Source organism: Actinomycetospora sp. NBC_00405, assembly GCF_036044095.1.
GTDB lineage: Bacteria > Actinomycetota > Actinomycetes > Mycobacteriales > Pseudonocardiaceae > Actinomycetospora > Actinomycetospora callitridis.
This window is the reverse complement of sequence record NZ_CP107938.1, coordinates 2214636-2271492: the sequence shown is the minus strand read 5'-3', so window position 1 is coordinate 2271492 and position 56857 is coordinate 2214636. Positions and strand designations below refer to the sequence as shown.

The window sequence follows — 56857 nt, the reverse complement described above, 5'->3', positions numbered from 1 at the left end:
GAGCGCTGCCAGTGACCGGGAATCGTCCGGACCACATCTTTTTCGAGACCTCCCCGTAACCCGAACGAGATCCCTCCGTTGGGTGATTCAGGAAGCAGCGTGTAGCGGCTTCTGAACCGGGCGTCACCGTCGATCTGTGCGGTACGACCGTCCGGTTCATCCCCCGAAGCCAGATGAACTACCCAGGAGGGTCGAATGGGTGCACACAGTGCCCGCCAGGCGAGCACGGTCGGCAAGATCGCCGGCCGGGGCGCACTGACCGCCGCCGCCGCGCTCGCGCTGACGGGCGGCACTGCGTCGTTCGCGTTCGCCGCCGAGGCGCCGAACGTCGACAACACGTCGTCCACCCTCGAGGACGTGGCGACCAGCAACGTTGAGGGCCTGCAGGAGCTCCCCGAGACGGACGTGCCCACGACCGTCAAGGGTGGCGAGGAGTTCGTCGGCGGCCACGCCTCCGCGGCCCAGCACGACGTCAACCGCATCACCTCGGCGGTGACCTCGGACCTGCAGACCGCCGCGAACGACAACGGCATCCCGGTCGGCAGCCAGGCCACCGACACCGAGCAGGAGATCTCCGGCTCGGTCAACGAGGTCTCCGGTCACGTCCACGACGCCACCGGATCCGGCGCCCAGCAGATCGACGACGCGATCTCGAGCGGCTCCAGCATGCTCTCGTTCTCCTGATCCGCTCCCCAGATCAGGACGGACCCGCGGCCCCGGTCCTCCTCCCTGCCCGGGGTGAGGACCGGGGCTGCGGTGCGTCCGAGGGCCTGTTCTCTCCGAGGGCACGCTCCTCGGGCCGCTAGTCGGCCCCGCTGGCTCCGCCCGATGGCGGGCGGATGCGCACGACGCGGTCGTCGGTGGGCGTGACCGGGCCGCCGCCGTCCTTGTTGGCCGTGGTGAACCAGATCAGGCCGTCGGAGGCGACGTCGGTGCCGGTGATCCGCCCGTAGGTGCCCGCCAGCACCGCCTGCGGCGTGCCGACGAACGCGCCCTGGGGTGTGGGGCGCAGGACGAACATCGCGCTCGAGCCCCGGAGCCCGACGACGAGCGTGCCCGGCAGCGCCGCGCACCCGGCCACCCCGGGCCGCTCGGGCCACGTCCAGGCCGGGGCGGCGGCCGCGTTCGGGCCCGGCGCGACCCCGGGCCGCACGGCCAGCAGGACGTCGCGCGGGCCGGCCCGGTCGGTGACCCAGCTGACGCCGGTCGCCGCGTCCGCGCACACGTCGCCGGGCGCGTGCAGGCCGCTGCCCACCACCGGCGACGCCGGGTCCGGCGTGCCCGGGACGGGGCGGCCGAACGGGTCGATGCGCAGGAGCTTGCCGGCCAGTGACGTGGGCGAGGCCGCCGCCGCCCGGTCGCCGCCGTCGCCCGTGGCCACGAGCAGGGTGCCGTCGGGCTCGACCCCGACCGCGCCGCTGTTGCCCGACGCCCCGCGCGGGATGCCGCCCAGCACGGTCTTGGGTACGTCCCCGGGCGCGATGCGCAGGACGGCGTTGCCGCCCGGGGTGGTGGCGTAGGCGTAGAGCAGCTGGTCCTCCGCGTAGGAGGGGGAGAGCGCCAGCGAGGTGAGCCCCCCGTCGCCCGCCGCGTCGACGGGCACCGTCGCCACGGTCTCCGGCGTCTCCTCGGGGGCGACGCGCAGGATGCGCCCGGTCGTGCGCTCGGCCACCAGGGCGGCGGCCCCGCCCGGCAGCGTGACGACGGCGGACATCGGCGCGAGGCAGGTGGCGACGACCTGCGGGTCGGGGTCGACGCACGGCGGGGGCACCGAGGGCCCGTCCGAGTTCGGTGCCGGCGTGGGCTCGCCGGTCTCGGGCAGCTGCGGCTGCGGCGCCCGCTCGGCCGAGAGGTCGGGGCGCTCGCGCCAGGGCTGCTGCCCGGCGTCGGGGAACTGCGCGCAGCCGGCGAGCAGCGCCGCGAGGGTGGTCAGCGCCGCGAGCAGCAGCACGTACCGCGACGGACCGGACACGGCTCGACACACTAGGCGTCCCCTGCTGTGCCGGCCGTGAGACGGGGGCACCACGAGATCACCACTGCCACCGACGCGGGGCGGACGGTGTTCCTCCCTCGGGGGCGGCACACGGGAGGCTGAGGTCATGGGAGAGGTGGCGCCCGGCGTCGTGCACGTGCCGGGGTGGCTCGACGTCGAGCGCCGGCGCGATCTCGTCGCGGCGTGCCGCCGGTGGGCCGCCCACGGGCCCGGAGCGCGCGCGGCACGGCTGCCTCGCGGCGGGCAGATGAGCGTCGAGACGGTGTGCCTGGGCTGGCACTGGATCCCCTACCGCTACTCGCGCACCCGCGACGACCAGGACGGTTCGGCCGTCCTGCCGTTCCCGACGTGGCTCGCCGACCTGGGGCGCGAGGCCGTGGCCGCCGCCTACGACGATCCGGAGGCCGGGGCCGGCTACCGCCCGGACATCGCCCTGGTCAACTTCTACGGCGCGGACTCGCGCATGGGCATGCACCAGGACCGCGACGAGGCCGCGGACGACCCGGTGGTGTCGCTGAGCCTCGGGGCGGCGTGCGTGTTCCGCATCGGCAACACCGAGAACCGCGGGCGCCCGTACACCGACCTGGTGCTCGACTCCGGTGACCTCGTGGTCTTCGGGCGGGAGAACCGGCTGGCGTACCACGGGGTGCCGAGGATGGTGCCGTCCTTCGCGGTCGAGGACATCGGCCTGCCCGAGGGCCGCATCAACATCACGCTGCGGGTGTCCGGCCTGCAGGACTGAGGCCGGCGACTACCCTCCCGCCCCGTGAGCGCCGAACCCGTGACCGTGCTGGTGCCCCACGACGAGGGGGAGGCCGCGCTCGCCGACATCGACGGCCTCGAGCTCGTCCGCTACGACGAGCAGGCCGATGCCCTGCCCGACGCCGCGGAGCGCGCCGCGGTGCTGGTCCCCGGCTTCCTCGCGACGACCGACGCGTTGAAGCTGGTCGAGCGCTGCCCGAACCTGCGGCTGGTGCAGCTGCTCTCGGCGGGCGCGGAGATGTGGGTGGGCCGGCTCCCCGAGGGCGTGCAGCTCTCCGACTGCCAGGGCGCGCACGGCGGGGTCACCGCCGAGTGGGTGCTGGCCGCGACCCTCGCCGTGCTGCGCGAGATCCCGCCCTTCGTGCGTGCCCAGGACGAGGGCCGCTGGGACCAGCACGTCACCGACACGCTCACCGGCAAGCGCGTCCTGCTGGTCGGCGCCGGCGACCTCGCCGACCAGACCGCGCGCCGGATGGAGACCTTCGACGTCGAGACCATCACCCGCGTCGGGCGACGGGCCCGCGAGGGCGTGCACGCCACCTCGGAGCTGCCCGGCCTGCTGGGAGACCACGACGTCGTCGTGCTCCTCGTCCCGCTGACCGACGAGACCCGTGGCCTCGTGGACGCCGCGTTCCTCGCCGCCATGCCCGACGGCGCGCTGCTGGTCAACGCGGCGCGCGGCCCGGTGGTCGACACCGACGCCCTGCTCGCCGAGCTGCGGTCCGAGCGCCTGCGCGCCGCGGTGGACGTCGTCGACCCCGAGCCGCTGCCCGCCGACCACCCGCTGTGGTCCGCGCCGAACCTGCTGATCACCCCGCACGTCGGCGGCAGCGTCCCCGGGCACCTCGAGCGGGCCTATCGCGTCGTGCACACCCAGCTCGAGGCCGTCGCCCGCGGGGAGGACCCGCCGAACCTGGTGATCAACGGGTACTGAGCACCTACTTGCTAGGTGACACGCAAGTATGTAGAAGGGTGGTACGCCCACGCGCCGAGACGTGGACGACGTCGGAGCGGAGCGGGCGATGACAGCGTGGACGAGCGTCAGCACAGGGGCGGGCGAGGAGATCGTGCGGGTCGAGGTCGAGGACGGCGACCCGTTCGCGGTGATGGCCCTGGGCCGGCACTCCGTCGTGCTCACGCGCGACGAGTGCCGCCGGATCGCCGACGCGCTGCGCGCGGCGTCGCACCGGTCTCCGCCCCTCTGACGAGACCTCGGTGGCGAATCCCGCGCTCAGCGCGGGATTCGCCACCGGAAAATGCGACCTAGACCGAGCGGACCGCGCCCGTCGCCCCCGAGGTCACGAGCTTCGCGTAGGCGCGCAGGGCGCTGGTGAGGTGGCGGTTCCGCTCGACGGCGGGCTGCCACGGACGCTCCGAGGCCTCCATCTTGGCGCGGCGCTCGGCGAGCACCTCGTTGTCGACGAGCAGCTCGATGCGGCGGGCGTCGACGTCGAGGAGGATCTCGTCGCCCTCCTGCACCAGCCCGATCGTGCCGCCGGCCGCGGCCTCGGGGGAGACGTGCCCGACGGAGATTCCGCTCGAGCCGCCGGAGAACCGGCCGTCGGTGACCAGCGCGCACACCGCGCCGAGGCCCGCGCCCTTGAGGAACGCGGTCGGGTGCAGCATCTCCTGCATGCCGGGGCCGCCGGCCGGGCCCTCGTAGCGCACGACGATCACGTCGCCGGGCTGCACCTGCTTCCCGAGGATGATCGAGACGGCCTCCTCCTGGCTCTCGACCACCCGCGCGGGGCCGCGGAAGAACCGCCCGTCCTCGGGCAGGCCGGCGCTCTTGATGACGGCGCCGTCGGGGGAGAGGTTGCCGGTGAGCACCGCGAGTCCGCCGTCGGCCGAGAACGCGTGCGCGACGTCATGAATCACACCGCTGACACCGTCCTGATCGAGCGAGGACCAGCGGTTCGTCGTCGAGAACGGCTCCACGGTGCGCACCCCGCCGGGCGCGGCGTGGAACAGCTCGAGGGCCTCCTCGGACGGGGAGCCGCCCCGGATGTCCCAGGCGCCGAGCCACGCGTCGAGCGAGGGGGCGTGCACCGTGTGCACGTCGCGGTGCAGCAGGCCGCCCCGGTCGAGCTCGCCCAGGATGGCGGGGATGCCGCCGGCGCGGTGCACGTCCTCCATGTGGTGCGACGAGTTCGGCGCGACCTTCGAGACGCACGGCACCCGACGGCTGACGGCGTCGATGTCGGCCAGCGAGAACTCGAGCTCGGCCTCGTGGGCGGCGGCCAGGATGTGCAGCACGGTGTTCGTCGAGCCGCCCATGGCGACGTCGAGGGCCATCGCGTTCTCGAACGCGTGCCGCGAGGCGACGTTGCGCGGCAGCACGGAGTCGTCGTCCTCGGCGTAGTAGCGCCGGGCCAGGTCGACGACCGTGCGGCCCGCGTCGAGGAACAGCTCGCGGCGCGCCGCGTGCGTCGCCAACGTGGAGCCGTTGCCGGGCAGCGAGAGCCCGAGCGCCTCGGTGAGGCAGTTCATGGAGTTGGCCGTGAACATCCCCGAGCACGACCCGCAGGTCGGGCAGGCGGAGCGCTCGACCTCGGTGAGCCCCTCGTCGGAGACCGCACCCGACGCCGAGGCGGAGATCGCGGTGATCAGGTCGGTCGGGGCCTGGGCGACGCCCTCGACCACGACGGCCTTGCCGGCCTCCATCGGCCCGCCCGAGACGAACACCGTGGGGATGTTGAGCCGCAGTGCGGCGTTGAGCATGCCCGGTGTGATCTTGTCGCAGTTCGAGATGCACACCAGGGCGTCCACGGCGTGGCCCTGCACCATGTGCTCGACGCCGTCGGCGATCACCTCGCGGGACGGCAGCGAGTGCAGCATCCCGCCGTGGCCCATGGCGATACCGTCGTCCACGGCGATCGTGTGGAACTCGCGCGCGATCCCGCCGGCCTCGCGCACCGCGCCCGCGACCAGCTCGCCCATCTCCTTGAGGTGCACGTGCCCGGGCACGAACTGGGTGTAGGAGTTGGCGATCGCGACCAGCGGCTTGCCGAAGTCGGCATCGGTGAGACCGGTGGCGCGCCAGAGGGCACGCGCCCCGGCGGCGTTGCGGCCCTGGGTGGTGACGCGCGAGCGGAGCGGCGGCACAGGTGACCTCACAGGACGATCAGTGGTGGACGACCGCCCGAGATTACGCCCGCTCGGATCCCTCGCCCGGGGTCGCGTCGGCGGCGTCCCGGTCGGTGTCCTGCTCGGTCTGCTGCTCGGTCTGCTGCTCGGCCTCGCGAAGCCTCGCGATCCGCATCCGGGTGGCCTCGAGCTCGCGCTGGTGCGCGGCGGCGTCCTCGACCTCCTCGGGTGTCGGCATCGTGATGCGCCCGCCGCTGGCCTGGGCGACGCGACCCAGGTCGCGGGTGCGGACGCCGACCAGCGCCAGCTCGCTCTCGTCGCCGCGCACCGCGCGCACCCACCCGCGCTCGACCACGCGCAGGGTGGCGAGGTCGTCCCACGCGAGCCGCTGCGAACCCCAGGCTGAGCGCACCCGCAGGGCCTCGACGTCGACGGTCGTGCGCGTGCGCACCACCCACCAGCCCAGGGCGAGGGGGAGGAGGAACACCAGGAACCAGGGGCCGCCGAGGAACGCGATCGGGGAGATGCAGATCGCGACGAAGCCGACGGCGATCAGCGCCGGCATCGGGACGGCCCGGAACGTCGCCGGGCGGGCGTCTGGTCCGGCCGGCACATCGTCGGTCGTCCCCGCCGTCGTGCCCCGCTCGGTGCTCACTCCCACGATGGTGCCAGCAGGCCGGTGTCCGGGCGCGGTGTGCCGCCGGGGGACCAGGCGATGGGTAGCGGCGCCCCGGCGAGCCAGCTCCGCCGACGCGCTCAGCCCGGGGTCCGGCGCGCGCCGTAGAGGCCGACGAGGTCGTCGGCGACGGCCCGGGCGCGCGCGCACTCGAAGCGGTGGGTCGTCCCGTCGACGGTGTGGATCGCGACGGTGGGGAAGCGGACCTGGGCGGCCGGGTCCGCGCGGTCGGGGTGACCTCGACCGTCGCGACCGAGCCGGCGGGGATCGCGCGGATCGTGGGCCCTGGGCGCACGGCTTCGTCGGCGGCCTCGGCGCAGAACACGATCTCGTCGGGGTAGAGGAGCAGGTGTCCCGTCACCAGGTCGGGCTCGCCGGTGCCCTCCGGGGCGCCGACGCCGGGCTCGAGCAACGCCGCCTGCCGCCGGCGGCCCGGCTTCGCCGGACGGCGCCGCCGCGCGACGCGCGGCCGGGCGGCGGCGGCGCGCAGCGCCACGGGATCGCCGGCGAGCGTGCGGGGCATCCCGGTGCGCCTCAGCCGCCGGGGACCGTGTCGAGGGACGCCGCGGCCTCGCCGTCGCGTCCGCGGTAGGCCTCGGCGCTGTCGGCCAGGTCCTGCGACAGCTCACGAGCCTCGCGGTCGCGCTCGTGCGCGCGGCTCCGTGCCCCGGCGCCGAAGGCAGCGAGGACGTCCTCGAGGGGCCCCTCGCCGGCCGCGCCCCCGGCCGCGGCGGCCGCCGCCGCGACCTCCTCGCCGAACGCCCGCATCGTCGACTCGGCCGCGGCCGTCGCGACGGCCGCGGCGTCGACGACGACGGGGTCGACCCGGAACCCGCCGCCCGGCGCGGTCATCTGGCCCTCCCTCGCCCGGTGCTGCGCGGGGTCCGACTGTACGAGCGGACCGGGCCGTCGAGGGCCGATCCGCGCAATCCGTGGTGCTCCGTGGTGCTCCGTGGTGCTCCGTGGTGCCGGCCGGGGAGCGGGGCGGATCACTCCGGCACGGTGGCGGGCTGGGGGATGGGCCGTGCTACCGTCCTGGCATGCAGCGAATTCTCGTACTCGCCGGGCGCGTCAGCGCCTGACGAGCCTTGTGCTCGCTGCCTAGTTCGCTGACGCGCCGGCCCTCTCCGCCTTCTGGCGGCGAGGGCTTTTTCGTGTCCGGGGCTCGTTCACACACTCGTACCTGATCCCCCAGAGGCTGATCACCGATGACCACAGCCAGACCGCGCCCGGCGCCGCGCTCCGGCGTGCCGACCGAGCAGCAGGACCAGGCCGCGCAACCCGCGCCCCGTCCGGCCGCTCCTCGTCCGGCTCGCGTCGACCCCTCCCCGGCGACGGGGGCCCAGTCCCTCGTGCGCTCGCTCGAGGCCGTCGGCTGCGACGTCGTCTTCGGCATTCCCGGCGGCGCGATCCTCCCGGCCTACGACCCGCTCTACGACTCCACGCTCGTGCGCCACATCCTCGTGCGCCACGAGCAGGGGGCGGGGCACGCCGCCACCGGGTACGCGCAGGCCACCGGCCGCGTCGGCGTCTGCATCGCGACCTCCGGCCCGGGGGCGACGAACCTCGTCACGCCGCTCGCGGACGCGATGCTCGACTCGGTGCCGATCGTCGCGATCACGGGGCAGGTGGGCCGCAAGCTCATCGGCACCGACGCGTTCCAGGAAGCCGACATCTGCGGCATCACGCTGCCGATCACCAAGCACAACATGCTGGTCACCGACCCGGCGGACATCCCGCGGGCGATCACCGAGGCGTTCCACATCGCCTCCACCGGGCGTCCCGGCCCGGTCCTGGTCGACCTGCCCAAGGACGTCCTGCAGGCCCACACCACCTTCAGCTGGCCGGTCGAGACCCGACTGCCCGGCTACCGGCCGACCACCCGGCCGCACTCCAAGCAGATCCGGGAGGCCGCCCGCCTGATCGGCGAGGCGCGTCGCCCGGTGCTCTACGTCGGCGGCGGTGTGATCAAGGCCGAGGCCTCCACCGAGCTCCTCGACCTCGCCGACGAGACCGGCGCACCCGTGGTCACCACCCTCATGGCCCGTGGCGCGTTCCCCGATGGCCACCGCCAGAACCTGGGGATGCCGGGTATGCACGGCACCGTCGCCGCCGTCGCGGCGATGCAGAAGTCTGATCTGCTGATCGCCCTCGGGGCGCGGTTCGACGACCGCGTCACCGGCGACCTCTCGACCTTCGCCCCCGAGGCGAAGATCGTCCACGCGGACATCGACCCGGCCGAGATCGGCAAGAACCGGCCGGCGGACGTGCCGATCGTGGGCGACGCCCGCGAGGTCATCATCGAGCTCACGAGCGCCCTGCGGGCCGCGGGGGAGGACGCCCGCACCGGCCGTCACGAGCAGCAGCGGGACTGGTGGGACCAGCTCGAGCGCTGGCGGTCGACGTTCCCGCTGGGCTACGACGACCCGCCCGACGGCACGCTCTCGCCCGAGTACGTCATCGAGCGGATCGGGGCGATCGCCGGCCCGGACGCGATCTACGCGGCGGGCGTGGGGCAGCACCAGATGTGGGCGGCGCAGTTCATCCGCTACGAGAAGCCGCGCACGTGGCTCAACTCCGGCGGTGCCGGGACCATGGGCTACGGCGTGCCCGCCGCCATGGGGGCCAAGGTCGGCCAGCCGGACACCACCGTGTGGTGCATCGACGGCGACGGCTGCTTCCAGATGACCAACCAGGAGCTCGCGACCTGCGCGATCGAGGGCATCCCGATCAAGGTCGCGGTCATCAACAACGGCAACCTCGGCATGGTCCGCCAGTGGCAGACCCTGTTCTACGAGGAGCGCTACTCGAACACCGAGCTCGGCACGCACAAGCACCGCGTGCCCGACTTCGTCATGCTCGCCGAGGCGCTCGGCTGCGTGGGCCTGCGGTGCGGGTCGAAGGACGACGTCGACCGGGTGATCGCGGAGGCCATGGCCATCGACGACCGCCCGGTGGTCATCGACTTCACCGTCGGCGCCGACGCGCAGGTCTGGCCGATGGTCGCGGCCGGGACGGGCAACGACCAGATCATGGCGGCCCGCGACATCCGGCCGCTGTTCGACGACCCCGAGGCCGGCGGAGTGGACGAGGTGCCCGCATGACCACCACACACACCCTGTCCGTCCTCGTCGAGGACAAGCCCGGCGTGCTCGCGCGCATCTCCGGCCTGTTCTCGCGGCGCGGCTACAACATCCAGTCGCTCGCCGTGGGCCCCACCGAGGAGGAGGGGATCTCGCGCATGACGATCTGCGTGACCGTCGACGACTTCCCCCTCGAGCAGGTGACGAAGCAGCTCAACAAGCTCGTCCACGTCATCAAGATCGTGGAGCTGGAGCCGACGACCTCGGTGCAGCGCGAGCTCGTCATGATGAAGATCCGCGCGGACGCGAGCGTGCGCTCGCAGGTCCTCGAGGTCACGCAGATGTTCCGGGCCAAGGTCGTCGACGTCGCCCCCGAGGCGGTGACCGTCGAGGCCACCGGCACCGAGGACAAGCTCAACGCCCTGCGTCGCATGCTCGAGCCCTACGGCATCCGCGAGATCGTGCAGTCCGGGATGGTCGCGCTGTCCCGTGGGCCGCGCTCCATCGCCGCACACCACCGTTAGGTTCGACCCCAGCCAAGAACGAATTGCCGTCATTCCCGGAAGGAAGTAGTACCGATCATGAGTGCCCCGACCACCGGCAACGCCGAGGTCTTCTACGACTCCGACGCCGACCTCTCGATCATCCAGGGACGCAAGGTCGCCGTCATCGGCTACGGCAGCCAGGGCCACGCCCACGCGCTGTCGCTGCGCGACTCGGGTGTCGACGTGCGGGTCGGCCTGCCGGAGGCGTCCAAGTCGCGCGCGGCCGCCCAGGAGGAGGGGCTGCGCGTCGTCACGCCGGCCGAGGCCTCCGCCGAGGCCGACGTGATCATGATCCTGGCGCCGGACACCAAGCAGCGCACGATCTACGCCGACGACATCGCCCCGAACCTCGAGTCGGGCAACGCGATCTTCTTCGGCCACGGCTTCAACATCCGCTACGACCTCATCCAGCCGCCGAAGGACATCGACGTCGCGATGGTCGCCCCGAAGGGGCCCGGCCACCTCGTGCGTCGCCAGTTCGTCGACGGCAAGGGCGTGCCGTGCCTCATCGCCGTCGAGCAGGACGCGACGGGCGGGGCCCAGGCGCTCGCGCTGTCCTACGCCGCGGCCATCGGGGGCGCCCGCGCCGGCGTCATCAAGACGACGTTCACCGAGGAGACAGAGACCGACCTCTTCGGCGAGCAGGCCGTGCTCTGCGGCGGCACGTCGGCGCTGGTCCAGGCCGGCTTCGAGACCCTCGTCGAGGCCGGCTACCAGCCCGAGATCGCCTACTTCGAGTGCCTCCACGAGCTCAAGCTGATCGTGGACCTCATGTACGAGAACGGCATCTACGGCCAGCGGTACTCGATCAGCGACACCGCCGAGTACGGCGACCTCACCCGCGGCCCGCGCATCGTCAACAACGCGGTCAAGGAGGAGATGCGCAAGATCCTGGGCGAGATCCAGGACGGCACCTTCGCCCGCGAGTGGGTGGCCGAGGACGACAACGGCCGCCCGAACTTCACCAAGCTCGAGGAGGAGGGCAAGGCCCACCAGATCGAGCAGGTCGGCGCCAAGCTCCGCGGCCTCATGCCCTGGATGGCCCGCCCGACCACCTGAGTCGCGCCCCCCTGCTCCCGGAGCGAACGGGTATCTCGCTGCTTCTAGGCGCGCGAAATCCCCGTTCGCTCCGGGTTTCGGAACCCGTCGCGATCATGTGAATCGGTTCACGCCGGGTCGGTAGGGTCCCGGTGAGTGCGGGACGATGCCCGCAGCACGTCGGCGTGTGTTGACATCGGTAGGTGCAGGGCTCGTCGGCGTGTCCGATCTGCAACCCACCGCCGATCCCCCGGGAGCGAACGCACCGATGACCACCGCCGCCAGCAAGCCCGTCGTCCTGATGGCCGAGAAGCTCGCGCCGTCGACGCTGGAGGTGTTCGGCGACGAGGTCGAGATCCGCACCGTCGACGGCACCGACCGCCCGGCGCTGCTCGAGGCCGTGGCGACCGCCGACGCCCTGCTCGTCCGCTCGGCCACCCAGGTCGACGCCGAGGTCTTCGACGCCGCCAAGCAGCTGAAGATCGTCGGCCGCGCCGGCGTCGGGCTCGACAACGTCGAGGTCCCGGCCGCGACCTCGCACGGCGTCATGGTCGTCAACGCGCCGACCTCGAACATCGTCTCCGCCGCCGAGCACGCCCTCGCGCTGCTCTTGGCCACCGCCCGCCGCATCCCCGAGGCCGACGCGAGCCTGCGGGCCGGCAAGTGGGAGCGCAGCAGGCTCTCCGGCGTCGAGATCCAGGGCAAGACGGTCGGCGTCATCGGTCTCGGCAAGATCGGGCAGCTGTTCGCCAGCCGCATCGCGTCGTTCGGCACCCACGTCATCGCCTACGACCCGTACCTGCCGCAGAGCCGCGCCACCCAGCTCGGCATCGAGCTCGTCGAGCTCGACGAGCTCCTGGGCCGCGCGGACATGATGACGATCCACCTGCCGAAGACCCCCGAGACGCAGGGCCTGATCGGCAAGGAGGCGCTGGCCAAGACCAAGCCGGGCGTGATCATCATCAACGCCGCGCGCGGCGGGCTCGTCGACGAGGAGGCGCTGGCCGAGGCCGTGCGCTCCGGGCACGTCGCGGGCGCGGGTGTCGACGTCTACGTCACCGAGCCGACCACCTCGAGCCCGCTCTTCGAGCTCCCCCGGGTCACGGTGACCCCGCACCTCGGCGCCTCGACCGCGGAGGCCCAGGACCGCGCCGGCACGGACGTCGCGCACTCGGTGCTCGCCGGGCTGCGCGGCGACTTCGTGCCCGACGCCGTCAACGTCTCCGGCGGCGCGGTGGGCGAGGAGGTCCGGCCGTGGCTGGGCATCACCCAGAAGCTGGGCGTGCTGCTCTCCGACCTGGTCGGCGCCCCGCGCGAGCTGCAGGTCCTGGTGCGCGGCGAGCTCGCCCACGAGGACGTCTCGGTGCTCTCGCTCGCCGCCCTGCGCGGGGTGTTCGGCGAGGTCGTCGACGAGCCGGTCACCTTCGTCAACGCGCCGGCCCTGGCCGAGGAGCGCGGTGTCAGCGTTGCCGTCGAGACCGAGAGCGAGAGCCCCAACCACCGCAGCATGGTCACCCTGCGCGCGGTGCGCGAGGACGGCGACGCGATCTCGGTGTCGGGCACGTTGACCGGCGAGGACGAGGTCGAGAAGCTCGTCGAGGTCAACGGCCGCAGCTTCGACCTGCGCGCCGAGGGCGACGTCCTGCTCTTCGAGTACTCGGACCGCCCCGGCGCCATGGGCGTCGTCGGCACGATGCTCGGCGAGTCGGACGTCAACATCGAGGCCGCGCAGATGTCGCAGACGCGGGACAAGTCGTCGTCGATCATGCTCCTGCGTGTCGACCAGCCCGTCGCGACGGAGGTCCTCGAGCCCATCGGGGCGACCCTCGGGGCGCGGACGACGCGGCTGATCAGCTTCGGGTGACCGTTTCGTCCGGTGGGGTGAGGGCCCGTGGCCCAAACCCCGCCGGGCGCAGCAACCCGGTCGGACAACGAACTCCAACGATCCGGCGATCCGGCTGCGTGATCGACCGACACGCCTAGTAGTCTCCGCGAGTCGGCCCCGGTCACCCCGTCGCGGGGCGACCCGCTCGTGGAGGTTGTTGCGGATGCGACTCGCGGTGGTGCCCGGCGACGGCATCGGTCCCGAGGTCGTCGGCGAAGCGCTCAAGGTCCTCGACGAGGTCGCCCCCTCGGTGGAGACCACCCAGTACGACCTCGGTGCGGCGCGCTGGCACTCGACGGGTGAGCTGCTGCCCGAATCGGTGCTCTCCGAGCTGCGGGAGCACGACGCGATCCTGCTCGGCGCGGTCGGCGACCCGTCGGTGCCCAGCGGCATCCTCGAGCGCGGGCTGCTGCTGCGCCTGCGCTTCGAGCTCGACCACCACGTCAACCTGCGCCCCGCCCGGCTGTACCCCGGGGTGCGCGGGCCGCTGTCGGCGGCCCAGGAGATCGACCTCGTCGTGGTCCGCGAGGGCACCGAGGGCCCGTACGCGGGCACCGGCGGCCTGCTGCGCAAGGACACCCCGCAGGAGATCGCGACCGAGGTCAGCATCAACACCGCGTTCGGCGTCGAGCGCGTCGTGCGGGACGCCTTCACCCGGGCCTCGCTGCGTCCGCGCCGCAAGCTGACGCTGGTGCACAAGACCAATGTGCTCACCCACGCCGGTTCGCTGTGGTCGCGCGTGGTCGAGGAGGTCTCGCTCGAGCACCCGGACGTCGCCGTCGACTACCAGCACGTGGACGCGACGACGATCCACATGGTCACCGACCCGGGCCGCTACGACGTGATCGTCACCGACAACCTGTTCGGCGACATCCTCACCGACCTCGCGGCGGCGGTCACCGGCGGCATCGGCATCGCGGCGTCGGGCAACCTCGACGTCTCGCGGGCCAACCCGAGCATGTTCGAGCCGGTCCACGGGTCCGCGCCCGACATCTCGGGCAAGGGCATCGCCGACCCCACGGCCGCGATCCTCTCGGTGGCCCTGCTGCTCGACCACCTCGGCGAGCCCGAGCTGGCCCGCCGGGTCGAGGCCGCCGTGGCGTTCGACCTCGCCACCCGCGACCACACCAACCCGGGCGGCACCCACGCGGTCGGCGACCGCCTCGCCGCCCTGGTCTCCTCCGCCGCGGGCACCCGCACCCCGGCGTAGCCGTCGGGACCGCACCGGTCGGTGCAAGCCCTGCGTCCACGCTGGCACTGGGTGCGTGGAAATCCGCGTCGATCATGAGCGCGCGCCGGTGGGACCTCGTCGTCGCCGGGGTGGAGCTGGTGTGCGGCATCGGGGTCGCGGCGTACTTCGTCGGCCTCGGGCTCAGCGCGGACGGCGCCCCGGACCGGTCGGGGCTGGACCGCGCGCTCCCGTTCCTGCTCGCAGCCCTGGGCCTCGCGGTGCTCGGCACGATGGCGTGGCGCAGTGTGCGGCGCGCCCGAGCTGCGCCGGCCCCGGCAGTTGATCGACGCGGATCTCCTGGCGTTGAGTGCAAGCGTGGACGCAGCGCTGGCACACCCCGTGTGCCGTCCCCACCCCAAGCCCCGCCCGCGCTGTCGGAGCACGGGCGGGCGGAGCTGGCGCGGATCGTCGAGGTGCTCGGGCGCGCCGGGATCCTCGCGCCCCGGCTCCCCGACCCCGCGGACCTGCAGGAGTCGGTGGCCGACGCCGGCGAGCCCGTCACCGCCAGCACCTCGAGATCGGCGAGCGCCACCGCATCGGCCTCCGCCTCGGCGACGACGTCCAGGACCTCGACTACCGGGGCGCCGCGACGTACCTCAGCACCGTCGTCCACGTCGTCGTGGCGCGCGCCGCCCTCGCGCAGGGGCGGGGCCTCGCCTGGCTCTGGGTCGACCAGGGCGTCTGGATCACGGCGTTGCGCGGCGGGACGACGGTGGAGGCGCTGAACGCCGAGCTGGCCGGGAGCGAGCCCTGGGAGTGGGTCGACGAGCAGCCGCCGACGGCCGCGGGCGAGCCGTGAGACGCCGGTCGGGATAGGGTCCGCGCCCGTGCGTCTCGCCCGGATCACCCACGCGGACGGTGTCTCGTTCGCCGCTCTCCAGTCGCCCACCACCGCGGGTGGTGAGCCCGACGCCGGAGACATCTGCGCCGAGATCGCCGAGCACCCGTTCGGCGACCCGACCTTCACCGGACGGACCTGGCCGCTGGCCGACGTCCGGCTGCTCGCGCCGATCCTGCCCACCAAGGTCGTGTGCATCGGCAAGAACTACGCCGACCACGTCAGCGAGATGGGCGGCGAGGCCCCGCCCGCGCCGCTGATCTTCATGAAGCCGTCGACCACGGTCATCGGCCCGGGCGTCGCGATCCAGCTGCCGCCGGACTCCCAGCGCGTCGACTACGAGGGCGAGCTCGCGATCGTCATCGGCCGGCCGTGCCGCGACGTCCCCGAGGCCCGCGCCCGCGACGTCGTCCTCGGGTACACGGTGGCCAACGACGTCACCGCCCGGGACCTCCAGCAGGCCGACGGGCAGTGGACGCGGGCGAAGGGCTACGACTCGTTCTGCCCGCTCGGGCCCTGGATCGAGACGACCATCGACCCCGGTGACCTCGCGATCCGCACCGAGCTCGACGGCGAGGTCCGCCAGGACTCCCGCACGCACCTGCTGCTGCACCCCGTGGAGGAGCTCATCGCCTACATCTCCCGGGTGATGACCCTGCTGCCGGGCGACGTGATCCTCACCGGCACCCCGGCGGGCGTCGGACCGATGTCGTCGGGCCAGCAGGTCAGCGTCACCGTCGAGGGCATCGGGTCGCTGACCAACCCCGTCCAGGCGAGATAGGCCGCCCCGTACCCTGGACGGGATCGATCCGTCGGGACCGAAGGGGCGCGCGCAGGTGGTGGAGACGGCCGGGACACCGGAGCCGGACTGGGTGTCGACGATGGCCGACGAGGTGATCGAGGCCGCCACGCGGCGCCATCCGCACCAGAAGATCGTCTGCGCCTCCGGCCTGAGCCCCTCGGGCCCGATCCACCTGGGCAACCTGCGCGAGGTCATGACCCCGCATCTCGTCGCGGACGAGATCCGCCGCCGCGGGTACGACTGCGAGCACCTGATCTCCTGGGACGACTACGACCGCTTCCGCCGCGTCCCCGCCGGGATCGACCCCGCGTGGGAGGAGCACATCGGCAAACCGCTCGCCGCGGTGCCGGCCCCGGCGGGCAGCGAGCACCCGAACTGGGCGGAGCACTTCAAGGCGCCGATGATCGCCGCGCTCGCCGAGCTGGGCGTGCCCTACCGCGGGATCAGCCAGACCGAGCAGTACACGTCGGGCGCCTACCGCGACCAGGTGCTGCTCGCGATGCGCGAGCGCGCCCGGATCGACGGCATCCTCGGGCGCTTCCGCACGAAGAAGAAGCAGACCCCGGAGAACGACGACCCCGACGACGGCGGCGACGTCGTCACCGGCACCGAGTACTTCCCGTTCAAGCCCTACTGCGGGGCCTGCGGGCGCGACGACACCACGGTCACCGCCTACGACGACGACACCACGGAGATGACCTACACGTGCGCGTGCGGGTCCTCCGAGACGGTGCTGCTGCGCGAGTTCACACGCGGCAAGCTCGTGTGGAAGGTCGACTGGCCGATGCGCTGGGCCTACGAGGGCGTGCACTTCGAGCCCTCGGGTGTCGACCACTCCTCGCCCGGCTCGTCGTTCCAGGTCGGCGGGCTGATCGTGGACGAGGTCTTCGGCGGCGAGGCCCCGATCGGCCCGATGTACGCGTTCGTCGGCATCACCGGGCAGGCGAAGATGTCGAGCTCGCGCGGGTCGGTGCCCACGCCCGGTGACGCCCTCGAGATCCTCGAGGTGCCGGTGCTGCGGTGGCTGTTCGCCCGCCGCCGCCCCAACCAGGCGATCAAGGTCGCGTTCGACCAGGAGATCCACCGCCTCTACGACGAGTGGGACGCCCTCGGGCGCAAGGTGGCGGCCGGGACGGCCGGCGGCATCGAGACCACCGGCCACCTCCGCGCGGTGACGACGGCCGAGCGCGCGCTGCCGACGACCCCGGAGCCGGTGGCCTACCGGACGCTCGCGTCGGTCGTCGACGTCACCGCGGGCGACCCGGCCCAGCTCGAGCGCATCCTCGCCGGGCTGGACGCGACGCCCGACGGCGCGCGCCCGCGCCTCGACCGCGCCGCCGCCTGGGTCGCGTCCTACATGCCCGAGGACGCCCACACACGCCTGCGCGAGGAGCCGGACGCCGGTCTGCTCGCCGAGCTCGACGAGCAGGACCGCGAGGCGGTCGCGATGCTGCGCGACCACCTCACCGACGACTGGTCGCTCGACGGCCTGACGACGCTGGTCTACGGCGTGCCCAAGAAGCAGGCGGGGCTCCCGCTCGACGTCAAGCCCACCGACGAGCTCAAGGCCGCGCAGCGCCGCTTCTTCGTCACGGTCTACCGGCTGCTGGTCGGCGCCGACACCGGCCCGCGCCTGCCCACCCTGCTCCTCGCCGCAGGCCCGGAGCGCGTGCGGCACCTGCTGGGCGGCTGATCCCGACTGCAGGGCCCCTACCGCAGGAAGCTCCCGAGCACGCCGCCGACGCCGCTCTGGCCGGCCTGCTGGCCGCTGCCCTGGCCGGCGACGCCGCTGACCGGCACTTCCTCGGACGGCTGGACGATCACGAAGCCGCGGCCGGCGAAGCCCATGGTGAAGGCCTCGCCCGTCGTGCGACCGAGCAGCGTGCCGAGACCGAGCTGGTCGGCGCGGTGCACCCCGACCTGCAGGCCGGCCGACCAGGCGATGGCGGCCTGCGGGTCGGCGTAGGTCGGCTGGTCGACGTTGAGCACCACCGGCGAGCCCTTGCACGTGATCGCGAGCCGGCCGCGTCCGCGGAACACGCAGTTGAAGAGCCCGGCCCCGGACATCGATCCGGCGCCCTGCACCATCGCGATGTCGTAGGAGAGCGACGGCTCGAACGCGAGCACGTTCTTCCCGTTGATCGTCAGCGCGTCGTCCGGGCCCTCGAGGTCGATGAGGTGCACGTCCGAGGCCGCGTCGGCCAGGAAGACGTCACCGCGGCCGCTGATCTTCATCAGCGGCACGCCCTCCCCGGTGAACTGCTGCTTGAGGAAGTTGCCGATCCCGCCCGAGCCGAGGGCCTCGAAGTGCACCTGTCCCTGGAACGCGACCATCGAACCCTGGCGGGCGAGGCAGTCGCCGTCGAGCTCGACCTTGAGCATCTTCCCGTTCTGGAGCCGCAGACCCGGCTGCGCGGACTCCTGCTCCTGGTTCTCCGGGGCGAACAGGTTGCTGCGCATCAGGGCTCCTCGTGACCTTGCGTGACAGGGAGTGCTCGCCGGGGAGAGCATCCGGCGGGATCATTCCGCTGCCGAACACGGGGAGTCAACGTCGTCGTCAGCGGGGGGACGCGACGACGACGACGTCGTCCTCGTCGGAGCGCTCGTACGCCCGTGGGTGTCGCTCGTGCCTCGCTGTGGTCCGTGCGCCCCGACACCCCCGGGTCGGCGCGGACGGGTTGCCTCCACCCGTCCGGGTGCGCTTCCATCCCGTCCAACCCGGGACCCGGAGTCGAGGAGGACGCCCGTGGCCGCGCCGAGCGCACCGTCCCGCCGGAGCATCTTCGCGGCGAGCTTCATCGGCACGTCGATCGAGTGGTACGACTACTACATCTTCGGCACCGCCGCGGCGCTGGTGTTCGGGACCCTCTTCTTCCCGCAGTTCTCCTCCGTCGCCGGCACGCTGGCCGCCTTCGGCACGTTCGCGGTCGGGTTCATCGCCCGGCCGCTGGGCGCCGCGGTGATCGGGCACTACGGGGACCGCATCGGCCGCAAGGCGATGCTCGTCCTGACCCTGCTGCTCACCGGCGGCGCGACGGCGCTCATCGGCCTGCTGCCGACGTACGCGGCGATCGGCGTCGCCGCCCCCCTGCTGCTCGTGCTCCTGCGTCTGCTGCAGGGTTTCGGCGTCGGCGGGGAGTGGGGCGGCGCGGTCCTCATCGCCACCGAGCACGCGTCCCCCCGGCGGCGCGCGGTGTACGGCAGCTTCGCGCAGTTCGGGGTGCCGATCGGCGTGCTGACGTCCAACCTCGCCTTCCTCGCCGTGGCCGGCCTGCCCGACGAGTCGTTCGTGTCCTGGGGCTGGCGCATCCCGTTCCTGCTCTCGGTCGTGCTCGTCGTCGTCGGCTTCGTCGTGCGCAGCCGGCTGCAGGACGCCCCGGAGTTCGAGCAGGTCAAGGCGAAGCGGGAGACGAGCACGGTGCCCTTCACCGAGCTCCTGCGCCGCCACCCCCGGGTGCTGGCCCTGGCGAGCCTCGCCTCGATCGCACCGCCGGCCGTCGGCTACACCGTGATCGTCTACATGCTCAGCTACGGCACGACCGCGCTGGACTACGAGCGCACCACCCTGCTCACGCTGATCATGCTCTCGACGGTCGTGTGGGTGGCGACGATCGTCGTCGCGGCGCTCCTGTCCGACCGCTACGGGTCGCGGCGCGTGTTCGTCATCGGTGCCCTGACGGCCGTGATCTGGCCGGTCCCGATGTTCGCGCTGGTCAACACGGGGTCGGCCGGGCTCGCGGGTCTCGCCTTCGCCGTGGCCGCGGTCGTCCAGGGCATCATGGCCGGCGCGCAGGGTGGGCTGTTCAGCGAGATCTTCCCGGTGCGCGTGCGGTACAGCGGGATCTCGATCGCCTACCAGGTCGGCGGGATGGTCGGCGGGGCCATCACCCCGCTCGTCGCCACCGCGCTGTTCGGCGCGACCGGCTCGTCGACGCCGATCGCGCTCTACGTCACGGCCCTGTCGCTGCTGAGCCTCGTCGCGGTCTTCGGGCTCCGGGAGGGGTCCGCGCGGTCCACGGACCAGGTCCCGGCGCGGTAGGGGTCAGACCTCCGTCGGCGTGATGGCGACGGCGAGCGCGAGGTCGTCGGAGTGCGCCGCGGCGTCCCCGTTCACGGTGCCCTCCGTCATCGACACCGCGAGGACCTCCTCGGCGATGGTGCCCGCGTGCGCGCGCACGGCGTCGGCGACGTCGGCGCGCCCGGCGGTCCAGGTGAGGGCGATCCGGTCGGACACCTCGAGGCCGCGGGTCTTGCGGGCCTCCTGCACCACCCGCACGACGTCGCGGGCGAGCCCGGCGGCGCGCAGCTCGTCGGTGAGCTCGGTGTCGAGGCCGACCGACAGGCCGCCCTCGGAGCGCACCGCCCAGCCCTCGCGCGGGCTCTCCTCGACGAGGATCTCGTCGCCGGACAGCGTGATCTCCTCGCCGTCGACGACGACGGTGAGCGTGCCGTCGACCGGGGTGTCGGTGGAGGCCTTCACGGCCTCCGCGACGACCGGGGTCCGCTTCGCGAACCGCTTGCCCAGCGCGCGGAAGTTCGGCTTGACCGTCACCTCGACGAGGTCCGCACCGGCGGCCTCGACGCGCGCGACGTTGAGCTCCTCGGCGATCTCGGCGAGCAGGCCGTCCTCGAGGGCGCCGAACCCGTTCGCGGCCACGACGGCGCGGGCCAGGGGTTGGCGGGTGCGCACGCCGCTGGCGGCGCGCGTCGAGCGGCCGAGCTCGACGACCCGGCGCACGAGCGCCATCCGGTCCGCCAGCCCGCGGTCGATCGCGGCCTCGTCGACCTCGGGCCAGTCGGTGAGGTGCACCGAGTCGGGCGCGCCCTCGACCACGTCGCCCTGGAGCAGCGTCCAGAGGTGGTCGGTGGTGAACGGGGTGAACGGCGCCATGAGCCGTGAGAGCGTCTCGACGCAGTGGTGCAGCGTGGCGAGGGCCTCGGGCTCGCCCGCCCAGAAGCGGCGGCGCGAGCGGCGCACGTACCAGTTCGACAGGCCGTCGACGAACGACGTGATCGCGCGCCCGGCGCTCGAGGAGTCGAAGTCGTCGAGTGCGCGCGTGACCTCGCGGACGCAGCCCGCGAGCTCGCCGAGCACCCAGCGGTCCATCGGGTGAGTGCTCTCCACCGGCTCGCCGGTGGGCCGCCAGCCCGACGCGTTCGCGTAGGTGACCAGGAACGACGCGGTGTTCCAGTAGGTCAGCAGGACCTTGCGGACGATCTCGCGCAGCGCCTCGTGCCCGACGCGGCGGTCGACCCACGGCGAGCCCTGCGCCAGCATCAGCCAGCGCACGGCGTCGGCGCCGTGGGAGTCGAACAGCTCGAACGGGTCGAGCACGTTGCCGAGGTGCTTCGACATCTTGCGGCCCTGCTCGTCGAGCAGCAGGCCCAGGCAGACGACGTTCTCGTAGGACGACCGGTCGAACACCAGCGTGCCCACGGCCATCAGCGAGTAGAACCAGCCGCGCGTCTGGTCGATGGCCTCGCAGATGTACTGCGCGGGGTAGGCCTGCTCGAAGTCGGCCTCGTGGTGGTGCGGCGCGCCCCACTGGGCGAACGGCATCGCGCCGGAGTCGTACCAGACGTCGATGACGTCGGTGACCCGGCGCATCGTGCCGCTGCCCGACGGCGCCGGGAACGTCACGTCGTCGACGAAGGGACGGTGCGGGTCCAGCTCCGAGAGGTCCTCGCCGGCCCACCGGCCCAGCTCGGCGAGCGAGCCGACGCAGACCATCTCCGAGGGGTCGGAGTCGTTGCGCCAGATCGGCAGCGGAGTGCCCCAGTAGCGGTTGCGCGAGAGCGCCCAGTCGACGTTGTTCTCGAGCCACCCCCCGTAACGGCCGTGCTTGATGTGCGGCGGGTACCAGTTCGTCCGCTCGTTCTCCTCGACCAGGCGGTCGCGGATCTCGGTGGTGCGGATGAACCACGAGGGCAGCGCGTAGTAGATCAGCGGCGTGTGGCAGCGCCAGCAGTGCGGATACGAGTGCTCGTAGGACTCGGAGCGCCACAGCACGCCCCGCGCGCGCAGCTCGTCGACCAGCGTCGGGTCCGCGCCCTTGAAGAACATCCCGCCGACCAGCGGGACGTCGGCGTAGAAGTGCCCGTCCGGGCCGATCGGGTTGACCATCTCGAGGCCCTCGGCCTTGGCCACGAGGTGGTCCTCGGCGCCGAACGCGGGCGCCATGTGCACGAGGCCGGTGCCGGCGTCGGTGGTGACGTGGTCGCCGTGGACGACGCGGTGCGCGTCTCCGAAGCGCGCGTCCTCGATGAGGTCGAGCGGCCGGCGGTAGTGGCTGCCGAGCAGGTCGGCGCCGGTCAGACGATCGGTGACCCGGGCGTCCTCACCGAGCACGGACAGCAGGTCCTCGGCGACGACGAGGTCGTCCCCGGCGGCGGTCGTCGCCCGGACGTAGACGATGTCGCGGGCGACGGCGACGGCGGTGTTCGACGGCAGCGTCCAGGGCGTCGTCGTCCAGACCAGCAGGTCGGCGCCGGCAGTCTCTTCCCCCGTCGCTCCGCTCGCCCCCCAGACCCCGTCCGTCAGGGGGAAGCGCACGTAGACCGAGGGGTCGACGTCGTCCTCGTACCCGAGGGCGACCTCGTGGTCGGACAGCGGCGTCTCGTCCCGCGGGCAGTACGGGGTGACGCGGTGGTCCTCGACCAGCAGGCCCTTGTCGAAGATGGTCTTGAGCGACCACCAGACGCTCTCGACGTAGCGCGGCGCCATGGTCAGGTAGGCCTCGTCGAGGTCCACCCAGTAGCCCATGCGCTCGGTCATCGCGGCGAACGCCGAGACGTTGCGCAGCGCCGACTCCTTGCAGGCGGCGTTGAACTCCGCGATGCCGTACTTCTCGATGTCGCCCTTGCTCGTGAAGCCGAGCTCCTTCTCCACCGCGAGCTCGACCGGGAGGCCGTGGCAGTCCCAGCCGGCGCGGCGCGGGACGCTGTAGCCGCGCATCGTCTTGAAGCGCGGGAAGAGGTCCTTGAACGCCCGGGCCTCGACGTGGTGGGTGCCGGGCTGGCCGTTGGCCGTCGGGGGGCCCTCGTAGAAGATCCACGGCTCACCGCCCGCGGTGCGCTCGAGGCTGCGACGGAACACGTCGCGGTCGGCCCAGCGGGCCAGCACCTCGCGCTCGACGGCGGGCAGGTCCACGCTCGCGGGCAGGGCGGCGAACGCGGCCTTGCCGGTGGCGGGGGACGGCGGAGAGCTCACGTCTCGATCTTCCTGGTGGTGCGGCAGCCCAACTCAGCCAGCCTACCGGGGCCTCCGAGGCGGTTCTGACCTGCGGGCCCGGCGCGGCCGCGGGGGGTGTCGAACCCGCTGGGGCCGATGTCTTAGACTTGTCGGCGTCGTCGAGCGCGGCGCTTCGTCACGCTCGGTGATCGCCATGGGGTATGGTGTAATTGGCAACACGGCTGATTCTGGTTCAGTTGTTCTAGGTTCGAGTCCTGGTACCCCAGCTGCGAGCAGTGTCCGACCGTGATCTAGGGTCGTCACCGTTCTCCTAGGGCCCCGTCGTCTAGCGGCCTAGGACGCCGCCCTCTCAAGGCGGTAGCGGGGGTTCGAATCCCCTCGGGGCTACACCACACCGACGCGGTGCACCGGCTCTCCGGTGCACCGCGTTCGTCGTTCGCGGGGTTCGTCGTTCTGGGGGTTCGCGGTTCCTGGCTCACCCGCGAGTGCCGGAGCGCCGCAGGTGGATGATCGGGAACGGCTTGCCGTCGGCGTCGGTGGCGGAGCGTCCGATCTCGACGAAGCCCCGCCGCCGGTACCACTCGCGGGCCGCGGGGTTCTGCTCGTTGACGTCCAGCGTGAGGATCGGGTGGTGGGCGGCCACCTCCTCGAGCAGCGCCGTCCCGGCACCCCGACCGTGCACGGAGGGATCGACGAACAGCCCGTCGACCTCGCCGCCGCGCGCGGTGAGGAACCCCACGACCGACCCGTCGCCGGGATCGGTCGCGAGCCGCAGGACGAGGCGCGGGAGCTCCCGGCGCAGCTGCACCTCGAACCCGTCGACGTCCGCCGGGGCGAGGAAGTCGTGCGTGGCCTCGACCGCGCGTCGCCACACGCGGAGCACGTCCTCGAGGTCGTCGGGGCTCGCGTCGCGCAGGGACCAGGGGGTGGGAGCCGTCATCGCCGGACCGCTCAGACCACGCGGGCGATCGCGGCGTAGCCGCCGGTGGGGCGTTCGCCGTGGCCGGCGGTGGGCCAGTCGACGATGTCGACCATGCCGGGCGGGACCAGGTCGAGCCCACCGAGGAGCTCGGTGATCTCCGGGCGCGAGCGCAGGACGACCTCGGTGGCGCTGCCCCGGTAGCCGTCCTGGATGGCGCGCGTCCGCGCGGCGAGGTCGGGGTCGTCGTGGTCCGCGCTGCCGTGCGACATCACGTGCACGCTGCCGGGCGCCAGCGCGTCCCGGTACCGGCCGAGGATCGCGGGGAGGGCGGGATCGGGGACGAAGTGCAGCACCGCGACCGTGAGCAGCGCGACCGGCCGGGTCAGGTCGAGCAGATCCCGCACGCCGGGGGCGCCGAGCACTCCGTCGATCTCGCGCATGTCGGCGCGGGTGACGCTGACCTGGTCGTACCCCGCGATCAGCTCGCGGGCGTGGGCGACGGCGACGGGCTCGAAGTCGACGTAGGCCACCCGCGCGTCGGGACGCTGGGCGAGGGCGATCTCGTGGACGTTGCCGACCGTCGGGACCCCGGAGCCGAGGTCGAGGAACTGCGCGATGCCCTGCGCGAGGCACCACTCCACGGCGCGCCGCAGAAAGTCCCGGTTCGCGCGGCAGACGTAGTCCATGTCCGGGTTCTGGGCGAGGATCTTCGCGGCCTGCTCGCGGTCGACGGCGAAGTTGTACGCCCCGCCCAGCATGTAGTCGTAGATCCGGGCGGCGTTGGCGCGGTCGAAGTCGATGCCGGCCTCCAGCGCTCGTTCGGGCTCCGGCCAACGGTGCTCGTCGCCCGTTCCAGCAGTCAAGACACGCTCCGTCCCTGCGCACGACACCCGGCGAGGTGATCGTCGCACCGGACCGGTCGGACGGGTGTGGGGCGCACCGCTCGGGCTTGAGTGTGCCGCGACGGCACGGTGTTCCGTCGTCCTCGGACCTGCTCGCTCGAACACGCACCGAGAGAAACGGAGTGCCCGATGACCGACACCGCTCGTGTCGCCACCCTGCCGAGGCCGATCGAGGTGGAGGAGCTCTTCGCCGATCCCGCGTTCTCCCACCCGTCGATCTCGCCGGACGGGACGCGCCTGGCCTACCTGGCACCGCGGTACGGCCGCACCCAGGTGTGGGTGCGCGGGATCGACGAGGAGCACGCGGACGCGGTGTGCGTGACCCAGGACGCCCGGCGCGGCATCAAGACCTTCTCCTGGACCGACGATCCGCGCTGGTTGCTCTACCTCCAGGACACCGACGGCAACGAGGACTGGCACCTCCACCGGGTCGATCTCGAGGCGCCGGACACGCCGGCCGTCGACCTGACGCCCCTGCCGGAGGGGTCACGCGTGGTCGGCTTCGAGCCGGTCCGGTCGGCGCCCGGGTACGTGCTCGTCTCGATGAACCGCCGGCCGATGTTCCTCGACCTGTTCTGGGTCGAGGTCGCCACCGGCGAGACGACGGTGCACCTCGAGCAGCCCGAGCCGCGGGGCGACTTCCTGGTCGACCGCGACGGCCGGCCGGCGTTCTACTCCTACCTCGCCGACGACGGCACCCAGGAGTTCTCCGCGGTGGACGCCGAGACCGGGGAGAAGCGCTTCCTGCGTCGGGTCGGCGGACCGGAGCACCCGACGGGTATCCAGCCGCAGAGGGTGACGCCGGACGGGACGGGGCTGCTGGTGGGCATCTACCAAGACTCCGACGACCTGCGGCTCGTCCGGATCGACCGGGAGACCGGCGAGGAGACCGTGGTCGCGGCCGTCGAGGGACACAGCCTGGACATCATGGGCACCGCGGCCCCGGTCATGCCGCCCACGGTGTTCACCGACCGCGCCTCCGGCGAGGTCCTCGCGGCCCGCTTCGTCGGCGACCGGCCCGTCATCGAGGTGGTGGACCCGCACTTCGCCGAGGTGTACGCCGCGCTCTCGCAGCTCTCCGACGGGGTGCTGGGCACGCTGTCGTCGGACGAGAGCGGGCAGCGGTGGGTCGCGTCGTTCATCCACGACCGCGAGCCCGGTCTGACCTGGCTCTACGACCACGGCACCGGCGAGAGCCGCCTGCTGTTCCGTCCGCTCCCGCACCTGGATCCGGCCGACCTGGCGCCCCGCACGCCGGTCGGCTTCCCGGCCCGCGACGGGCTGCCGCTGCACGGGTTCCTGACGCTGCCGGTCGGTGTCGAGCCGGCAGGCCTGCCGCTGGTCGTGGTCGTGCACGGCGGGCCGTGGGCGCACGACTCGTGGTCCTACGACCCGGAGGCGCAGTTCCTGGCCAACCGGGGGTATGCGGTGCTGCACGTCAACTTCCGTGGCTCCTCGGGGTACGGACGGTGGCACACCCTCGCTGCGATCGGCGAGCTCGCCGGCACGATGCACGACGATCTCCTCGACGCCGTCGACTGGGCCGTGGGGGAGGGCTACGCCGACCCGGAGCGCGTCGGCATCTACGGCGGGTCCTACGGCGGATACGCCGCACTCGTCGGCGTGACGGTGACGCCCGACCGCTTCGCCGCGGCCGTGGACTACGTGGGCATCTCGGATCTCGCGAACTTCATGCGCACGCTGCCGCCGTTCGTGAAGCCCTACATGGTGGCCAACTGGTACCGCTACGTCGGCGACCCCGAGGTCCCCGAGCAGGAGGCGGACATGCTGGCGCGCTCACCGATCACGATGGTCGACCGCATCCGCACCCCGCTGCTGGTGGCCCAGGGCGCCAACGACGCCCGCGTCGTGCAGGCGGAGTCCGACAACATCGTCGCGTCCCTGCGCGAGCGCGGGGTCCCGGTGGAGTACCTCGTCGCGCAGGACGAGGGCCATGGGTTCGCGAACCCCGAGAACCGGTTCCGGCTCTACCGCGCGATCGAGCGGCACTTCGCCGAGCACCTCGGGGGGCGCGGCGGGATCGGCTGAGCCCGGGCTCGACCCCTCAGGTCCGGATCACGAACGGCCCGACGACGAGGCCGGCACGTCGTCCGGGCCCGCCGTGGCGATGACCGCGTCGAGCCCGTCGCGGGCGCCGGTGAGCTCGTCGATCATGGCGGTGAGGCGGTCCCGCTCGCGCTGGAGGTCGTCCAGCAGCTCCGGGCAGCTCGCGATCAGGCGCTCGCCGTCGGCGCCCATGCAGGGCAGGAGCTCGCCGATGGTGGTCGTGGACAGCCCGGCGGCGAGCAGCGTGCGCACGTGGTGCACGACGTCGACGTCCGCCTCGCCGTACTCGCGGTAGCCCGAGGAGGTGCGCCGGGGGCGCAGCAGCCCCTGCTCCTCGTAGTAGCGCAGCAGGCGGGGTGCCACGCCCACGCGTCGCGCCAGCTCACCGATCCGCACGAGTCGGCCCTCCGGACTTGACCTTCACACTGGTGTGAGACTTTACCGTCCTTCAACATGGACATCGAGAACGAACCGGTCACCGTCCTGGGCCTCGGTGCGATGGGGGCGGCCCTGGCCCGGGCCCTGCTGCGCGCCGGCCACCCCGTCACCGTCTGGAACCGCACCTCCGCCCGCGCCGAGGCCCTCGTGGCCGAGGGCGCCCGCGTCGCCCCGGACCCCGCAGCAGCCGTGGCCGCCGGAGCGCTGACGGTCGTCTGCCTGCTCGACGACGCGGCCGTCGCCGCCGTGCTCGATCCCCTCGGCGAGGATCTGGCGGGCGCCACGCTGGTGAACCTCACGTCCGGCACCCCGGAGCAGGCCCGCGACGCGGCGGCGCGGCTGACACACCTCGGCGCCGACGTCCTGGCCGGAACGATCATGGTCCCGACGCCGCTGGTGGGGACGCCCGACGCGCTCGTCCTCTACAGCGGGGCGGCCGGGGTGCACGAGGAGCACCGGACCACGCTCGAGGCCCTCGGACGCACGGACTACCTGGGCGCGGACCCGGGACGCGCCGCCCTGTTCGACCTCGGCATGCTCGACGTGTTCTTCGCCGGCATGGCCTCGTTCCTCCACGCCGCCGCCATCGTGGGTCGCGACGGGATCTCCGGCGCCGACTTCGCGCCCTACGCCGAGCAGGTCGCCGCGATCCTCCCGGCCACCTTCCGCGGGCTGGCCGCGGACGTCGACGCGGCGAGCCACCCCGGCGACGAGGACAACCTCATCATGAACGCCGCGGCCCTCGCGCACATCGTCGCGGCCAGCCGGAGCCGGGGCGTCGACCCGGCCGTGCCCGAGCTGGTCCACCGGCTCGCGCAGCGGGCCATCGACCGTGGTCACGGCGCCGACGGGTTCTCGCGCCTCGTCGAGGAGTTCGCGCCCGCGTAGGACGGGGTCGGCGCAACGCGCTCGCCGCCCAGCCCGGCGGACCGCGGCGCGGGACGGCGCCGTCGCGTCGTCGTGACCCTCGAACCCGTGGACCGCGCCGGGGACGTCGACGACCTCGGGCGACACACCGTGCCGCTGACCTCGGGGGACGTTGTCCGCTCACCGAAGGGCCAGTACGGTGCGCGACGGCGGGCGCCCGGATCGGCAGCGCGCCTGTTCGGCCCGGGCGGTATCCCCGCCTGCCCGGGGCCACCGTCTGCGAGCGTCCTCCCCCCGGCCGCTCGCCGGGTGGCTCCGGGTCCACCACCCAGGGGGTGGACCGGGGTGACCGCCGTGACCGGTGGCGACCCCGACCTAGACCGCTGCGACGGGTACGTGGTGCTGGTGGTCGACCCGGTCACCGGCGAGTCCGACTGCTACGGCCCGTTCGTCGAGATGACCGAGGCCGGCCAGGAGGTCATGCGCTTCCGCGAGGAGTTCTCCCTGCGGGAGTTCGACGAGGTGTTCGTGGAACTGGTGCGCTGGCACCGTCGCTGACGCGCAGCCCGCGGCGCGACGGGTGGCGCCCGTCCCGTTCCACGAACCGGTGACCGCGGGCGACGAACCGCTCACCTGCTGCGAGTTTCGACGCCTGGAGCAGGGGAATTGCTGAGGAGGACGCCCAACGATCGGTCTGGCCCCGTGCACGCTCCGGAGGTCCTCGACCGACCTACGTCGAGGAGGCACTCCGGTGCTCGACGACCGTGAGCAGTACATCCTGCGCGACATCCAGCGCCACATCGAGGCCAGCGACCCGAAGCTCGTGCGGCTCGCGCGGCGGGAGCAGGGCCACCGGACCTACTGGCTGTCGATCGCGTCGCTCGTCGTGGGCGTCGTCCTCGGCGTCGCGCTCGCCGCGCTGGGTCCTGTCGGTGCCGGCCTCACGCTGATCGCGCTCGGGGCCGTGCCCATGGGTGTGTGGCACTGGCGGCGGCCCGGGACGGCGAGCCCGCTGCAGTCCGCCCAGATCCAGGAACGGCGCGGGTAGGAACCCGCCCGACGGGCCGCCATACTGCGTCGCAGGCGCAGGGAGGGCCCGATGACCGTGTTCGTGCTGGTCCACGGCGGCTGGCACGGCGGGTGGTGCTGGCGCCGCGTCGCCTCGCGGCTGCGGGCGTCCGGGCACGAGGTCCACACGCCGACGCTCACCGGCGTCGGCGACCGCGCCCACCTCGGCACCCCGGACACCGGTCTCGCGACGCACGTCGAGGACGTCGTCGCCGTCCTCGAGATCGACGACCTGCGCGAGGTCGTGCTCGTCGGCCACAGCTCGGGTGGTGCCGTGATCACCGGCGTCGCGCAGCGGGCGTCCCACCGGCTCGCGCGGCTCACCTACCTCGACGCCTTCGTGCCGGCACCCGGACAGTCGGTGTTCGACCTGCTCCCGCCCGCGCGCCGCGACCACTTCCGCGGCCTGGTCGACGACAGGGGCCGGATCGTCCTCGACCCGGACGTGGCCATGGACGGCTGGGGGCTCCGGGCCGAGGACGACCGCGCGTTCGTGGGCGCCCGGCTGCGCCCGCACCCGCTCGGCGGCCTGGCGGACCCGCTCCCCGGGACTCCGCTGCCCGACCTGCCGCGGGACTTCGTCCACTGCGCCGCCAAGCCCGGGCCCGACGTCTTCGCGGCGTTCGGTGCCGCGGTCGGGTCCGGGCCGCGCGGGCGTCTGGACGTGCTGGACGCCGGCCACGACGCGATGATCACCGCACCCGACGAGGTCGCGGCGCTGCTGATGCGGGGATGAGGCGCTCAGCGTCCCTGCAGGGCCGCGAGCATGGCGTCGACCGCGCGGGCGAAGCGGGCGTCCGCGTCCCGGTCGCCGAGACGTCGGGCGCCCAGCCCGCGGGCCGCCTCCTCGCGGACCGCGACGGCGCAACGGGCCACGTCCGACTCCCACACGGCCAGCCGCGGCACCGCGGGCAGGGGATGGGCCGGCACGCCGTAGCGGCGGCCCAGCGCCTCGGTCGTGGCGGCGACGGGGAGACCGCCGGGACGTGAGCCCGGGAGACGGGAGGACCGGATCCGCGCGAGCGACAGGTCGCGACGGCGTCGGTCATCGCCGTCGACGGTCGGCGCGAAGAGGACGAGGGGATAGCCCCGCTCGCCGCGCCACCCGTCGGTCGCCTCGACGACGCGTCCCCAGAGCGCCGCGCACCCGAGGATCGCGCCGGCGCTGATGACCATGGGCGCCACGAGCCGTAGGTCCGCGGTCGCGTACAGGCCGCAGTGGCAGTCCCACGTGGGCGCCTGCGGGCAGCCGGCTCGGCAGCCCGCCGTCGTCGCCACCCGGGGGAGCCACGTGAAGGGTGCGACGGGGGAGACGAGCGTCGGGCCGTCCTCGTCCCACCCCATCAGCCAGACCCGCCACCCCACGATCGGTGTCGCGAGGTCGGGCGCTTCCGTCACGTGGTGAGGGGTGCGGGGATCTCCTGCTGCGGTGTGCGTCCGACACCCGAGCGCGGCGTCGGGCGCGGGACGCGCGGTGCGACCTCGGCGAACCGCTCGGGGTAGTCGCCGCGGGGCACGGGGTCGACCACGGGCTCGACGGTCAGCATGCGGACGGGCTCGCCGATGTGCATGGGCGGACCACACCTTCCGTTCGTCCCGGCCACGGGAGTGGGTGGCCCGGGTCTCACTCGAATGGGTGATGCGGACTGTACGCGCCTCCGGGCGAGGACGGGCCGCCGTGCTGAGAGGACGAGCGGGTGGTGGTCCCCCGATCGGCGCAGCGGATCGGCAGTCGGCCGTGCGCGGACGGCCGCTGGTCTCGGGATTTGAGCAGTCGTTCTCAGGTGCGCCGGATCTCCCGGGCGCCGTCCCTAGCGTCGCCGTCGTGTCGAAGCGCGCGAGACGGGCCCTCTGGTCGGCGGTCGCGATCCTCGTCCTGGTCGGTCCACCGGCGGTGTTCCTCGGACGGCAGGGGTGGGAGGCGGGCGAGCTCCTCGAGCTCGCGGTCGTCCTCTCCGGGATCGTCGCCGCGGTGGCGATGGTGCTGGCGACCGTCGGCGCCTCCCGCATCCGGGCTCTGACCACGGCGCTCGGGATCGACCGGATCATGAGCGGGCACAGGTGGCTCGGGGTCGCCGCCCTCGTGCTGGTGCTCGGGCACATGGTCGCGGCGATCGTCGAGAGCCCGAGGCTGCTGAACCCGTTCGCGGCGTCGCTCGGCGTCCAGTTCGGCTACGCGGCTGCGGTGGGGATGGTGCTGCTCTCGGGTGCCGCCGCGTGGGGACGACGACGCGGGGCGCGCTACGAGTGGTGGGCGCGTGCCCACATCCTCGGGGCCGCGCTGGCGCTCGCCCTGGCCGGGATGCACGTCTTCTGGCTCGGTGATCTCCTCGAGGACCCCGTGATGCGGGTCGTGTGCTCCGCCCTCGCCCTGCTGCTGCTCGCGGTGCTCGCGCGCCGATGGGTGTGGCAGCCGCTGTTCTCGCAGCGCGGGGCCTACGTCGTCTACGGCGTGCGCCACGAGGGGGCCGACGTCGCCACCCTGGCGCTGACCCCGGTGTTCCGCCGTCGGGCGCTGCGCTTCGCCCCCGGCCAGTTCGTGTGGCTCCGGCTGCACCGGCGGGTCGTCGGCGTCCAGGAGCACCCGTTCACGATCGCCTCCAGCGCCGAGCTCACCGACCGTCTCGAGCTCACCGTCCGCGCCACCGGCGACTTCACCCGGGCACTGGCCCGCCTCGGTCCCGGGCAGAAGGTGTGGCTCGACGGCCCGCACGGCAGCTTCACCCCCGACGCGCCGGAACGGGTCGACGGGCTGGTGCTGATCGCCGGCGGGGTCGGGATCACGCCGATGATGAGCATGCTGCGCACGCTCGCCGAGCGCGGCGACCGTCGCCTGCACCGCCTCGTCCTCGCCGAGCGCCCCGACCAGCCGCTGTTCGGCCCGGAGCTCGAGGTGCTGGGCCGCCGGCTCGGCCTCGACGTGCTGCGCACCGCGGGGCGCCGCGTCGACGCCGACCTGCTCGCCCAGATCCTGCCCCGCGCCCGCGGCCGTCTCGAGTACTACGTGTGCGGGCCTCCCGGGCTGCTCACGGGATCGCTCGCGGCCCTCGACCAGCTGGGCGTCCCGCCGGGCCGGATCCACAGCGAGCAGTTCGGCTGGACGGGGCCGTTGCCGACGCAGGTCCCGGCGGCGCGGTCGACGCGCTCGACGAACGACGCGACCTCGCCCGCCGACCGGGTCCCGACCCACCCCTCGATCCCGATCCCGCGGGTGGAGGAGCGGTCGCGCTCGGCGGCCGCGCGGGGCGGCTGAGTCGAAGGGGGCAGCGCGGCCCGACCCGGCCGACCTGAAACGGATGCTTCGAAACCAAAGCGTTCTCCGAACGGTCGCGTGCATCAGGCGGCGTCGGTCCAGAGGTGTCACCAACGCTTCGAGAATCGAAGCGTGGGCACGAGGCGTCGACGGCACCCACACCGCGGGTGGCCCGAGACGGTCGGGCTCGTCGCCGGGGCCGACGCCATGACCGACAACGTCGTCGACGCAGTATCCGGCCGGACGCCATGCTGAGGCCCTCCGACGACGGGAGTCGCGATGGACGCGCCGGACCTCCCGCACGCCGTCGCGGGCTGGCGGACGTGGACGGTGAGCACGGGACCGGGCGGAAGTCGGCTGCTGGCCCCGGTGACCCGCGCGCTGTGGCCGCCGGGCGAGGCGCGCACGGCGTGGTGCCGCTACGGGCGGCACGACGCGCCGGCGGCGTCGTGCCGGTGCGGCCTCTACGCCGTCGCCGACCTCACCCGCCTGACCCGCCAGGTCACCCGTGGGTCCGTGGTCGGCGTGGCCGCCCTGTGGGGCCGGGTGGTCGAGGCCGAGCACGGGTGGCGGGGCGAGCACGGCTACCCGGTCGTCCTGTTCGCCGAACCCGCGCTGGCGGAGCGGACGAGGGCGCGGCTGGCCGCGCGCTACGGCGTTCGCGTCCACCGCCTCCCCGCGCCGCTCGAGACCCTCGTGCGGGGCGACCGGGAGGCGGTGTCGGCGCTGGCGGCGCGGGTGCGCGACGAGACGGCCCGCGCTCCCGGGAGCGTGGCCCCGCACCGCGAGCTGGCGGTCGCCGACCTGCTCGCGCGCATCCACGGGCCGGAGCCTCGGTCGGCCTGAACTCGCCGGTCAGAGGTCGAGCTCGGTCCACCAGTGCACGACCTGCCAGCGATGGACCAGCGCGATCTCCGGCTGCCCGGCGACGTACGCCAGGAAGTCGCGCACGGCGCTCGCCCGCGCGGCCTGCCCGCTCCAGCGCGGGTGCAGGCCGACGGTCATCAGCCGGGCCCCGGCGCCGTGGCGGGCCTCGTCGAGCAGGAAGTCGGCGGCCGCGATCAACGTCTCGGCGAAGTGGCGCGGCGTCGCGTAGGTGGGCGCGAGGAAGTAGCGGGTGTCGTTGTGGACCTTGGAGTAGGGGACGACGAGCCAGCGACGGCCCTCGACCTCCGTCCAGTACGGCAGCTCGTCGTTGACGGCGTCGCTGTCGTAGACCAGGTCGGGGTGCGCGGCGGCGAGCCGCCGGGTCCGCTCGCTCGGGAACGAGCGGACGTACCAGCCGCGCACCGGGCGGCCGACGAGATCGGGCAGCACGCGCATCGCGTGCTCGAGGTCGGCGCGCTCCTCGTCCTCGCTCATCGTCGTCACCTCCGCCCAGCGGTAGCCGTGGCCGAGGACGTCGTGCCGGCTCGCGCGCAGCCACGCGGCGAAGGGCGGGTTGCGCTCCAGCGCCCGGGCGCACACGCCGAACGTCACGTCCGCGTCGAACCGCTCGAACAGGCGCACCAGCCGCCAGATGCCGACGCGGCTGCCGAACTCGAAGTGGCCCTCGGTGCCGATGTCGCGGATCGCCGGATCGATCGGGATCGCGTACTCGCCCCAGCTGTCGTTGCCCTCGCCGTCGGACCATGCGGCCTCGGCGCCCTCCTCGACGTTGACGACGATGTTCACGGCGACGCGTGCCCCGTTCGGCCAGCGCTCGAACGGGGCGGACAGGCCGTGGCCGACGAGGTCGCGCTCCATGGGGGAGTCCTACCCCGCCTCGCCGACCCGGCTCTCCAGGCGGCGCGCGGCGGCGAGCAGCGGCTCCGCCCAGCGGGCACCGGGGCGGCGACCGATCCGGTCGACGGGGCCGGACACCGACACCGCGGCGACCACCGCGCCGTCGGCGGCCCGGACCGGGGCGGACACGCTGGCCACGCCCGCCTCGCGCTCGGCGACGCTCTGCGCCCAGCCGCGCCGGCGGACCTCCTCGAGCACGCGGTCGGCGAACGCGGAGGGCTCCGCCGACCAGGCGGCGAGCACCTTCGCCCCCGAACCGGCGGCCATCGACACGCGCACGCCGACCGGCACGGTGTCGCGCAGCCCGCTCGCCGGCTCCGCGGCGGCCACGCACACGCGCACCGTGGGGTCCGAGCCGTCGCGGCGGTAGAGCTGGATGCTCTCGCCGGTGAGGTCGCGCAGCCCGGGCAGGACGTCCTCGGCGGCCGTGAGCAGCGGGTCGCCGTGACCGTGGGCGAGCTCGCCGAGCGCGGGGCCGGGGCGCCAGCGACCGTCGGGCTCGCGCACCAGCAGGCGGTGCGCCTCGAGGCCCACCGCGAGCCGGTGCGCCGTCGCGCGCGGCAACCCGGTGCGCTCACAGAGCTCCCCGAGCGTGCAGGGGGCCGCCGCGGCCGCCCGGAGGACGACCACCGCCTTGTCGAGCACGCCGATGCCGCTACCCTGTCCCACAGGACGACATGGTAGTCCCACGGTATGGGATTATCGGGTGAGGAAGAAGGCGGAGAAGTGGGACGCACGCTCGCGGAGAAGGTCTGGGACCAGCACGTGGTCCGTCACGGCGAGGGCCAGGAGCCCGACCTCCTCTACATCGACCTCCACCTCGTGCACGAGGTCACCAGCCCGCAGGCCTTCGACGGGCTGCGCCTTGCCGGACGGCCCGTGCGGCGTCCCGACCTCACCATCGCCACCGAGGACCACAACGTCCCGACGCTCGACATCCTCGCGCCCATCGCCGACGAGGTCTCCCGCACACAGGTCGAGACGCTGCGGCGCAACGTCGAGGAGTTCGGCGTCAAGCTCTACCCGATGGGCGACGCCAACCAGGGCATCGTCCACATGATCGGCCCGGAGCTGGGGCTGACGCAGCCGGGCACGACGGTCGTCTGCGGCGACTCGCACACCTCCACCCACGGCGCGTTCGGCGCGCTGGCGTTCGGCATCGGCACGTCCGAGGTCGAGCACGTCATGGCCACCCAGACGCTGCCGCTGCGGCCGTTCAAGACGATGGCGATCGAGATCTCCGGCAGCCTGCGCCCGGGTGTCACCAGCAAGGACGTCATCCTCGCGGTGATCGCCCAGATCGGCACCGGCGGCGGCGCGGGCTACGTGCTCGAGTACCGCGGCGAGGCCGTGCGCGAGATGTCGATGGAAGCCCGCATGACCATGTGCAACATGTCGATCGAGGCCGGTGGGCGCGCCGGCATGGTCGCCCCGGACGACACGACCATCGAGTACCTGATGGGCCGCCCGCACGCCCCGCAGGGTGAGCTGTGGGACGAGGCCGTGGCGGCGTGGCGCGAGCTGCGCACCGACGACGACGCCGAGTTCGACAAGGTCGTGCACATCGACGCCGACGCGCTCACGCCGTTCGTCACCTGGGGCACCAACCCGGGCCAGGGCCTGCCGCTGTCCGAGGCCGTGCCGGACCCCGAGGGGATGTCCGACGACGACGCGGCCGCGGTGCGCAAGGCGCTCGCCTACATGGCCCTCGAGCCCGGCACCAGGCTCCGCGACATCGCCGTCGACGTCGTCTTCCTCGGGTCGTGCACCAACGCGCGCATCGAGGACCTGCGCGCGGCCGCCGACGTCCTCAAGGGCCACCACGTGGCCGACGACGTGCAGATGCTCGTCGTCCCCGGCTCGATGAAGGTCAAGGTGCAGGCCGAGGCCGAGGGTCTCGACGCCGTGTTCACCGAGGCCGGCGCCGAGTGGCGCTCCGCGGGCTGCTCGATGTGCCTGGGCATGAACCCCGACCAGCTCGCGCCCGGCCAGCGCTGCGCGTCGACGTCGAACCGCAACTTCGAGGGCCGTCAGGGCAAGGGCGGGCGTACACACCTGGTGTCGCCGCTGGTCGCGGCGGCCACGGCCGTGCGCGGCACGCTCTCCTCACCCGAGGACCTCACGCCCACCACCCTGACGTTCGCCTGAGGAGGGCCCGCACATGGACGCCTTCACCACCCACACCGGCATCGCCACACCGCTGCGCGTGTCGAACGTCGACACCGACCAGATCATCCCGGCCGTCTACCTCAAGCGCGTGACGCGCACCGGGTTCGAGGACGGGCTGTTCGCCTCCTGGCGTGCCGACCCGAGCTTCGTGCTCAACACCGAGCCCTACAACCGGGGGTCGGTGCTCGTCGCCGGCTCCGACTTCGGCACCGGCTCATCCCGGGAGCACGCCGTCTGGGCGCTCATGGACTACGGGTTCCGCGTCGTGATCTCGTCGCGCTTCGGCGAGATCTTCAAGGGCAACTCGTCGAAGGCGGGCCTGCTGGCCGCCACCGTCGAGCAGTCCGACGTCGAGCTGCTGTGGAAGAAGATCGAGGAGCGCCCGGGCCTCGAGCTCACCGTCGACCTCGAGGCGCTCACGATCACCGCCGACGACCTCGTCGTGCGGTTCACGGTCGACGACTACGCCCGCTGGCGGCTGCTCGAAGGCCTCGACGACGTCGACATCACCCTGCGCTCCGCCGACGCCATCGAGGCCTACGAGGCGACGCGGCCGGCCCACAAGCCGACCACCGTCTGACACGTCACCAGGGAACCTCGCCGGCGTCCTCGAAGAAGCCGCCGGTGGGGCCGTCGTCCGGCAGGGTGGCCAGGCGGATGGGCGTCGCGGCGCCCTGCTGCGTGGTGCGGTGCCCCCGGTGGCCGTTGAGGTCGGTCGCGACGTAGCCCGGGCACGCCAGGTTGATCTTGATGTTCGTGCCCTCGAGCTCCCGGACGTACTGGAGCGTCACCGCGTTCAGGTAGGTCTTGGACGGCGAGTAGCCGATCGCGACCGGGCCGGCCCGACCGGCGCTCTGGCGCGTGAGGGACCCGACGGTCGAGGACACGGTCACGATCCGGGGGTGCTCCGAGCGGCGCAGCAGCGGCAGCATCGCGTTCGTGGTCCGGATGACGCCGAAGACGTTCGTCTCCAGCACCGTCCGCAGGATGTCGAGGTCGATGGTGCTCGGGTCCTGGGGCGTGTCGCCGGTGACGCCGGCGTTGTTGACGAGGACGTCGAGCCGGTCGAGGGAGGCTGCCGCGGCGGCCACGCTCTCGTCGTCGGTGACGTCGAGCGGCACCCCGAAGGCGTCCACACCCTCGGCCCGGAGCTTCTCGACGGCCTCCTCGCGACGGCGGTCGTCGCGCGCGCCGACGCCGACCCGCCAGCCGAGGGCCCCGAGGCCCGCGGCGATCTCGTAGCCGATGCCCTTGTTCGCCCCGGTGATCAGCGCTGTTGTCATGCCGCCATGCTCGGCCCGGTCGCCGCCGGCGATCCAAGACCGTCTCGGTGCGCGGCGATACCCCGGGGGTATGAATGAGGGGGTGGAGACCCGGGAGCTGCGCTACTTCGTCGCGGTCGCCGAGGAGCTGCACTTCGGGCGGGCGGCCGAGCGGCTCGGGATCGCCCAACCGCCCCTGTCGCGCGCGATCCGGGCGCTGGAGCGCCGGCTCGGCGCCCCGCTGTTCGACCGCACCACTCGGGCCGTGGCGCTCACCGAGGCCGGCGTGGTCCTCCTCACCGAGGGCCGGGCGGCGCTCGACGCGGTCGACGCCGCGGAGCGCCGCACCCGGCGGGCCGCCGGCGCGCGCCCGGTGCTCGGGCTGGTCGCGAAGGCCGGGGCGTCGCAGGAGCTCCTCGCGAAGCTGCTCGACGCGTACGCCGCGGAGCCCGGGGCGGTCGAGGTCGACGTCACGCTCTGCGGGCCCGGCGAGCAGGAGCGGGTGCTGCGCGACGGCCGGGCCGACGTGGCCCTGCTGCACCGGCCCTTCGACGTGACCGACGGCTACGACACCGAGGAGCTCGCGGAGGAGGGCCAGGCCCTGTTCCTGCCGGCCGGGCACCCCCTCGCCGGCCGCGCCGAGCTGCGCACGGCCGACCTCGCCGACCTGCCGCTGCCCCGCTGGCCCCGTCCCGACGGCGGGTTCTCCCCGGGCGAGGGCCCGCAGGTCCACGACGGCGCCCAGCTCCAGCAGCTCGTCATGCTCGGGCGCGCGGTGGCGGTGCTGCCGGACTCCGTGCGCGCCGGCCTGCCCGCGGGCATCGTCGCGGTCCCGGTGGTCGACGCGGCCCGCGTGACGACCCTCCTGGCGTGGCCGCCCCAGAGCCGGGTGCGGGGCCTCGCCGATCTGGTGCGCGTGGCGTCCCGGCTCTGAACTTAGGCTACCCTAATTCCCGGGGGTAGGGTCGGGGCATGGCTGCTCCCGACACCCAGGCCCCCGCCGCCCCGGCACCGTCCGCACGGACCCGGAAGGGCGGCGCGGGCCACCGCCTGCGCGTGCTGCGCTCCGAGCGGCTGACGCCCCACCTGCTGCGCGTGGTGTTCGGGGGACCGGCGCTCGACGGCGTCGTCGACAACGGCTTCACCGACAAGTACGTCAAGCTCGCCTTCCCGCGGCCCGGCGTGGAGTACCCCGAGCCGTTCGACGTCCCCGCGATCCGCGAGTCGATGCCGCGCGAGGCGTGGCCGATCGTGCGGACCTACACCGTGCGCGCCCTCGACCACGCCGCGGGCGAGCTGGCGATCGACTTCGTCGTGCACGGCGACACCGGCGTCGCGGGCCCGTGGGCGCTGGCGGCGGCCCCGGGCGACGAGCTCACGATGATGGGGCCGGGCGGGGCCTACGCGCCGTCGCCCGAGGCCGACGCGCACGTCCTGGTGGGCGACGAGGCGGCCCTGCCCGCCATCGCCGCGGCGCTCGAGAGCGTCACCTCCGGCGTGCCCGTGCACGCCTACGTCCAGGTCGACGGCCCGGACGACGAGATCGCCCTCGCGACGTCCGAGGCCGTGACCCTGCGCTGGCTGCACCGCGACGCCGGCGAGGACCTCGTCGAGACCGTCCGCGCCGCCGAGTGGCCCGCGGGCACCGTGCACGCCTTCGTCCACGGCGAGACCGGCGACGTGAAGGCCCTGCGCTCCCACCTGCTCGGGGAGCGCGGCCTCGACCGGGCGTGGCTCTCGATCTCCGGCTACTGGCGCCGCGGCGCCGACGAGGACACGTTCCAGGCGGAGAAGAAGGCTTCGCCACGTGAGTGATTCGGGTCGTCGGAACGACCCACATCACTCACGTGGCCGCGGGCCATCGGGGCCGACGGTGAGCATCGACCCCACCGACGGCACGCCGCGGTCGTCGACGAGGAAGAGCAGGTACGGGCCCGGTGGGGTCAGGCCCGGCTCCTCCGGGACGGTCACCGAGAGCCCGCCGGCGGTCGGCGCGGTGTCGAGGGCGACCGAGCGCATGTCGGTGGTGGTGACGTGGGTGGCGGTCGAGGCCTTGATCAGCCGGGCGCTGCGGATGTGCTCGGGGGCCGGCGTCGGGATCGTCGCCGTCTGCCCGCGCGCCAGCGTCGGGGGCGCGTCGGTGATCGTCGGCCGCCCGCCGCCCCGGAAGAGGTAGGGCGGGCTGTAGATCTCGATGCGCTGCTCGAAGGTGCCCGGGACGAGGTTCTGCTGGTCGTCGAACAGCGGGTCCGAGCCGGCGGTGAGCACGCGTCCGTCGGGGAGCAGCAGCGCCTCGGTGTGGTAGTCGCGCCCGACCGCGGGGTCGGCGGCGGCGGTGATCCGACCGGTGTCGGGGTGCAGCAGGCGCGCGATGTGGTTGTTGGTCCCGCCCTTGCCGCGGTAGTCCCGCGAGCCGCCCGAGATCAGCATCGTGTCGTCGGGCAGGTCGACGAGGTTCGGGTACCGCACGCCCTCGGGCAGGCTCGGGCCGGCGGTGAAGTGGGGCGCCGGGTCGCGCAGGTCGAGGTAGTCGATGCGCCCCGTGGACCGCGGGCTCTCGCCGACCCCGCCACCACCGACGACGGCGAGGCGCTGGTCGTTCACGGGCCCGAGCCAGGCGGAGCCGGCCGTCTCGAGCAGGTCGGGGTCGCGCATGCCGGGGATCGCGGCGAAGGCGCCGGTGTCGGTGTCCCAGAACCCCGGCTCGCGCCCCTTCTCGGCGGGGCCGTAGCCGGCGTTGGCCCCGGTGTAGACCATCCGCCCGGCCTGTGCGGTCTCGAAGATCGCGGGGTAGGTCGGGAAGTAGCGCGTGAGGTCCTTGCGCTCGGAGAAGGTGTTCGTCGTGGGATCGAAGATCTCGGTCTGGCCGTTGAGGACCTCGCCGGCGCCGTCGAGGCCCGCCACCGTCAGCACGCGGCCGTCGGACATCGGCGTCAGCGTCGCGTACCAGCGGTGGAACGCCATGTCGGAGACCTGCGACCACGTCTCGCGGACGGGGTCGAACGTGTAGGCCTTGTTGGTGCCCTGGTAATCCTGCTTGCGCAGGGTCATCTGCTGACCCTGGCCGTAGACGTTGCGGGCGACGTCGGGCGCGAGGCCCTCGATCCGGTACTGCCCGGGTGCGGTGGTCAGGGCACCGGGACCGGGGTCGACGGCCTCGACGAAGACCGGCTCCTCCGACGCGACCACCTGCGTGCGGCGTCCCTGGCCGCTCTTCTGCGCCGGCGGGAGCTGCGTCTCGGCGTCGGCGCGGTAGCGCACGCCGGTGGGGGAGACGAACACCGTGCCCGCCGGCAGCACCATCGGGGCGTTCGGGTCCTCGTTCTTCACCGTCATCGTGCCGGCCGCGTTCGTGACCGCGCCGTCGAGCCTCTCGTAGCGCTGGGTGCCGCCCGCCACGAGCAGCCGCCCGTCCGGCAGCGTCGTCTGCCCGCCGCAGAACATGTCGTCGGGGACCGGGATCATCCGCGACTGCCCGGTGGTCGGGTCGTAGAGCAGGCTCTTGAGCGCCCGCGTCGCGAACATGTCCTCCTTGTTGCCCGACCCCGCGATCAGCAGGACCTTGCCCGAGGAGAGCAGTGCGGCGTGGATCGCGTTGACGCGGCGGTCGTCCGGCACGTCGATCGTGTCCCAGTGCCCGAACGCGCGTTCGTACTCCGGGCTGTTGATCAACTGCTCGCGACGCCACTCGCTGATGTAGGAGAACGCCGGGGGCACGTTGACGCCGAGCAGGACGACCGCGCCGAGGACGACGAGGACGATCTGGCGGACGCGACGGGTGTTCGCCACACGCACCGGGCTGGGCTCCTGGCGGGTCGACGACGGGGCCGGGCGCGACGTTAACCCAGGTCAGCGGCCCCTCTGAACGCGCCCCGATCCGTGCCCGGGTGTCCCGTCACGGGCGATTCGTCCTGTGAGACGGATCCTCAGAAGGCCGCGTCGCGGTGGTAGTCGGCCGCGGCGAGGGTGCCGTCCGGGCCGAACGACAGGACCCACACGCTGCCCTTGCGGGACGGCGGGTCCGCGAGGTCGCGGTCCGAGAGCGGCGCGCACCCGGCCCGCGTCGCGGCCGTCGCCAGCACGCGCACCAGGTGCGGGATGCCGTCGCCCTGGGCGCACACGGCGGCCACCACGCCGCCGGTCCCGCCTGCGGTGAGCCGCTCGAGGAGCGCCAGCGCGGGCCCGTCGTCGCGCACGACCGCGCCGTCGCCCAGCTCCGGCGCCTCGTGGATCGTCACGCCCGCCGCCTCCGCGTACGGCGCCAGCGTCTGGCGGCAGCGGGCCTTCGGCACCGCGTGCAGCGCGGTCACCCCGAACCGGGAGAGGAACCGGGCCAGGCGCTGCGCCTGCTCGTACCCCTCCTCGACCAGCGGGCGGTCGGCGTCCGGGCCGTCCCAGTCCGAGCGTTTCCCCGCGAGCGCGTGCCGCACGAGCAGCAGGGTCCGCAGCGTCGGCGGGCGCGCGGTGAAGGCGTCGACGACGTCGCGGTCGGACTCGTAGGTCAGCAGCGCCACGGCCTCGGGCGGGGAGAGCCAGCGCAGCTCGTCGGTCTCGTCGCCGGGCGTGAAGCGGCCCTCGCCGGCGCGCGCCGACCAGAACTCGACGACCTTGTCCTCGGCGCCGACCATGTAGCGCACCGTCCGCAGGTGCCGGCCGAGCACGGCGGCGAACCCCGTCTCCTCGGCCAGCTCCCGCACGGCCGCGTCGACCCGCGTCTCGCCGGGATCGACCTTGCCCTTGGGCAGGCTCCAGTCCTGGTGGTGCGGGCGGTGCACGACCGCCACCTCGACGTCCTGCCCGGTGCCGTCCGGGCGCCAGAGGACCGCTCCCGCAGCGTGAACCGTCACTGGGTCGACTCCCGCTCCGCGCCGTCTCCCCGGACCGTCACTTCCGGCTCTGCCGCTGCTGCAGCAACCGGAGCTGGTGGTCGTGCACCGACAGGCCCTCGTGGCCCTCGCCGGCGGCGACCGGCCACGGATCCCAGGACCCGTCGGGTTCGAGGATCCAGCTGCGGGTCCCCGGGTCGGTCGCCGAGTCGAGGATCGAGGCGAGCTCGGCGGACAGGCGCGGGTCGGTGACGGGCACGAGCGCCTCGACCCGGCGGTCGAGGTTGCGGTGCATCATGTCCGCGCTGCCGATCCAGTACTCGTCGGCGCCGACGAAGTGGAAGATCCGCGAGTGCTCGAGGAAGCGGCCGAGGATCGAGCGCACCCGGATGTTCTCCGAGAGGCCCGGCACGCCTGCCCGCAGGGAGCAGAGCCCGCGGACGATGAGGTCGACGGGCACGCCGGCCCCCGACGCGCGGTAGAGCGCGTCGATCACCTGCTCGTCGACGAGCCCGTTGACCTTGATCCGGATGCCGGCGGTGTCGCCGCGCTCGGCGCGCTCCCGCTCGTGGTCGATGCGCTCGACGATCCCGCGCCGCAGCCCGTACGGGGCGACCAGGAGCTTGCGGTACGAGGTGCGCCGGGCGTAGCCGGTGAGCACGTTGAACAGGTCGGTGAGGTCGGCAGCGATCGTCTCGTCGGCGGTGAAGACGCCGATGTCCTCGTAGAGGCGGGCGGTCTTGGGGTTGTAGTTGCCGGTACCGAGGTGGCAGTACCGCTTGATCGTCGAGCCCTCCTGGCGCACGACGAGCACGGCCTTGCAGTGGGTCTTGAGGCCCACGAGGCCGTAGACGACGTGGACGCCCGCGCGCTCCAGGGCACGGGCCCACCCGATGTTGGCGCGCTCGTCGAACCGCGCCTTGATCTCCACGACGGCGACGACCTGCTTGCCGGCCTCGGCGGCGTCGATCAGCGACTCGACGATCGGGGAGTCACCCGAGGTGCGATAGAGCGTCTGCTTGATCGCCAGGACCTTCGGGTCCGCCGCGGCCTGCTCGATGAAGCGGTGCACGCTCGTGGAGAACGAGTCGTACGGGTGGTGCACCAGCACGTCGCCCTCGCGCAGCGTGGCGAACACGCTCTTCGGCGTCTCGCCCTCGCTGAACGCCGGGTGCTTCGCCGGGACGAACACCGGGTCCTTGAGGTCCGGGCGGCTCAGGCGCATCAGCTCCATGAGCGCCGAGAGGTCGAGGCGCCCCGGCACCTGCACGACGTCGTGCGGGTCCACGTCGAGCTCACGCAGCAGCAGCTCGAGCATGTGCTCGCTCATCGAGTCGGTGATCTCCAGGCGCACCGGCGGGCCGAAGCGCCGCCGCGCCAGCTCCCGCTCGAGGGCCTGCAGGAGGTCCTCGTCGCGGTCCTCCTCCACCTCGAGGTCGGCGTTGCGCGTCACCCGGAACACGTGGTGCTCGACCACGGTCATGCCCTCGAAGAGCTGGTCGAGGTTCTCGGCGATGAGGTCCTCGATGGGCAGGAACCACGCCTGGCGGTCGCTGTCGTCGGGGGAGTCCTCGTCGGGCTCGGGGCCGACGCGCACCAGACGCGGCACGTTGTTCGGCACCTTGACGCGGGCGAAGTGCTCGGTACCGGTCTGCGGGTCGTGCACGGCGACGGCGAGGTTGAGCGACTGGTTGGAGATGTAGGGGAACGGGTGCGCCGGGTCGACGGCCAGCGGCGTGAGCACGGGGAAGACCTGCCGGGCGAACCAGTCCGAGAGCCGGGGCCGGGCCCAGTCGGTGACCTGCGACCAGTCGATGAGGTGCACGCCCGCCGCGTCGAGCGCCGGGGCGATCTCGTCGAGGAAGACGCGGGCGTGCTTGTGGGCCAGCTCCTGGGTGCGTGCGGAGATCCGGGTGAGCTGCTCGCGCGGGGTCAGGCCGTCGGCGCCACGCACGGCGAGCCCGGCCTGGTCGCGGCGCTTCAGCCCCGCGACGCGGACCATGTAGAACTCGTCGAGGTTCGACGCGAAGATGGACAGGAACTTCGCCCGCTCGAGCAGCGGCTGGCTCGGGTCCTCGGCCAGCGCGAGCACCCGGGCGTTGAACTCCAGCCACGACAGCTCGCGGCTGTCGTAGCGGTCGGACGGCAGGTCGGCGGGCGCCGCGGGGCCGGCCGTCGGCGCGGCGGGGGCCCCGGGCGTGCGGCCCCGCGCCCCGCGGCCGTTCTCGTCGGCGGCGGCGGGAGGACGGGGACCGGTCAGCTCCTCGACAGGGGTGCTGTCGGGGGTGCCGTCGGGGGCGTGGGTGGGGGCGTCGGCACGGGCGTCGGCACGGGCGTCGGCGCGGGCGTCGGCAGGGGTGTCGGCAGGGGTGTCGGCAGGAGCCGCGGTCCCGTCGCTCGACCCGGTCTCGGCGGACGTGGACGACGTGGAGGGGCTCACGCCGCCGATGGTGCCCGAGGTGCCCGGGCACCGCGAGGGACCCGCGACGCGGACCACCCCCGTCCCTGCGCCCGACGGGCGTGGCTCAGCAGGCCGTCTCGCGCGCCGGGGTCCCCACGGCGGTGGCGGTCGGGGGGTCGGGCCAGGCCCGGGTGTGCGGGCCGGCGCCGAGGTCGCGGGCCCGGGCCAGGTCGCCGGGGGTGTCGACGTCGCCCCGCAGGCCCGGCCACGCGCCGTCGAGGGCCACGGCTCCGGACGCGGCGTGCGCGGCCGCCGATCCCGGCCCGAAGCGCGGGCGCAGCGGGTGGCCCGGCGAGGCGACCAGCAGCGTCGTGCCGGTGCCGGCGTGGTCGGCGACGAAGGCCGACGTCGCGTTCTCTGCGAACCGGGCCGCCGCATGGGCCAGGGCCTCGTCGAGCTCGTCGGGACGCAGGGCGGGCAGGTCGGCCTGCAGGACCGCGACGGCGTGCTCGCGCGAGCCGGTGCGCCGCAGGTGATCCGCACCACGGCGCAGCGCCGCGTTGAGGCCGCCGCCGGTGTCGCGCACGGTTTCCCACGGCCCGCCCGCCCCCAGCTGCTCGGCGGGCTCGGTGGTGACGACGACCAGCCGTCCGGTGCGCTCCGCGGCACGGGCGGCGCGCAACGTGTCGCGGGCCAGGGCGAGGGCCAGGGCGCGGTGGGCCTGCTCACGGGACACGTCGTCGCCCGGCAGGTCGGCGACGGCCGGGGCGAGTCGCGACTTCGCGCGGCGCAGCTCCTTGACCGGCACCACGAGGTCGACCAGCACGTCCACGGCTCCAGTCTGCCCCTCGACGACCAGCGGGGGGCGGGTGATCGGACCCGGCGGGCCCCGCTGGACCGGCCTCCACGGTCGGGAGAGACTTCCCGCGACGGGACGGGGTGGTCCGGACCCGTACGAGTGTGGACGTGGAGGTGGGCGAGCCGGTGGCACGGGCGCGCGAGAAGGGCGGGCCGTGGGTGGCCCTGGCCGCGGCGGTCTTCTACCCGATGACCCTCCTGCTGGCGAAGCGCCGCATGGAGGGCCTCGAGAACGTGCCGGAGCGCGGCCCGGCGATGCTGGTGTGCAACCACGTCTCCTACCTCGACCCGGTGTACACGGCGGTGTTCGTCCACCGGGCGAAGCGCGTGCCGCGGTTCCTGGCCAAGGCGTCGCTCTGGGACGTCCCCGTGCTCGGCCGGACCCTGAGCGGGAGCCGCCAGATCCCCGTGAGCCGCGGCTCGGTCGAGGCCGGCGCGAGCCTCGACGCGGCCCGGACGTCGTTCGCGGACGACGGCGTCGTCGTCATCTACCCGGAGGGCACGATCACCCGCGACCCGGAGGGGTGGCCGATGAACGCCCGCTCCGGCGCCGCCCGCCTCGCCCTCGACAGCGACGTGCCGGTCGTCCCGGTCGTGCACTGGGGCACGTTGTCGGTGTACGACCACTACAAGCGCCGCTTCCGGCCCTCGTGGCGCACCACGATCACCGTGCGGGCGGGCGACCCCGTGCCGCTCGACGACGTGCGCGCCCGCGCCCGGGAGGCCGGCCCCGACCGCGACCGGTCCACCGAGGTGGCCCTGCTCCGCGAGACGACCGACCGGATGATGTCCGCGGTGCGCGACCTGCTCGCCGACGTCCGCGGCGAGGCGGCGCCGGAGCCCACCCGCAGGCCGCGGGGCTCCGGCACGTGAGCGGCACCCCCGTGCCCCTGCGGCGCGTGGCGGTGCTCGGGGCCGGCACGTGGGGCACGACCTTCGCCAAGGTCCTCGCCGACGCCGGGACCCCGGTGACGCTGTGGGCGCGGCGCGCCGAGGTCGCCGAGCACGTGGCCCTGGACCGCTGCAACCACGAGTACCTGCCCGACGTGACGCTGCCCGCCGCGCTCGCCGCGACCGCCGACGCCGACGAGGCCCTCGACGGCGCCGACGCCGTCGTGCTGGCCCTGCCCGCCCAGCGGCTGCGCGAGAACCTCGAGCGCTGGACCGGCCACCTGCCGCGCGGTGTCACCCTCGTGAGCCTCGCCAAGGGCGTCGAGCGCGGCTCGCTGCTGCGCATGAGCGAGGTGATCCGTGAGGTCACCGGGGCCGCGGCGGACGAGGTCGCGGTGGTGTCCGGGCCCAACCTCGCCGGGGAGATCGCCCTCGAGCAGCCCACCGCCACCGTCGTCGCGTGCTCCGACCACGAGCGCGCCGTGTCGGTGCAGCACGCCTGCTCGACGGGCTACTTCAAGCCCTACACGAACGCCGACGTCGTGGGCTGCGAGCTCGGCGGCGCGTGCAAGAACGTCATCGCGCTGGCCTGCGGCACGGCAGCGGGCCTCGGCTACGGCGACAACACCACGGCCTCGCTCATCACCCGCGGCCTGGCGGAGATCTCGCGGCTCGCGGTGGCGCTGGGCGCCGAGCAGATGACGCTCGCGGGCCTCGCCGGGATGGGCGACCTCGTCGCCACGTGCTCGTCGCCGCTCTCGCGCAACCGGCGCTTCGGCGAGGCCCTGGGTCGCGGCCTGAGCATGGCCGAGGCGGAGGAGGCGAACCACGGCCAGGTCGCCGAGGGCGTGAAGTCCTGTGACGCGATCGGCGAGCTCGCCCGCCGCCACGGCGTCGACACCCCGATCGTCGATGCCGTGCGTCGCGTGTGCGCCGGCGAGGTGACGGCCAAGGAGGTCGGCGACGAGCTGATCAACCGGGAGCTCAAGGTCGAGTGAACAACCGGGGTCGCCGTCACGTTTGCGGGCCCGGGGCCCGGGAACACTGGCGGCGATGGACGTGCTGCAGCGGATGGGCCCACGAACGGTGCCGAGGACGGCGGTGGCACCGCTGGAGCTCTGCGCACTCGCGGACACCGGCAACGCAGCCATCCTGCGCCGCCGCTTCCGCGCCTGGGTCGACCCGCTGGCCGACCTCGACACCGCCGACGACCTCGCGCTCGCGGTGTACGAGGCGCTCGCCAACGTCGTCGACCACGCCTACGTCGAGCGCGGCACGCCCGGCCTCATGACCCTCTGGGCCGCCGTCTCCTGCCCGCTGCTGACCGGACGCGACCTCGTCGTGACCGTCACGGACGAGGGCGCCTGGCGGCCGAGCAACGGGCCGGGCTGGCGCGGACGCGGGCTGCCGCTGATGCGCGAGCTCACGCACGCCACCGCCGTGCTCCCCGGGGACCACGGCACCACCGTGCAGCTCCGCCGGCGCATCCGGACCGCCGACGACCGCACGGTGGCGCTGGTCTAGCTCGTCCGGTCTCCTCGGCGCGGCACGTGCGGAGGCACCGGCGTGTCCTCCGGCAGCGCCGGGCACGTCGTCACGCCGGTCACGCGCATCTCGAGGCCGACGACGCCCGCCCACCGGCCGTCGCCCGCCGCGACGGCGTCGCCGTCACCCGGCGGGCCCGTGCGCGCCTTGACGCTGGCCTCGGTGAGGTCGAGCGCGACGATCGACGTCGCGGCCATCTCCTTGCGGCTCGGCGGGTCGGCGTGGTCCTCCTGGCCCGGCGCGACCTGGCGGACGAGCGCCCGCATCGCGGCCAGGGCCTCGTCCCGGTCGGTGACCCTGCGCGCGTGGCCGCGGACCACGGCGCTGCGGTAGTTCGCGGACTGGCTGAACCAGCGCCGCGCGTAGACCAGCCCGTCGATGATCGTGACGGTGACGCACACCGGCTCGTCGCCGCGCAGGCTCGCCGCGCCGCTGGAGCCGTGCAGGTAGAGGGTCTCGCCGACCCGCGCGTGCAGCGTGGGCAGCACGACGGGCTCGCCGTCGACGACCCGGCCGACGTGGGCGACGAGGGCCTCGTCGAGCACGGCGTGCAGCTCGGCGCGGTCGGCGCGCTGGCGGTCGCGGTGGCGGCGGACGGTGGAGCGGTCGGTGGGGGAGAGCGGTGGCGCGGTCACGGCGTCCATCGTCGGTGACACAGTGGCATGCTCGAACGGCCACTTCCGTCCGACTCCAGGAGGCCACTCGTGCGCGGCCTGCCTCCCGAGCTGGCGCTCCCGCTCGACCGGGCGACGCCGACCCCGCTCGCGACCCAGCTGGCCGACGGTCTGCGCGCCGCCGCGGCCTCGGGCGCCCTGCGCGTCGGCGAGCGGGTGCCGTCGACGCGCGTCCTGGCCGGCGAGCTGGGCGTCAGCCGTACGGTGACCGCCGCCGCCTACGACCAGCTGGTCGCCGAGGGCTGGCTCGGCCCCCGCCGCGGCGCGGGCACCTACGTGCTGGCCACCGCCCACGTGAGCGACGTTCCCGGCCATGGCCGGGAACTTCGCTCACGGGGGACGGAGCTGCTCGACCTGCGGCCCGGGTCCCCGTGCCTCGCGGTGCTCGACCGGCAGGCCTGGCGGCGGGCCTGGCGCCACGCGGGCGACCGCGAGCCCGCGCCCCGCCCCGAGCACGCCGGCGTGCCCGCCTTCCGCGACGCCGTCGCCCGCCTGCTGCTGCACCACCGCGGGCTCGCCGCGACGCCCGGGGACGTGCTCGCCACCGCCGGCACCACCGACGGGTTCGCCGAGGTCGTCGCCGTGCTCCGGGCCCGCTCCGGGCGCGCCCCGCGGGTCGCCGTCGAGGACCCCGGCTACGTCCGGGCCACCGAGGTGCTGCGCGACGCCGGCGCCACCGTGGTCGGGGTGGGTGTCGACGACGAGGGCCTGCGGGTCGACGACCTCCCCGCGGGGCTCGACGCCGTGTACCTCACGCCCGCCCACCAGTACCCGCTCGGCGCCCGCCTGCCCGTGGCGCGGCGGACGGCGCTCGCGGAGCGCGCCCGCGACGAGGGCCTCCTGCTCGTCGAGGACGACTACGACGGCGAGCTGCGCTTCGACGTCGCCCCGTTGCCGCTGCTCGCCGGCCTGGCGCCCGACGTCACCGTGCACCTCGGCACCACCAGCAAGATCCTCTCGCCGACCCTGGGCGCGGGGTGGATGGTGGCGCCGCCCGCGGTGCGCGGCGCCGTGCTGGAGCGCCGGCGCCGCACCGGGGTGCGGCCCGCCCCGGCCGGCCAGCAGGTCGTGGCCGCCCTGCACGCCGACGGCGCCCTCGCCCGCCACCTGGCCCGGCTGCGCCGCGAGCTGGGTACCCGCCGGGCGCGGGTCGTCGACGCCGTGACCGCCGCCGGGCACGCCGTGCGCGGCGACCGGGCGGGCGCGCACCTGCTGGTCCCGCTGCCCGACCGGGCCGCCGAGCGGACGACCGTCGACGCGGCCGCCCGCGTGGGCCTGCAGATCGGCGGGATCGGCGAGCACCACCTCGACCCCGAGGTGCCGGGCGCGGCGTGCGGCGTGCTCGTCGGGTGGGCCGGCCCGTCGGCGGCGGAGCTGGACGACGCCCTCGTGCGACTGGCGGACGTGCTCGCCGGGCGGACAGGATCGTCCCCGTGACCGAGCCCCTGACGTACGGGCGCTACCTGCACCTCGACGCGCTGCTCACGGCGCAGGCCCCGCGCTCGCGCCCCGAGGCCCACGACGAGCTGCTGTTCATCATCCAGCACCAGACCTCGGAGCTGTGGCTCAAGCTGGCCCTCCACGAGCTCACCGGCGCCTGCGACGACCTGGCGGGCGACGACCTCCCGCTCGCGCTCAAGCGCCTGGCCCGCGTGAAGCACGTGCAGAAGCAGCTCATCGAGCAGTGGACGGTGCTGGCGACGCTCACGCCGACCGAGTACCAGCGCTTCCGCGGGTTCCTCGGGTCGTCGTCGGGCTTCCAGAGCTACCAGTACCGGGCCGTCGAGTTCGTCCTGGGCGCCAAGGACACCGCGATGCTCGAGGTGTTCGCCGACGACGAGGCGGCGCGCGCGGTGCTCACCGCGGCGCTGGACCGGCGCAGCCTCTACGACGAGTTCCTCCGCCTGCTCGCCCGGCGGGGCCTCCCGGTGCCCGACGACGTGCTGCACCGCGACGTCCGCGAGCCCCACCGGGAGGACCCGCGCCTGGTCGAGGTGTTCCGCGCGATCTACGACGCCCCGGAGGAGCACTGGGACGTCTACGAGACCTGCGAGGAGCTCGTCGACATCGAGGACAACCTCCAGCTCTGGCGCTTCCGCCACCTCAAGACCGTCGAGCGCACGATCGGCCTGCGCACCGGCACCGGCGGGACGAGCGGGGCGTCGTTCCTGCGCCGCGTCCTCGACCTGTCGTTCTTCCCCGAGCTGTACGCGGTCCGGACCGCCCTCTGAGCCCCGCGTAGGCTCCGCCGCCATGACGGGTCCGGGACACGGAGCGGAGCGGAGCTCGACCCCGAACGGCAGAGACCGCCCCCGCGTCGTCGTCCTCTTCGGCGGGCGCAGCAGCGAGCACCGCATCTCGTGCCTCTCGGCCGGCAGCGTGCTCGCGCACCTCGACCCCGCGCGCTACGACGTGCTGCCCGTCGCGATCACGCCCGATGGCGCCTGGGTGCTCGGCCCCACCGACCCCGAGGTGCTGCGCCTGCACGGCCGCGAGCTGCCCGAGGTCACGTCCGGGCGGCCCGTCGCGCTGCCCGCCGACCCGACGCGTCGCGAGCTCATCGCGCTCGACGACGGCAGCTCGCTCGGCCGCGTCGACGTCGTCGTCCCCGTCCTGCACGGCCCGGGCGGCGAGGACGGCACCGTCCAGGGGCTGCTGGAGATGGCCGGCGTGCCCTACGTCGGCGCCGGGGTCTGCGCGAGCGCGGCGTCGATGGACAAGGACGTCACCAAGCGCCTGCTGCGCGACGCCGGGCTCGCGGTCGGCGACGCCGTGGTGCTCCACCGCGGCCGCTCCGGGCTCACCGACGTCGAGAAGGACCGGCTGGGGCTGCCGGTGTTCGTCAAGCCCGCCCGCGCCGGCTCGTCGGTGGGCATCAGCCGGGTCGCCGACTGGGCCGACCTCGACGCCGCCGTCGCGAAGGCCCGCGCCGAGGACCCGAAGGTGCTGGTCGAGGCCGCGATCGTCGGGCGCGAGATCGAGTGCGGGGTGCTCGAGCGCACCGACGGCCGGGTCGAGGCGAGCGTCCCCGCCGAGGTCCGCGTCGTCGGCGGGGACGCCGGTTGGTACGACTTCGACACCAAGTACCTGGACGACGCCTGCGAGCTCGACGTGCCCGCGAAGCTCGACGACGAGGTGGCCGAGACGGTGCGCGCCAGGGCCGTCGAGGTCTTCCGCGTCATGGACGTCGAGGGCCTCGCGCGCGTCGACTTCTTCCTCACCGGCGACGGGCGTCTGCTCGTCAACGAGCTCAACACCATGCCCGGGTTCACGTCGACGTCGTTGTACCCGCGCATGTGGGACACCGCGGGCGTCGACTACCCGACGCTGCTGGAGACCCTCGTCGAGACCGCGCTCGCCCGCGGCGCGCGCTGAGGCGGGTCAGCGGCTCACCAGCGCGATCTTGACCCCGCGCGAGACGTCGAGCAGCGGGGCCTCCCCGAACCCGTCCGGCACCGTGAGCCCGATGTGGACGGCCCGGTCGACGGTGACCCAGGTGGTGCTGCCGGGCGTGTCGTCCGCCACCGCGACCCAGTCGACGCCGACGACGTCGCGCAGCGGCCCGGTGGCGCCCTCCGGGGGACGGGGGAGACCGCAGCGCAGGACGATCGGTGTCGCCCCGTCCTCGCCGCCCCACGCGACGGTGGCCGCCGGGACCGGGTCGGCCAGGATCCGCCGGGGCAGCATCCCGGTGTCGGTCCGGATCTCGCCGGGCAGCCCGGAGAGCAGGCGGGAGCAGTCGGCACTCGCCGCGGCCGGGGTGGGCACGGCCCGCACGGTGAGCCGCACGGTGTCGACGTCGGGCACCGGGTCCCGCACGAAGACGACGGAGGCCAGCAGGACGCCTCCGACGAGCAGCACGGGCAGCGACAGGACGATCCCGACGAGCACGCGGGGGAGCCGGCGCGCCACGTCCGGCGCGCGCCAGGGAGCCACCGTTCAGTCGGTGGACACGACGGGGCAGGTGAGCGTCCGGGTGATGCCCGGGACCTTCTGGACGGCGCCGACGACATCCCGCCCGAGCGAGTCGACGTCGTCGGCCTCCGCACAGACGATGACGTCGTAGGGTCCGGTGACGTCCTGCGCCCGGGTCACCCCGTTGATCCCGGCCACGTCCGAGGCGACCGCGGAGGCACGACCCACCTCGGTCTGGATCAGGATGTAGGCCTGGACCACGGACATGCCTCCTCGGGGAACGGGCCGACGGGTGGCGGGAAGCGTCGGCACTCAGGTGGCAGGCAAGGTACCGCAGGGAGTCGAGGGGTGAGCCGGACGGCGAACGGGCGCGGGGGAAGCGGACGACCCGAGGGGTCTGTCCGACGCATCGGCGGCACGTCCGGTGGGTCGGCGCCCGATCGGGCGACGCCGTCTGCCGCGGCGACGGTCGGGGAGCTCGGTGAGTTCGGGCTCATCGACCGCCTGACCGAGGGGCGCTTCCAGCCCGAGCAGACCCTGCTGGGGCCCGGCGACGACGCCGCGGTGGTCGCGGCGCCCGACGGGCGGGTCGTGGCGACCGTGGACACGCTGGTCGAGGGCGTGCACTTCCGTCTCGACTGGTCGGCGCCCGAGCAGGTGGGGCAGAAGGCCGTGGCCGCGAACCTGTCGGACGTGGCGGCGATGGGCGCGGTGCCGACGGCGCTGCTGCTCTCGCTCGCCTGCCCCGGCACGACGAGCACCGAGGTGCTCGACGGCCTCGCGTCGGGCGTGTGGGACGCGGCGGCGGACGCGGGCGTCGGTGTCGTCGGCGGCGACACGGTGTCCTCCGACACCATCGTGGTCTCGATCACGGCGCTCGGTTCCCTGGAGGGCCGGGAGGCGGTGACCCGGTCGGGCGCACGCGCGGGCGACGTGGTCGCGGTCTGCGGGCAGCTGGGCTGGTCGGCGGCCGGCATGGCCGTGCTGCGCCGGGGCTTCCGCTCGCCGGTGGCCATGGTCGCCGCGCACCGCACCCCGCGCCCGCCCTGGCGGGCGGGCCCGGTCGCCGCGCGGGCCGGGGCCACCTCGATGATCGACACCTCGGACGGCCTGCTCGCCGACCTCGGGCACGTCGCCCGGGCCTCCCGCGTGCACATCGACCTCTCCTCGCGCCTGGTGCCCGTGGCCGACAAGCTGCGCGACGTCGCCTCGGCCCTCGGCGGGGACCCGCTGACCTGGGCGCTCACCGGCGGCGAGGACCACGCGCTGGCGGCCACCTTCCCGAGCGAGGACGCGGTCCCGTCCGACTGGGTCGTCTGCGGCGAGGTCCGCTCGGGCACCGGCGTGACCGTCGACGCCGACCGCTGGGGCGGCGCCGGCGACCCGGGCTGGCGGCACTGGCGCTGACCCGTGAGCGAAGTTCCCGGCCATGGCCGGGAACTTCGCTCACGTAGGGCCCGTCAGCCCATCTCCGGCGGCCGGACGCCGCGGATGGAGGCGTCGATCAGCTGGATCGGGTGGAGCATCGGGAGCTCGCCCTCGAGGTACTTGCGGATCTGCAGCAGGCAGCCGGGGTTGGCGGTGACCAGCACGTCGGCCCCGGTGCCGCGGATGTTGTCCGCCTTGCGCCGCCCGAGATCGCCCGCGGCCTCGGGCTGGAGCATGTTGTAGATCCCCGCCGACCCGCAGCAGATCTCCGACTCCGGCAGCTCGGTGAGCTCCACGCCCGGGATGGCGCGCAGCACGCGCCGGGGCTCGGTGCGGATCTTCTGGGCGTGCCCGAGGTGGCACGCGTCGTGGTAGACGACCTTCGCCTCGATCGGGTGCCGACGGGCGCGGGGGTCGGCGAGCGTCTCGTCGACGATCTCGGAGATGTCGCGGACCTTGGCGGCGAACGCGGACGCCCGCTCCGCCCACTCCGGGTCGTCGGCGAGCAGCTCGCCGTACTCCTTCATCGACGACCCGCAGCCGGCGACGTTGGTGGCGATCGTGTCGACCTCGGCGCGCTCGAACGTCGCGATCAGCTTCTTCGCGCGCTCCGCGGCCTCCGCCTCGCGGCCCGCGTGCAGGCCCAGCGCCCCGCAGCACGCCTGCTCGCGCGGGGCGATGACGTCCCAGCCCTCGGCCGCGAGCACCCGCACGGTGGCCTCGTTGACGGGGTGGAAGAAGACGTCCTGCACGCAGCCGGTGAGCAGGCCGACGCGACCCCGGCGCGTGGGGTGGGTGGGGGACGACACCGCGGGCGTGCGGGGCGCGATGCGGGCGAAGGCGTCGCGCAGGCGCACCGGCGGCAGCAGCGACTCCATGGCCACGAGGCGCTCGAAGCGCTGCGGGACCCGCGCCATGAGCTTGTCCATGCTCTTCGGGCGCAGCTTCTGGTAGAGCGCGCCGCCGATCGACGCCGCGCGCAGCCGCCGCTTGTAGGGGAACAGCGTGAAGATCGCCTCGCGGAACCACCGGTCGGCCCGCGTGCGCGTCACGTGGCGCTCGATCTGCGGCCGGGTGGCCTCGAGCAGCCGGTCGTACTGCACGCCCGACGGGCACGCGGTCACGCACGCCATGCAGCCCAGGCAGCGGTCGATGTGGGTGGTGAACGCGCCCTCGAGCGGGATCTCGCCCTTCTCCGCCATCTCCATGAGGTAGATGCGCCCGCGCGGGGAGTCCATCTCCTCGCCCCACAGCGCATACGTCGGGCACGTCGGCAGGCAGAAGCCGCAGTGCACGCAGTCGTCGAGCAGCTCCTGCGCCGGCGGGTGGTGGTCGTCGAACGACCCGAAGTCGCTGCCGAGGAGGTCGGCGCGCTCGGGGGACGTCTTCTCGCCGCGCTCGGACGAGAAGTCGGGCCCGGGCCCGGTGGTGGGGTGGATGGTCATGCGGTCACTCCGGTCGTCTCGGGTAGCGGGACCCACGGCGCGAGGCGTCCGCGCCCCAGGCGCTGCTCGGGGTCGAGGGACGCCGCGACGGCGCGCAGCAGGACGGTCGAGGCGGGCGCGGGCCCGAAGGCCGGTAGGGACGCCCCGTCGGGACGCTGACGCAGGGTCGAGGTGCCGCCGGCCTCGGCGACGCGCCGGTGCGCGGCGGCCACGAGGTCGGCGTCGGCGGGCAGCGCCACGGTGGCGATCCCGGTACGGGGCGACGCGGTCACGTCCGTGAGGCCGCCAGCGTCGGCCTCGAGCCCGTCCAGCACGCCGGGCAGCGCCTCCGGGATGACGCCCAGGCGCAGCACCGCGCGGCCCTCGGGCCTCGCGCGCACCGCGGCGCCGTGCGCGTCCCAGGCGGCGGTCGCGTCGTCGGAGGCGAGGAGCTCGCCGCCCACGGTGTCGACGAGACGGCGGGCCCGGACGTCGGCACCGTCCTCGGAGCCCTCGAACAGGACCAGCAGGCGGTCCGCGTGCCACTGCACCGCCACGGCCTCCACGGGGCTGTCGGCGACGCGGCGGGCGAGGTCGGCCATCCCCGCCCGGTCGGTCGGCACGGCCACGGTGGGCGTGGAGCGCGGCGCGGGGTGCAGGCGCAGGACGAGCCCGGCGATCACCGCGAGGGTGCCGTGCGCGCCGTGCAGGACCTTGGTGAGGTCGTAGCCCGCGACGTTCTTGATGACGTGCCCGCCGGAGCGGGCGGTGGTCCCGTCGGGCAGGACGACCGTGGCGCCGATGACGAGGTCGCGCAGCGAGCCGTACTGCAGCGACCGCGGGCCGGAGTCCGCGGTGGCGAACAGCCCGCCGAGCGTGGCGCCCTCGGCCGCCCGGGCGGGGTCGACGGCGACGCGCTGGTGGTGCTGCGCGAGCTCGTCCTGCAGCTCGGCGAACGGCGTGCCGGCCCGGACCTCGACGGTCATGTCGCCGGGGTTGTGGGTGACGATCCCGCTCAGCCCGGTGACGT

The 56857-nt window shown here is 74.0% G+C and carries 55 protein-coding genes and 2 tRNA genes (2 of these 57 only partly in view); 34 read left to right on the top strand and 23 right to left on the bottom strand.

The features are described from left to right. Nucleotides 1-15, top strand: the 3' portion of a protein-coding gene (gene gatB / locus OG774_RS11225; RefSeq protein WP_328309411.1) for an Asp-tRNA(Asn)/Glu-tRNA(Gln) amidotransferase subunit GatB. Its footprint begins 1506 nt before the window's first position; only the last 15 of its 1521 coding nucleotides appear in the window; its start codon lies beyond the left edge, outside the window; the stop codon is at nt 13-15. A gap of 180 nt (nt 16-195) precedes the next feature. Then, on the top strand, nt 196-684 hold the full coding sequence (locus OG774_RS11220; protein WP_328309409.1) for a hypothetical protein: 489 nt from the start codon (nt 196-198) through the stop codon (nt 682-684). A 118-nt stretch (nt 685-802) separates the two neighbouring features. Here the strand turns inward: OG774_RS11220 and OG774_RS11215 are convergent, their stop codons facing one another. Beyond that, complete coding sequence (locus OG774_RS11215) at nt 803-1972, bottom strand: PQQ-dependent sugar dehydrogenase (protein ID WP_328309407.1); 1170 nt, start codon at nt 1970-1972, stop codon at nt 803-805. A 127-nt stretch (nt 1973-2099) separates the two neighbouring features. On the opposite strand from OG774_RS11215, the gene OG774_RS11210 reads away from it, so the two are divergent. The 3 genes from OG774_RS11210 to OG774_RS11200 all read left to right on the top strand — a co-directional run bounded on the left by OG774_RS11210 (nt 2100) and on the right by OG774_RS11200 (nt 3960). Continuing rightward, nucleotides 2100-2735: an alpha-ketoglutarate-dependent dioxygenase AlkB family protein gene (locus tag OG774_RS11210; RefSeq protein ID WP_328309405.1), complete on the top strand. Its 636-nt coding sequence runs from the start codon at nt 2100-2102 to the stop codon at nt 2733-2735. Between the two features lie 24 nt (nt 2736-2759). Beyond that, a complete protein-coding gene (locus tag OG774_RS11205) occupies nt 2760-3689 on the top strand; it encodes a 2-hydroxyacid dehydrogenase (protein ID WP_328309403.1) in 930 nt (309 codons plus the stop codon). An 88-nt stretch (nt 3690-3777) separates the two neighbouring features. After that, the gene (locus tag OG774_RS11200; protein WP_328309401.1) at nt 3778-3960 is read left to right on the top strand and encodes a hypothetical protein; all 183 of its coding nucleotides are present in this window, start codon (nt 3778-3780) and stop codon (nt 3958-3960) included. 58 nt (nt 3961-4018) lie between these two features. On the opposite strand, the gene ilvD is transcribed toward OG774_RS11200, so the two are convergent. The 3 genes from ilvD to OG774_RS11185 form a co-directional block, all read right to left on the bottom strand. Further along, on the bottom strand, nt 4019-5860 hold the full coding sequence (gene ilvD, locus OG774_RS11195; RefSeq protein WP_328309399.1) for a dihydroxy-acid dehydratase: 1842 nt from the start codon (nt 5858-5860) through the stop codon (nt 4019-4021). A gap of 43 nt (nt 5861-5903) precedes the next feature. Continuing rightward, the gene (locus tag OG774_RS11190; RefSeq protein ID WP_328309397.1) at nt 5904-6497 is read right to left on the bottom strand and encodes a PH domain-containing protein; all 594 of its coding nucleotides are present in this window, start codon (nt 6495-6497) and stop codon (nt 5904-5906) included. Nucleotides 6498-7052: 555 nt separating this feature from the next. Beyond that, nucleotides 7053-7370: a hypothetical protein gene (locus OG774_RS11185; protein ID WP_328309395.1), complete on the bottom strand. Its 318-nt coding sequence runs from the start codon at nt 7368-7370 to the stop codon at nt 7053-7055. Between the two features lie 356 nt (nt 7371-7726). On the opposite strand from OG774_RS11185, the gene OG774_RS11180 reads away from it, so the two are divergent. The 8 genes from OG774_RS11180 (at nt 7727) to lysS (ending at nt 17633) form a co-directional block, all read left to right on the top strand. After that, complete coding sequence (locus tag OG774_RS11180; RefSeq protein ID WP_328309393.1) at nt 7727-9622, top strand: acetolactate synthase large subunit; 1896 nt, start codon at nt 7727-7729, stop codon at nt 9620-9622. Next, nucleotides 9619-10125: an acetolactate synthase small subunit gene (gene ilvN, locus OG774_RS11175; protein ID WP_274193321.1), complete on the top strand. Its 507-nt coding sequence runs from the start codon at nt 9619-9621 to the stop codon at nt 10123-10125. Before OG774_RS11180 ends, ilvN begins: the two co-directional genes overlap by 4 nt. A gap of 57 nt (nt 10126-10182) precedes the next feature. Next, nucleotides 10183-11205 carry a ketol-acid reductoisomerase gene (gene ilvC, locus OG774_RS11170; RefSeq protein WP_274189506.1) on the top strand — a complete coding sequence of 341 codons (1023 nt, stop codon included), beginning with the start codon at nt 10183-10185 and terminating at the stop codon, nt 11203-11205. Between the two features lie 247 nt (nt 11206-11452). Next, entirely contained in the window at nt 11453-13048 is a 1596-nt protein-coding gene (gene serA, locus OG774_RS11165) for a phosphoglycerate dehydrogenase (protein WP_328309389.1), read from the top strand. A 184-nt stretch (nt 13049-13232) separates the two neighbouring features. Beyond that, a complete protein-coding gene (locus tag OG774_RS11160; RefSeq protein WP_274189508.1) occupies nt 13233-14279 on the top strand; it encodes a 3-isopropylmalate dehydrogenase in 1047 nt (348 codons plus the stop codon). Between the two features lie 640 nt (nt 14280-14919). Further along, on the top strand, nt 14920-15099 hold the full coding sequence (locus OG774_RS11155; RefSeq protein WP_328309386.1) for a hypothetical protein: 180 nt from the start codon (nt 14920-14922) through the stop codon (nt 15097-15099). Nucleotides 15100-15127: 28 nt separating this feature from the next. Further along, a complete protein-coding gene (locus OG774_RS11150; protein ID WP_328309384.1) occupies nt 15128-15919 on the top strand; it encodes a fumarylacetoacetate hydrolase family protein in 792 nt (263 codons plus the stop codon). Nucleotides 15920-15974: 55 nt separating this feature from the next. Beyond that, nucleotides 15975-17633 carry a lysine--tRNA ligase gene (gene lysS / locus OG774_RS11145; protein WP_328309382.1) on the top strand — a complete coding sequence of 553 codons (1659 nt, stop codon included), beginning with the start codon at nt 15975-15977 and terminating at the stop codon, nt 17631-17633. 17 nt (nt 17634-17650) lie between these two features. Here lysS and OG774_RS11140 read toward each other — a convergent pair whose 3' ends face one another. Next, nucleotides 17651-18400, bottom strand: coding sequence for an AIM24 family protein (locus tag OG774_RS11140; RefSeq protein ID WP_328309380.1), 750 nt, complete (start codon nt 18398-18400; stop codon nt 17651-17653). A gap of 286 nt (nt 18401-18686) precedes the next feature. Between OG774_RS11140 and OG774_RS11135 the strand changes: the two genes are divergently transcribed. After that, nucleotides 18687-19979, top strand: coding sequence for an MFS transporter (locus tag OG774_RS11135; protein WP_328309378.1), 1293 nt, complete (start codon nt 18687-18689; stop codon nt 19977-19979). A gap of 3 nt (nt 19980-19982) precedes the next feature. On the opposite strand, the gene ileS is transcribed toward OG774_RS11135, so the two are convergent. Next, nucleotides 19983-23150: an isoleucine--tRNA ligase gene (gene ileS / locus OG774_RS11130; protein WP_328309376.1), complete on the bottom strand. Its 3168-nt coding sequence runs from the start codon at nt 23148-23150 to the stop codon at nt 19983-19985. 176 nt (nt 23151-23326) lie between these two features. Here ileS and OG774_RS11125 point away from each other — a divergent pair. Beyond that, a tRNA-Gln gene (locus OG774_RS11125) sits at nt 23327-23398 on the top strand. Nucleotides 23399-23446: 48 nt separating this feature from the next. Continuing rightward, a tRNA-Glu gene (locus tag OG774_RS11120) sits at nt 23447-23519 on the top strand. 88 nt (nt 23520-23607) lie between these two features. Here the strand turns inward: OG774_RS11120 and OG774_RS11115 are convergent. Both OG774_RS11115 and OG774_RS11110 read right to left on the bottom strand, forming a co-directional pair. Continuing rightward, complete coding sequence (locus OG774_RS11115) at nt 23608-24072, bottom strand: GNAT family N-acetyltransferase (protein ID WP_328309374.1); 465 nt, start codon at nt 24070-24072, stop codon at nt 23608-23610. An 11-nt stretch (nt 24073-24083) separates the two neighbouring features. Next, nucleotides 24084-24917 carry an SAM-dependent methyltransferase gene (locus OG774_RS11110; protein WP_328309372.1) on the bottom strand — a complete coding sequence of 278 codons (834 nt, stop codon included), beginning with the start codon at nt 24915-24917 and terminating at the stop codon, nt 24084-24086. A gap of 168 nt (nt 24918-25085) precedes the next feature. On the opposite strand from OG774_RS11110, the gene OG774_RS11105 reads away from it, so the two are divergent. Further along, entirely contained in the window at nt 25086-27005 is a 1920-nt protein-coding gene (locus tag OG774_RS11105) for a S9 family peptidase (protein WP_328309370.1), read from the top strand. 27 nt (nt 27006-27032) lie between these two features. Here OG774_RS11105 and OG774_RS11100 read toward each other — a convergent pair whose 3' ends face one another. Next, on the bottom strand, nt 27033-27419 hold the full coding sequence (locus OG774_RS11100; RefSeq protein ID WP_328309368.1) for a MerR family transcriptional regulator: 387 nt from the start codon (nt 27417-27419) through the stop codon (nt 27033-27035). Nucleotides 27420-27476: 57 nt separating this feature from the next. Here OG774_RS11100 and OG774_RS11095 point away from each other — a divergent pair, with 57 nt between their 5' ends. The 4 genes from OG774_RS11095 (at nt 27477) to OG774_RS11080 (ending at nt 30132) form a co-directional block, all read left to right on the top strand. Beyond that, entirely contained in the window at nt 27477-28349 is an 873-nt protein-coding gene (locus OG774_RS11095; protein WP_328309366.1) for an imine reductase family protein, read from the top strand. A 324-nt stretch (nt 28350-28673) separates the two neighbouring features. Further along, nucleotides 28674-28886, top strand: a complete 213-nt coding sequence (locus tag OG774_RS11090; protein WP_328309364.1) for a hypothetical protein — start codon at nt 28674-28676, stop codon at nt 28884-28886. Nucleotides 28887-29079: 193 nt separating this feature from the next. Then, nucleotides 29080-29376 carry a DUF3040 domain-containing protein gene (locus OG774_RS11085; protein WP_328309362.1) on the top strand — a complete coding sequence of 99 codons (297 nt, stop codon included), beginning with the start codon at nt 29080-29082 and terminating at the stop codon, nt 29374-29376. A gap of 51 nt (nt 29377-29427) precedes the next feature. Continuing rightward, nucleotides 29428-30132: an alpha/beta fold hydrolase gene (locus tag OG774_RS11080; RefSeq protein ID WP_328309360.1), complete on the top strand. Its 705-nt coding sequence runs from the start codon at nt 29428-29430 to the stop codon at nt 30130-30132. Between the two features lie 5 nt (nt 30133-30137). Here the strand turns inward: OG774_RS11080 and OG774_RS11075 are convergent, their stop codons facing one another. Both OG774_RS11075 and OG774_RS11070 read right to left on the bottom strand, forming a co-directional pair. Further along, on the bottom strand, nt 30138-30794 hold the full coding sequence (locus tag OG774_RS11075) for a hypothetical protein (RefSeq protein WP_328309358.1): 657 nt from the start codon (nt 30792-30794) through the stop codon (nt 30138-30140). Then, the gene (locus OG774_RS11070) at nt 30791-30967 is read right to left on the bottom strand and encodes a hypothetical protein (RefSeq protein ID WP_274193340.1); all 177 of its coding nucleotides are present in this window, start codon (nt 30965-30967) and stop codon (nt 30791-30793) included. Before OG774_RS11070 ends, OG774_RS11075 begins: the two co-directional genes overlap by 4 nt. 254 nt (nt 30968-31221) lie before the next feature. On the opposite strand from OG774_RS11070, the gene OG774_RS11065 reads away from it, so the two are divergent. Then, nucleotides 31222-32649, top strand: a complete 1428-nt coding sequence (locus OG774_RS11065; RefSeq protein WP_328309355.1) for a ferredoxin reductase family protein — start codon at nt 31222-31224, stop codon at nt 32647-32649. Nucleotides 32650-32928: 279 nt separating this feature from the next. Then, the gene (locus OG774_RS11060) at nt 32929-33495 is read left to right on the top strand and encodes a hypothetical protein (protein WP_328309353.1); all 567 of its coding nucleotides are present in this window, start codon (nt 32929-32931) and stop codon (nt 33493-33495) included. 9 nt (nt 33496-33504) lie between these two features. Here OG774_RS11060 and OG774_RS11055 read toward each other — a convergent pair whose 3' ends face one another. Beyond that, a complete protein-coding gene (locus OG774_RS11055; protein WP_328309351.1) occupies nt 33505-34395 on the bottom strand; it encodes a polysaccharide deacetylase family protein in 891 nt (296 codons plus the stop codon). Nucleotides 34396-34404: 9 nt separating this feature from the next. Beyond that, a complete protein-coding gene (locus OG774_RS11050) occupies nt 34405-35103 on the bottom strand; it encodes an IclR family transcriptional regulator (RefSeq protein WP_328309349.1) in 699 nt (232 codons plus the stop codon). A 57-nt stretch (nt 35104-35160) separates the two neighbouring features. Here OG774_RS11050 and leuC point away from each other — a divergent pair, with 57 nt between their 5' ends. Together leuC and leuD are read left to right on the top strand one after the other, a co-directional pair. Continuing rightward, a complete protein-coding gene (gene leuC / locus OG774_RS11045) occupies nt 35161-36582 on the top strand; it encodes a 3-isopropylmalate dehydratase large subunit (RefSeq protein WP_328309347.1) in 1422 nt (473 codons plus the stop codon). Between the two features lie 13 nt (nt 36583-36595). Beyond that, entirely contained in the window at nt 36596-37183 is a 588-nt protein-coding gene (gene leuD, locus OG774_RS11040) for a 3-isopropylmalate dehydratase small subunit (RefSeq protein ID WP_328309346.1), read from the top strand. 4 nt (nt 37184-37187) lie between these two features. Here the strand turns inward: leuD and OG774_RS11035 are convergent, their stop codons facing one another. Further along, entirely contained in the window at nt 37188-37886 is a 699-nt protein-coding gene (locus OG774_RS11035; protein ID WP_328309344.1) for an SDR family oxidoreductase, read from the bottom strand. 70 nt (nt 37887-37956) lie between these two features. On the opposite strand from OG774_RS11035, the gene OG774_RS11030 reads away from it, so the two are divergent. Further along, nucleotides 37957-38799, top strand: coding sequence for a LysR family transcriptional regulator (locus OG774_RS11030; RefSeq protein WP_328309342.1), 843 nt, complete (start codon nt 37957-37959; stop codon nt 38797-38799). 38 nt (nt 38800-38837) lie between these two features. Next, complete coding sequence (locus OG774_RS11025; protein WP_328309340.1) at nt 38838-39680, top strand: siderophore-interacting protein; 843 nt, start codon at nt 38838-38840, stop codon at nt 39678-39680. A gap of 24 nt (nt 39681-39704) precedes the next feature. On the opposite strand, the gene OG774_RS11020 is transcribed toward OG774_RS11025, so the two are convergent. The 4 genes from OG774_RS11020 to cofC all read right to left on the bottom strand — a co-directional run bounded on the left by OG774_RS11020 (nt 39705) and on the right by cofC (nt 45924). After that, the gene (locus OG774_RS11020) at nt 39705-41660 is read right to left on the bottom strand and encodes a galactose oxidase-like domain-containing protein (protein WP_328309338.1); all 1956 of its coding nucleotides are present in this window, start codon (nt 41658-41660) and stop codon (nt 39705-39707) included. Between the two features lie 131 nt (nt 41661-41791). Beyond that, entirely contained in the window at nt 41792-42712 is a 921-nt protein-coding gene (locus tag OG774_RS11015) for an NUDIX hydrolase (protein ID WP_328309336.1), read from the bottom strand. A gap of 37 nt (nt 42713-42749) precedes the next feature. Continuing rightward, on the bottom strand, nt 42750-45131 hold the full coding sequence (locus tag OG774_RS11010) for an RNA degradosome polyphosphate kinase (protein WP_442873974.1): 2382 nt from the start codon (nt 45129-45131) through the stop codon (nt 42750-42752). A gap of 85 nt (nt 45132-45216) precedes the next feature. Next, the gene (cofC, locus tag OG774_RS11005; RefSeq protein ID WP_328309334.1) at nt 45217-45924 is read right to left on the bottom strand and encodes a 2-phospho-L-lactate guanylyltransferase; all 708 of its coding nucleotides are present in this window, start codon (nt 45922-45924) and stop codon (nt 45217-45219) included. A gap of 140 nt (nt 45925-46064) precedes the next feature. On the opposite strand from cofC, the gene OG774_RS11000 reads away from it, so the two are divergent. Genes OG774_RS11000 through OG774_RS10990 form a run of 3 tightly spaced genes read left to right on the top strand, consistent with a single transcriptional unit; the run spans nt 46065 to nt 48365 of the window. Further along, nucleotides 46065-46823, top strand: coding sequence for a lysophospholipid acyltransferase family protein (locus tag OG774_RS11000; RefSeq protein WP_328309332.1), 759 nt, complete (start codon nt 46065-46067; stop codon nt 46821-46823). Next, the gene (locus OG774_RS10995; RefSeq protein WP_442873973.1) at nt 46820-47839 is read left to right on the top strand and encodes an NAD(P)H-dependent glycerol-3-phosphate dehydrogenase; all 1020 of its coding nucleotides are present in this window, start codon (nt 46820-46822) and stop codon (nt 47837-47839) included. Before OG774_RS11000 ends, OG774_RS10995 begins: the two co-directional genes overlap by 4 nt. A 55-nt stretch (nt 47840-47894) precedes the next feature. Further along, on the top strand, nt 47895-48365 hold the full coding sequence (locus tag OG774_RS10990; RefSeq protein ID WP_328309330.1) for an ATP-binding protein: 471 nt from the start codon (nt 47895-47897) through the stop codon (nt 48363-48365). On the opposite strand, the gene OG774_RS10985 is transcribed toward OG774_RS10990, so the two are convergent. Next, entirely contained in the window at nt 48362-49030 is a 669-nt protein-coding gene (locus OG774_RS10985) for a pyridoxamine 5'-phosphate oxidase family protein (protein WP_328309328.1), read from the bottom strand. The genes OG774_RS10990 and OG774_RS10985 overlap by 4 nt on opposite strands. 60 nt (nt 49031-49090) lie before the next feature. On the opposite strand from OG774_RS10985, the gene OG774_RS10980 reads away from it, so the two are divergent. Genes OG774_RS10980 through OG774_RS10970 form a run of 3 tightly spaced genes read left to right on the top strand, consistent with a single transcriptional unit; the run spans nt 49091 to nt 52435 of the window. Then, a complete protein-coding gene (locus tag OG774_RS10980; protein WP_328309326.1) occupies nt 49091-50497 on the top strand; it encodes an aminotransferase-like domain-containing protein in 1407 nt (468 codons plus the stop codon). Continuing rightward, entirely contained in the window at nt 50494-51291 is a 798-nt protein-coding gene (locus OG774_RS10975; RefSeq protein WP_328309324.1) for a tryptophan 2,3-dioxygenase, read from the top strand. Before OG774_RS10980 ends, OG774_RS10975 begins: the two co-directional genes overlap by 4 nt. A gap of 22 nt (nt 51292-51313) precedes the next feature. Continuing rightward, the gene (locus tag OG774_RS10970; RefSeq protein WP_328309322.1) at nt 51314-52435 is read left to right on the top strand and encodes a D-alanine--D-alanine ligase family protein; all 1122 of its coding nucleotides are present in this window, start codon (nt 51314-51316) and stop codon (nt 52433-52435) included. 6 nt (nt 52436-52441) lie between these two features. On the opposite strand, the gene OG774_RS10965 is transcribed toward OG774_RS10970, so the two are convergent. Further along, nucleotides 52442-52996 (bottom strand): DUF3515 domain-containing protein, encoded by a 555-nt coding sequence (locus OG774_RS10965; protein WP_328309320.1) that lies wholly within the window; start codon nt 52994-52996, stop codon nt 52442-52444. Nucleotides 52997-52999: 3 nt separating this feature from the next. Continuing rightward, nucleotides 53000-53236, bottom strand: a complete 237-nt coding sequence (locus OG774_RS10960; protein WP_328310908.1) for an Lrp/AsnC ligand binding domain-containing protein — start codon at nt 53234-53236, stop codon at nt 53000-53002. Between the two features lie 147 nt (nt 53237-53383). Between OG774_RS10960 and OG774_RS10955 the strand changes: the two genes are divergently transcribed. Next, nucleotides 53384-54382: a thiamine-phosphate kinase gene (locus OG774_RS10955; protein ID WP_328310906.1), complete on the top strand. Its 999-nt coding sequence runs from the start codon at nt 53384-53386 to the stop codon at nt 54380-54382. A gap of 53 nt (nt 54383-54435) precedes the next feature. Here the strand turns inward: OG774_RS10955 and OG774_RS10950 are convergent, their stop codons facing one another. Beyond that, complete coding sequence (locus tag OG774_RS10950) at nt 54436-55848, bottom strand: (Fe-S)-binding protein (protein WP_328309318.1); 1413 nt, start codon at nt 55846-55848, stop codon at nt 54436-54438. Next, nucleotides 55845-56857, bottom strand: the 3' portion of a protein-coding gene (locus OG774_RS10945; protein WP_328309316.1) for an FAD-binding oxidoreductase. It continues 151 nt past the right edge of the window; 1013 of the gene's 1164 nt are visible here — the last part of the coding sequence; its start codon lies off the right edge, out of view — the gene reads right to left on this strand; the stop codon is at nt 55845-55847. The genes OG774_RS10950 and OG774_RS10945 overlap by 4 nt, the downstream gene beginning before the upstream one ends.

Coding starts and splice junctions, on each gene's coding strand:
- OG774_RS11105 (WP_328309370.1), top strand. CDS start 25,086: ATGACCGACACCGCTCGTGTCGCCACCCTGCCGAGGCCGATCGAGGTG.
- OG774_RS10970 (WP_328309322.1), top strand. CDS start 51,314: ATGACGGGTCCGGGACACGGAGCGGAGCGGAGCTCGACCCCGAACGGC.
- OG774_RS11055 (WP_328309351.1), bottom strand. CDS start 34,395: ATGGAGCGCGACCTCGTCGGCCACGGCCTGTCCGCCCCGTTCGAGCGC.
- OG774_RS11210 (WP_328309405.1), top strand. CDS start 2,100: ATGGGAGAGGTGGCGCCCGGCGTCGTGCACGTGCCGGGGTGGCTCGAC.
- OG774_RS11180 (WP_328309393.1), top strand. CDS start 7,727: ATGACCACAGCCAGACCGCGCCCGGCGCCGCGCTCCGGCGTGCCGACC.
- OG774_RS11025 (WP_328309340.1), top strand. CDS start 38,838: ATGGCTGCTCCCGACACCCAGGCCCCCGCCGCCCCGGCACCGTCCGCA.
- OG774_RS11060 (WP_328309353.1), top strand. CDS start 32,929: ATGGACGCGCCGGACCTCCCGCACGCCGTCGCGGGCTGGCGGACGTGG.
- OG774_RS11095 (WP_328309366.1), top strand. CDS start 27,477: ATGGACATCGAGAACGAACCGGTCACCGTCCTGGGCCTCGGTGCGATG.
- OG774_RS11035 (WP_328309344.1), bottom strand. CDS start 37,886: ATGACAACAGCGCTGATCACCGGGGCGAACAAGGGCATCGGCTACGAG.
- OG774_RS10985 (WP_328309328.1), bottom strand. CDS start 49,030: ATGGACGCCGTGACCGCGCCACCGCTCTCCCCCACCGACCGCTCCACC.
- OG774_RS11030 (WP_328309342.1), top strand. CDS start 37,957: ATGAATGAGGGGGTGGAGACCCGGGAGCTGCGCTACTTCGTCGCGGTC.
- ilvC (WP_274189506.1), top strand. CDS start 10,183: ATGAGTGCCCCGACCACCGGCAACGCCGAGGTCTTCTACGACTCCGAC.
- OG774_RS11115 (WP_328309374.1), bottom strand. CDS start 24,072: ATGACGGCTCCCACCCCCTGGTCCCTGCGCGACGCGAGCCCCGACGAC.
- ilvN (WP_274193321.1), top strand. CDS start 9,619: ATGACCACCACACACACCCTGTCCGTCCTCGTCGAGGACAAGCCCGGC.
- OG774_RS11080 (WP_328309360.1), top strand. CDS start 29,428: ATGACCGTGTTCGTGCTGGTCCACGGCGGCTGGCACGGCGGGTGGTGC.
- OG774_RS11220 (WP_328309409.1), top strand. CDS start 196: ATGGGTGCACACAGTGCCCGCCAGGCGAGCACGGTCGGCAAGATCGCC.
- leuD (WP_328309346.1), top strand. CDS start 36,596: ATGGACGCCTTCACCACCCACACCGGCATCGCCACACCGCTGCGCGTG.
- OG774_RS11070 (WP_274193340.1), bottom strand. CDS start 30,967: ATGCACATCGGCGAGCCCGTCCGCATGCTGACCGTCGAGCCCGTGGTC.
- serA (WP_328309389.1), top strand. CDS start 11,453: ATGACCACCGCCGCCAGCAAGCCCGTCGTCCTGATGGCCGAGAAGCTC.
- OG774_RS11160 (WP_274189508.1), top strand. CDS start 13,233: ATGCGACTCGCGGTGGTGCCCGGCGACGGCATCGGTCCCGAGGTCGTC.
- OG774_RS11140 (WP_328309380.1), bottom strand. CDS start 18,400: ATGCGCAGCAACCTGTTCGCCCCGGAGAACCAGGAGCAGGAGTCCGCG.
- OG774_RS11200 (WP_328309401.1), top strand. CDS start 3,778: ATGACAGCGTGGACGAGCGTCAGCACAGGGGCGGGCGAGGAGATCGTG.
- OG774_RS10990 (WP_328309330.1), top strand. CDS start 47,895: ATGGACGTGCTGCAGCGGATGGGCCCACGAACGGTGCCGAGGACGGCG.
- OG774_RS11185 (WP_328309395.1), bottom strand. CDS start 7,370: ATGACCGCGCCGGGCGGCGGGTTCCGGGTCGACCCCGTCGTCGTCGAC.
- OG774_RS10950 (WP_328309318.1), bottom strand. CDS start 55,848: ATGACCATCCACCCCACCACCGGGCCCGGGCCCGACTTCTCGTCCGAG.